Source organism: Sphingorhabdus sp., from assembly GCF_041737645.1.
Classification (GTDB): Bacteria; Pseudomonadota; Alphaproteobacteria; order Sphingomonadales; family Sphingomonadaceae; genus Sphingorhabdus_B.
The window spans coordinates 1-55,455 of sequence record NZ_JBGSRI010000070.1 but is presented as its reverse complement, the minus strand read 5'-3'; the positions used below and the strand labels follow the sequence as shown (position 1 = coordinate 55,455).

The window sequence follows — 55,455 nt, the reverse complement described above, 5'->3', positions numbered from 1 at the left end:
TTGTTCTTTCGCGTGGTTTAAACAGCAACGCGCCGTTCCGCGCATTTACTGCGTCGTTGGCGCGCGAATTAGGAATTTCAAAATGACCACGCATTACATGGACTTGCTCTTCACGCCCGAGGTGAAGCGACAACAGGAGGTGGCGGGCAGTCGTGACAGCTATGCACGGATGGCCAGCGGGCATGGGACCACGCCAGACATTCTCGGACCAAAGGAAGCAATGTTCCTTGCGACACGCGACAGCTTCTATGTCGCCAGTACCAGCGCTAGCGGATGGCCTTATGTTCAGCATCGCGGCGGGCCGCCAGGCTTTGTCAGAATTCTTGGCGAGACGCGCATCGGCTTTGCCGATTACCGTGGCAATCGACAATATGTCAGCCTCGGCAACGTCGTGACCGACGATCGGGTGGCACTGTTTTTCATGGACTATGTTCGCCGTGCTCGGCTCAAGCTGCTCGGGCGGATGCGCGCCGTATCGCTTGACCACGAACCCGAGCTGGCCGCTGCATTGGTAGACGAGGCTTATGGCGCGACAGTCGAACGTGGCTTCGTTATCGACATCGAGGCTTACGACTGGAACTGCCCTCAGCACATTACGCCGCGCTACATCCAGAGCGACATCGCCGAAATCGTCGCCCCGTTACATCGACGCATTGCAGAACTCGAAGCGATGCTGAACGCCGAAGAGACGCCGCAATGAGCCGTCCACCGCTCCCGCCATTTTGCAAAACTTCAGCGATTCAAAAGGTCCGCGCTGCCGAAGATTCGTGGAACGATCGTGACCCACAGAAAGTCGCGCTTGCTTACACCGTTGATAGCGTCTGGCGAAACCGCTCCGAGTTTTTATCGGGCCGAACTGAAATTGCAGCGTTCTTGGCGCGCAAATGGGCCCGCGAACTCGACTATCGATTGATCAAGGAGCTTTGGACATTTGGCGGCAACCGCATCGCCGTGCGCTTCGCTTATGAATATCACGACGACAGTGGAACGTGGTTTCGTGCTTATGGCAACGAGAATTGGGAATTTGCCGATGACGGCCTAATGGCGCGCCGGATCGCCAGCATCAACGAACATCCTATAGCGCAAAACGATCGTCGCTTTCTATGGCCACTCGGGCGACGGCCGGACAATTACCCGACGCTCAGCGACTTGGGATGCTAAGCTGACAGGTTTCAGAACCGCCAACTAGCGTCCGCAACGTCCGCAATATTGTCGTGTCCGGAAAGCCGGCATTTGTTGCATATTGCTGGAAAGCTCCCCTAAGTTAATGCACTAACCATCGCGCGCATGGGGACAAAAGTGGGGGCCAACTCAGAGTTGCAGAATATATTTGTAGTATTACAGATATTTAGGTGAAGAATTGGTGGACAGGGCTGGACTACCCGTCACGGCTCTTATCAAACTGATATAATTCGTTATTTTCTGCACTTGTGATTGGCGTGTACTACCCGCGTGTATCATTATTAGCAAGTATTGTGTGATTGGTTCTAATCCGACTGCGTGAACCGAACTTAGGTTCGATTATTAGAAATCGTCTGGAATATGCCCTAAAAATCGGCCTGACTGCCAAAGCAGTACACCTTTATGACAGCGCACTCTCCCTTTACATACAGACGGGAGACAATAGTGGCATAGCAGCCCTAGAGACGATGATTGTGGCCGATGCTATGGCTTTGGCTATCCAGACTGGGGAAAGTTCTGCCGATGCCCTAGCGGGGCTTACAATAGACGATGCACTAGGTACTGCTTTCGATGAAATGCAGGAACGGACTACGGCCCCCGAAATGATGGCAGAGCCTGCCCCGGCCCCGGTTGTTAGCCAGTCATTTGCATTTGCATTACCCGGCCAAGCGCCTCGGCCTGCCCCTGTCCCAGCCGCACAACGTCAAATCGTGCAAGCCCCGCCTACATTATCCAACGGCACCGCTGTACGTGCGCCATTGTCAGAACGTGCGGCCCGAAGCTGGGCAGGCGTCCCCATAGGAGCAAGCCCCGCCGTCCGAACGGCAGAGGGTGGCTACAGATCACCGAAAACTGGCGAGGCCCTTGCCCGTGCTATCGGCGTCCCTCTCGGGTCCGTGGCTGGGCAGGCAGCGGCAGCGGTAGAAGCTGCAAACGTATAATCCTGCCCGAGGCACCTAGGATAACCGAACAGGCCCATTGATAATGGCTGGCACTCACACTGCTATCTTACCCTATCGGCGCTGTGCGGCTATCCTGAGGCGTCCTATGGCCTTGCCAGTGACAGGCAGGGATATTGAACCTTGCTAATCGCCTCGAATAATCTCCGGGGGCTGTCCCCTGCACCGTATCCAGCGCCTACAGCGTCAACGGCAGTGCGGCCCCCGAGATATTGCCCGATTGGCGTTTGATGCAATTCAGCTTCCCTGAGTGCATCCTCAAAGTTGTGCCGCAGAGCGTGAAGGCTCTGGCCCTTTAGCCCGATGCCCCGGCTTTTCCGATGTACGCTAAACCAGTCCCCGAACTTGTCTCCCCAAATGCCGCGCTTGTCTGGCAATTCGCCATCAAACAATAGGCCATGCTTGGCGCGCTGGTTTGCTAAATCGAATAAACCCAGTTCAATTAGCAGGGGATGTAAGGCCAGCCGCCGATGGGCGTTATCTGTTTTCAAGTCCCCGGATACATCAAACATTATTACACCCCGGTCTTCTCGGAATAGATCAGCCCTTAGCTGGGCAATCTCGCCACGGCGTAAGCCATGATAAAGGGCAAGCAACGGCCCCCAATATCGGATTGGTTTACCCTTGGGGGCGGTATCGGCTGGGGACCACGGCGCACCGCCAAATAGCTTTTCAAGTTCATGCTCAGGGAACGGCTGCCGTTTCTCAGTGTCGCGCCCGTCAACTTCAACAGCAAGGCCATCAAATACACTGCGATCAATCCAGCCTTCTTGCACCGCATACTTAAAGAAGGCGCGCCAGTATGCCAGATAGCTATCGCTGATAGTGTTGCTGGCGAGTAGCGGCAGATTGTCTTTAGCTGCCAAACTGGCCCGGCGAGATGGGGGCAAGCCCCTGCCTATCCATTGGTCACTGGGCTGGGCATGCAGCATGGCTAATGCTTTCCGAGCATCCTCTCGGGTAACATCCGGCAGCCGCTTGCCCTTCCCCAGCACCGCAATCAGGAAAGCAAAGGATGTACCATTAGCCCGTATTGTTGACCCCGTGCGCTTCGCGACACGGTGAGCCGTATATGTCGCAATGCCATCGGCAAGCGTGTGGCCACCGCGCAAAACGGTTTCAGCCCTCACCGCTGCCGTTGCCGCTTTGATAGTTTCGACCGGGGTTTCCCGTTCCTCCCGGATAATATCAAGCATGGCGGAAGTCTCGGGAGGCAGCGCAGCGGTACTCACGTGCATGGCTTCACGTAAAACTACCCTGAGAGCCGACCGGGCCTCTCGACGGCCTGCGCTGGCTTTAGCTGCCGCCGCAGCCGCAAGGCGTTGTTCTGTTATCCGAGCGGCCTCAGCCTCATTATCCTCCCCGGCAAGCAGTCGGCTGGCTTCATAAATAAGCCTATCATGCTCCGATGCCAGCGCGTCACGCATTTGACGCGCTTCATAGGGGTCGCGGGTGCCTAATGATAAAATCCATTCGGAGACCGGGAAAGCAATTTCCCCGACCGTCTGCCCTTTAAGGTTATCTGGTACACGGCGGCGGTATTTATAAATGCCCGTAGGCTGACGTTTTAGATATAGTGGGAGCGTTCCCATTTCATCCTCCGTAAATGATACACGTGTATCACTCACGCAGAAAATACCCCTTATAATCAGCAAGTTGTAAGCCTATCAATGGCTTACAGTGTATTGGTGGACAGGGCTGGATTCGAACCAGCGTACGGAAAACCGGGCAGATTTACAGTCTGCTGCCTTTAACCACTCGGCCACCTGTCCACGTCTTTAGCGGGTCTTACTGCATAAACATAAGGGCCGGTCCCGCTAAGGAAGCAGCCCAATGGCGAAACGGCACTTGCCTGTCAATGCCTCAAGTGGGAAAGGGGCGTTACTTAACGCTTTTTAATTGGATCGAACCCAAGCCATGTCTTCCCATAAAAGCCACCGTCGTCGTGGCGCAGCCTCTGTTAGTGGCAATCCCAAATTTTACGGCCGTCACGCCGTCTATGCCGCGCTCGACAACCCCGAACGGCGCCTCATAAAGTTATGGGGCACGCGCGAAGAGATCGACAAAATCGTCATTCCCGATGGTTTGTCTGTCCAATTTGCAGAGGTCGCGGACCTCGCCCGTTTTGTGCCAAAGGACGCCCCGCATCAGGGATTGGTGCTTGAAGTAGCGCCGCTAGAAGATGTCTGGCTGACCGACGCTTTGGCGGTGGACGAAAACGATATGCGGCCATTGCTTATTTTGGATCAGGTGACCGATCCGCATAATGTCGGCGCGATTTTTCGTACCGCTGCGGCGTTCAACGCGGTGGCTGTCATAACCCAAGACCGGCATGCACCGCCCGAATCCGGCGCATTGGCAAAAGCGGCATCGGGCGGGATTGAAATTACGCCGTGGGTGCGGGTGGTTAATCTGGCCCGTGCGCTGGAAGAAATCGCTGAAGCGGGCTATTGGCGGATCGGGCTTTCCGGCCATGCAACCGCAACGCTGGATCAGGCGCTCACCCCCGGGCGCAATGCGCTGGTGCTCGGCGCGGAAGGCGACGGTTTGCGGCATAATATCGAGGAGCATTGCGACCAATTGGCAAAACTGCCAATCAGTGAGCAGATGGAATCGCTCAACGTATCCAATGCCGCCGCCATTGCGCTCTATGCGGCAACGGTACGCAGAGGCTGAACGCGAAGGGGAATCGCCATGCAAAAGAGTCTGGTCACGACATGGGCAAAAGCGGCGGTTGCCACGATCGCCTGTTTTTCACTCGGCGGGTGCCTGATCCTGCCCGGGGAATTTGTGTCGGCAATGACCGTACGCAAGAACGGCGATTTCAATTTTACCTATAAGGGGCAGATCCAACTGGTTGGCCTTGCCAATTTGCTGGACAACGACTTTTTGGGCAACAAGACTTCGGCCGAGTTCAAGGCGGTGTGCTGGAACGATACGATCGAGCCGACGACCGAAAACAGCGAAACGATGGAGATCGACCTGAAACGCGATGATGTCGCCGCGGTCGGTGGTCCGGTGTTAGGCCTTGTTCCGGGGTCGAACTGGCGGTCAAATGTACTGGCATTTCAGGACGAGCAGAAAACGCAGGAAGAAGAGGCGAATATCGCGGCCGAAGCCGCCGCAGCGGATGCCGCTGGTGCGGCTGCAGATGCCGCCGCCGCCGCCGCAAAGGCCGCAGTCAATTCGTGGAACAGCAATGAACGCGAGTGCACCGCTGCGGAAATCAAGGAACAAAAGGTCAATTGGGACATCGAACAGGCCGAAAAGAAAAAGCGCGATGAACAAGGTCGCAAGATGGCCGAAATGATGCTGGGCGGAATTGATCCGAAAAATCCCGAAACCATCAAGCGCTTCACGCGAGAGGTCGAGCGTCTCGCCGCGTGGAACAAGGTCGAGCATCTGGGCAATGGCGTTTTTATGATCGATTACAGCACCAGCGGCAAACTGGCGGACGACTTTGCCTTTCCCGTAATTCCACGATACGCGCTGGGCGAACCGATGATCCATATCACGCGCTGGGACAATGGCCGTCTGCGTGTCGAGGCACCTGCTTTTCGCACCGATCCCGAAATGTCGCTCAGCACGCTGATCGGCATGGGCAGCATGGCAGCAGGTTTCATGGGCAAAGGCGGCACCGACAAGATGCCTGCCGAGCCCATTGCGATAAAGGGCACCTTCACCCTCACCACCGATGCGCGCATTTTGGCCAATAACAGTGAAGACGGGCCGGAGGACGCCAATGGCATGCAAACGCTGCGCTGGGATGTCGGCCCTGCCCTTTACGGCGCGCCGATGGCGTTGCTGAAGCTAGTCGGCTGATGGGTATTTCGGCGCAAGGACTAAAGGACGCGCTTGATTCGCTGGCGCAGATCGAGCCTGGCTTTGCCCAAGCCATCGCTGCAACCGGCTATCCCGAAGCGCGCATTCGCGAGCCCGGCTATTCCACATTGTTACGAACCATCGTCGGCCAGCAGGTCAGCGTGGCCTCTGCGGCCTCGGTTTGGAACAAGCTGGAGGCATTGCTCGGCGACGGTTGTGCGGCGCACAAGCTGATTGAGCAGGATTTCGATGCCTTGCGCGCCTGTGGCCTCAGCCGTCAGAAACAGGGCTATGCCCGTTCGCTGGCCGAGCTGGTCGTCACCGGCGAACTCCCCCTCGACACCCTGCCCACCGATGACGAGGAAGCCATTGCGTATCTCACCAAAGTCAAAGGCATCGGTCGCTGGTCGGCGGAGATATATCTTTTGTTCGCCGAAGGCAGGACCGATATCTGGCCCGCGGGCGATCTTGCGGTGCAGGAAGGCGTCGGACGTCTGTTAAAGTTGGACGCACGTCCATCGGAAAAGGAAATCCGGGTGCTGGCCGAAAAATGGCGGCCGCACCGGGGTGCTGCGGCGATTTTCACCTGGCATATTTACGCCAAGGGTTTTCAGGCTATCTAAAGTTTCAAACCGGGATTGAGCTTCATCATTTCCAAGACGAAGCTTTTCGGCTTTTTGAAAAATTTGCTCTTCCGGTTGACGGTCAATCCCAGCAGCGCCGCAGCCTCCATCGCGAAATGGACGCAATTGCGGCTGTTCAAGCTATAGCTTTTACCCGGCATATTCCGCCATTTGTCGACCAGCGCGATCAACTTTGCATATTCCAGATCCGATAGACGCAGCGAAAAATGCGGGTTACTGCTAGCAATATATTTGTCGCCCTTGGTTTCGATCATACCCTTTACCGACCCCATCAGAATGGCGGGCGAAACGCTGACGGCGGTAAAGCCATAATTGGTGTCGACCTGTTCGCCGGTCGAATCGACTTTGCCCTTCAGCTTCACAAAAGCGTGCGGAAAATGGTCGCCGAAATCATGGCTGTAAAACGTCGCGATAACCTCCGCTTTAGCCGCAACTGGGTTCAGGCTGGCGAAAAGAAGGAAAAGCAGGGGGAAAATGCGAAACATATCTACTCCTTGGGAACGCCGGATTTATCCAGCCTTTATGGCGACGGCAAGAAACAGTTGACGCGAACGTCAAATTGATGTCGCTGACATTTGTGTAAACGGGAGAGTCGCCAAGATGGCTGAAAAACAAAAGAGCATGTTTGTAACCGGAGCCGCGTCCGGTCTGGGCCGTGAAGTGGCCCGTTATTTTGCCAATGTCGGCTGGTTTATCGGCCTTGCCGACGTCGATACGGCTGGCCTTGCGGAAACGGCAAAGCTGCTGCCCCCCGGAATGAGTTCAACGCATAAGCTGGATGTGACCGACCGGGCGCAGTGGAAAAAAGCGGTCGCCGAATTCGCCGGACATACCGGCGGGCAAATGACGGTGTTGTTCAACAATGCCGGAATCGGAACTGGTGGCCCCATTCAGGACATGACAGACGATGAAATTGACATGATGATCGCTGTCAACCTGACAGGCGTCATCAGCGGCACGCGCGCCTGTTTCGATCTGTTGAAAAACACGCCGGAAGCCTGCGTCCTCTACACCAGTTCAGCGGCGGGCATTTACGGGTCAGCGGGCCTCAGCGTTTACAGCGCAACCAAATTTGCCGTGCGCGGCCTTGCCGAAGCACATGACATCGAATGGCGGCGACTGGGTATCAAATCACGAAGCCTGATGCCCGGATTTATCGACACGAACATAATTGGCGCGGTTGACGTGGGCAGTAACATGTCCGGTAAAGAAAAGCTGCAGTCCGTGGGTATCGAAGTCAGCCCTGTTTCCATCATCGGCCCGGCGGCCTGGAACGCAATTCATGGCGACCAGGTGCATACGACCGTCAACAAAATGGCCAAGCAACTGGCTTTTTCCGCGAGATGGTTCCCGAACCGGCTCAGAAAATCTCTCGGGCTGTTGGAGGGTCTCGGGGACGTTGTCCAACCTAAGACGTAATCTGGTCAATCAGAGCGGCCATTGAAATATCTCGTTGGGATAGCCCACCGGCGTCGTGGGTTGTCAGATGAATTTCAACACGGTTATAGACATTGAACCACTCAGGATGATGGTCCGCTTTTTCGGCCAATATTGCGACGCGCGCCATGAAACCGAACGCTTCGGCAAAATCTGAAAATATCAATTCTCTGCGGATTCCCTTGGAAGCTGCATCATAAGTCCACTTGGGCAAGTGGCTAAGCGCCGTGGCCCTTTCATTATCATCCAGACTTCGCAGTGCCATTATATCATCCCGGTTTTGCAATTCGTATAATTCATGCCTATGTCGGCGCATGACAGCCCGTCAAGCCCATCGATCATCACTCCATCTCAAAAATGTTGCGATATTTCGCGGCAACCGGTTTGTGCTGAATGCCATAAATCTAGCCGCAACGCAGGGCGATACCGTCTGGATCAGAGGCGCTAACGGCAGTGGCAAATCTACATTATTGCGGGCTATCGCAGGCCTTTTGGATATCCATTCAGGAACGGTCGATATTATCGGGACAGTGGCTTTATCAGACGAGAATCTGGCCCTTGAATCCAATCTACCGCTTTCCAAAGCATTGCAATTTTGGGCGTTCCTTGATAATGCAACGCCGCAAGACAGTGTTGTATCGATGACGGCGATGGACATAATGTCCTTATCAGAAGTCCCGGTCCGTTATTTATCAACCGGCCAGCGAAAGCGCGCCGGGCTGGCGCGGATACTGGCATCGAAAGCATCGATTTGGTTGCTGGACGAACCTTATAACGGATTGGACAGCGCAAGTACCGCACATTTGGACGCCGCCATTGTCGCGCATTCGAACGCAGGCGGCATAACTTTACTCGCCGCGCATCAGTCACCCTCCATCAATGTATCGCAAAGTGTCGTGCTTGACCGTTTGGAGCACGCGGCATGAAAAAATTCATCCAATTGGTTGTTCGTGAAATTCGGCTTGCTTGGATTGGTGGCGGCATCTGGTTGCCCGTTATCTTTTATCTCGCGGTTGCAACGCTTTTCCCTTTTGTCACCGGACCTGACAAAGCCTTGCTCGCACGCACCGGTGGCGGCATATTATGGATCGCCGCTTTGCTTTCAACGCTTTTGCCCGTTGAACGGCTCATTTTGCCTGATCGTCAAAGCGGAGTTTTAGACCAATTGAACATTCGTGGATGGTCAGATGAGCTGATTGCTGTCGTTAAGATAGTTGGCCAATTATTCGCTTTCGCGATCCCCCTGTTATTGGCCACGATCATAGCATCAGCTCTAATCGGCCTACCAGAATCAAAGCTGCAGACATTGCTCATTGGACTTGCTTTTGCATTGCCAGCGCTATCAGGACTTGCCGTCACTATTTCAGCACTCACCGCAGGATTAAACGGGGCGAGTGCATTAGGCGGATTATTACTTATTCCACTGGCAATACCGATACTCATTTTTGGAGCGGGTACATTGTCGGATGACCCGGGCAATGCCATGCAACTCCTAGCGGCGACCGCTGTTGCTATAGCCGCACTTTCACCATTCGCAGCCGGAGCAGCCCTACGAGCCGGACGCAATTGAACGTCCGTCAAATCGATTCTAAGGCTGTGCCGCCAGCTTTTGGGCGTAGCCATTAGCGACCATAGCCTCAACCATGTCAAAAAGCTTCTCCGGATCTTGGGCACGCAGCACCGGGATGCTGGCTTCCATTCCTTCAGCAATCACGATTTCCCGCTTTCCATCTGCCACTGCATTCCAGATCGTGCTGGCGACCACAGCAGGGTCAATGCCATTTTCGATTGCAGCATCGCTGCTTCCACGCGCTGAGCCGTCGGCGTTCAACGCATTACGCGATACATTGGTTCGAACCGAACCCGGTGCAACCACGAGCACACCAATCCCCTGCCCCGCGATTTCACTTCTCAACGCATCACTATATCCTATTAGGCCGTGCTTTGCGGCACAATATGCGGTTCGCAACGGGACCCCGGCTTTGCCCGCGACGCTGGATATCATCACGAGCTGACCAGACCCGCGTTCAATTAAATGAGGCAACAGCTTTTGCGTAAGCGCGATTGGCGCAAGCAAGTCGACAGAAATAATCTGATCATAAACAGAAAAATCGGTATCAATTGCCAAAGAACGTTGGGAAATTCCCGCATTGTTTATTAATATATCCACCGCACCACGAAACGCCACCGCCGTTGCCACCATCTGTTCGAGAACGTCAAAATCCTGGGTGTCGAATGGCAGAATATGGCAGCGTTCGGGCGCGCCAGTCTCTCGCATGACGCGTTCTAATTCCGGCACTTTCCGACCGGATAATATGGCCGAGCCACCGTCGGCGACAAAAGCTTTTGCCAAAGCTTCACCAATGCCGGATGAAGCGCCCGTTACCCAAACCGTTTTTCCGCTTTGATCGACCATGTCTGTGCTCCGAAATCTTTAGGGTCAGGACCCTAGATCGGGATGACAGTTGCTTGCTGCCTGTCAAGGAAAACTCGCTTGCACTTTCGCGCACCTCGCACCACATATGCATCATGCTGATAGAAACCGAACTCACCCCGAACCCCGCGACCATCAAATTTCTTCCCGGCCAAATCGTGATGGAAACCGGCACCCGCGATTTTGCTGATCCTGAAGAGGCGGCCGCATCGCCTTTGGCCGAGGCGCTTTTTAGCCTTGGCGATGTGACAGGTGTTTTCTTTGGGCGCGAATTTATTTCTGTGACCGCTGCACCGGGCGTAGACTGGGCCGGGCTAAAACCCGACGTTCTGGGGATATTGCTCGATCATTTCAGCGCCAATATGCCCCTGTTTCATGCTCCTTCAGCAGGATTTTCGGTACCCTCCGGGAACTCGGACTTTCCTCTCGACGACCCAGCCGATGAAGATATCGTTGTACAGATCAAAGAACTGATAGAGACTCGCGTCCGGCCGGCCGTGGCCAATGATGGTGGCGACATTGTGTATCGCGGTTTTCAAAAGGGCGTCGTATTTTTGCAAATGCAGGGCGCCTGTTCGGGATGCCCCTCTTCGTCCGCAACCTTGAAAAATGGCATCGAACAGCTTTTGAAGCATTATGTTCCAGAAGTAACTGAAGTCCGCGCCGCCTGATTTTGCAAAATATTGAAAGATACCCTATTGATGAATATGCCATTGCAAGATGCCGCCTTAGACCAGTTGTTCCGAACAGCACGCACGTACAACGGATATCTCGATACAGCAGTCAGCGAGGCACAGCTTGAAGCGATTTGGGAACTTTTGAAATTTGGACCAACATCGGCCAATTGCTTGCCCGCACGCATTGTTTGGTGCGTGAGCACAGATGCGAAAGCAAAGCTGGCAGCGCTCGCTGCGCCCGCCAATGGCGACAAGATTTTGAAAGCGCCGGTTACTGCTATTATCGGAATGGATATGGAGTTTTACGAACAGCTTCCCGATCTGTTCCCTCATACCGATGCCCGTAGCTGGTTTGTCGGTAATGACGAATTGATTGAAAAAACCGCATTTCGAAATTCAAGCTTGCAAGGTGCCTACTTCATTATGGCCGCTCGCGCACTTGGACTTGATACAGGTGCCATGTCTGGTTTCAGCAACGATGCTGTCGATGCGGCTTTCTTTGCCGGTACCAAGGTCAAATCAAACTTCATTTCGACGCTAGGATATGGTGACCCTGCCAGCATTTTCGAACGCAGCCCACGTCCGAATTTCGATCGCTTCAATACAATAGCCTGAATCGTTAGCCTGATTGCATGCGTAGTTTGGTCATCGATACCGCGACAAAAGCCTGCTCCGTCGCGCTTTACCGTGACGACAAGATTATTGCCGCAAGTTTTGAAGTGATTGGCCGCGGGCATGCCGAACGTCTTTTGCCTTTGATAGCGGCATTACCGGAGCGCGGACGCGCCGACCAGATTTTGGTCGATATAGGCCCTGGCAGCTTTACCGGAATACGGATTGGTGTTGCGGCAGCAAAAGCTTTAGGCTTTGCATGGAATATCCCGGTGCATGGCTATTCTTGTTTATCATTGGTCGCCGCCATGACTTTTGAAAAATGCCCGGTTGTGAATGCAATTGATATCGTAATGACGGGTGGTCACGGAGAATATTTTTCCGGAAGTTTTGACACCGCCTGCAACGCTATTTCACCCACAGTTTCCATCAAGCCTGAAACCATCGCTGCTTTTTGCCACGCCAAATATATTGGTGGCGATTTTGATCCCGGAATCGATGACAAAATCTGGATCGACGTGTTACCCGACGCCCAAAAATGGCACTTGATAAGGGAGTTGCCAAATCTTGCCCCCTCCCCGTTATATGGCCGCGCTCCTGATGCCAAGCCGGCTATGGTTATGTCATGATAGAAATTGTTGAAGGCGATGCAACCGACATCGCAACTATCATGCCGATAATGAGCGATGCCTTCGATCCTGCATTTGGCGAAGCATGGACAGCGGCGCAGTGCCTTTCCGCTTTGGCCATGCCCGATTGCCGGTTGTTGATCGCAAAAGCCGATGACGCCGTTTTGGGGTTTTCAATCAGTCGCTGGGTATTGGACACAGAAGAATTGCTTATGATCGGGGTCGTCAAAGATCGGCAAAGACAAAAAATCGGAAGTTTATTGTTAATCGAGACGATAAAAAACGCGACTATTGGAAATAGAAGTCAATTATTTCTTGAATGCCGAGACGGAAATAATGCAATGGATTTTTATAGCAACATTGGTTTTGAACCGATTGGTCGACGAAAAAATTATTATAACAGCGATGACGGCCTACGACCCGACGCGATCACAATGTCTTACATTCTATAGTTTCATTGACTTGATTTGGCATCATCTATAATTCCATATTCGCTAGTAAAACAAAAAAATGGGGTCATGGAGAATTTAGATGTCACAAGAAAGTATCGATGCAGCAGAATTGCTGATCACTTTAACTGCCGATATTGTTGCTGCACATGTAAGTAATAACAGCGTTGCCGTTTCGGACGTTCCGACACTGATCGGAAATGTTCACGCCGCACTTGCAGGTTTATCGACAGAAGTTGTTGTAGTCGAAGCACCATTAGAGCCCGCTGTCCCTATTCGCACGTCAATCAAGAAAGATTATATCGTTTGTCTAGAAGACGGCAAGAAACTGAAAATGCTGAAACGTCATCTTATGACGCACTACGGCATGACTCCTGACGATTATCGGGCGAAATGGGGCCTTGCCGCCGATTACCCGATGGTCGCTCCTGCTTATGCCGAGCAACGCCGCGTGTTAGCCAAGGCTATTGGCCTCGGGCGGGCCCCAGGGTCAGGTCGGAAAAAGAAAGTTAAATAAGCGACTTTCCAACAACGGCAATACCATAACTGGAAGCGAGAGACTGAAGGCCGGGTGTATGCCCGGCCTTTTTCTTTGACGAATCGCAGGGCCTCACTAAACATCGCACACGATGGACACGAAAATCGATATTGAGGCATTATGCCAAGAACGCGGTCTCCGCATCACGGATCAACGCCGCGTCATTGCGCGCGTCATCTCGGACGCGGCGGACCACCCCGATGTCGAAGAGCTTTATCGGCGGTCTTCCGCAATTGACCCGAAAATATCGATTGCGACAGTTTATAGAACTGTCCGCCTGTTTGAAGAGGCAGGCATATTGGACCGCCATGACTTCGGCGACGGACGCGCCCGATACGAAGCATCACCCGAGGCGCATCACGACCATTTGATCGATGTTGAAACCGGTAAAGTTGTCGAATTTGTTGATCCTGAACTTGAGGCGCTTCAAAAAGTAATCGCTGAACGGCTTGGCTATCGCCTGGTCGACCACCGGATGGAGTTATATGGCGTCGCCATCGACCGTAAAGATTGAGCGACGCACCCCTGTCGCATTTTTAGCAGGCCAGTTGATGTTCCTTTTCCGGTTGCTGTTGATGACAAGCAGCCTGATTTTCGCACTGATATTGCATAATATATGGCGCGTGTTTGGCCAAAGCTCACCTTGGCCGCGGTTGTTTTTACTGTCGATCAGTTGGACCAGCGGCATTGCGACCGCAACCACCGGCACGCGCATCCGCCGAAATGTCTTTTACGCCGCCAATCACCATAGCTGGATCGATATACCGGTCATGTCAGGCGTTACCGGCTGCACTTTTGTTGCGAATGACAGTATCGAAGGCTGGCCGCTCATCGGATGGCTTTGCAAGATCAATAATACGATATTTGTCAGCCGCGAAAACAGGCTAAACATCGGCAATCAGGTCGATGATTTGCGTGAAGCCATGACCAGTGACCAGCCGGTGACGATTTTCCCGGAAGGCACCACGCACGATGGAACAGGACTGTTGCCGTTCAAACCCTCGTTATTCGCGGCATTGGTGCCGCCGCCGCCCGGCATGCTGGTACAACCCGTCTATATAAATTATGGACATCACACCCCCAGGATCGCGTGGGTTGGCGATGAAAAAGTGACAGATAATTTCTGGCGTCTTTTGTCCTATCTAAAGCCGATAACTGCAACCTTGCATTTTCTCGAACCATTTGATCCAGCGCATTATCCTGACCGAAAGGCCATATCGGCTGAGGTACGAAGTCGCATCGGTTCGGCGATGGAGGCTGGCGGCACTCCGCCGCGCTATGTATAGGCGCTCGGCATGAGCATGGATTCACCTAAAACCTACACGATCAAAAACTACGGCTGCCAAATGAACGTTTACGATGGCGAACGAATGGCGGAGCTTTTTGATGCCCAAGGCATGACCCCCGCGGATGATAAGAATGACGCTGACATTGTTGTCTTAAATACCTGCCATATAAGGGAAAAAGCCGCAGAAAAGGTATATTCGGAAATCGGGAGGCTAGGCAAAACCAGTCGCAGTCCTGGCGGCCCGATGATCGCCGTTGCAGGATGCGTCGCGCAGGCAGAAGGAAGCGAAATTAGTCGGCGTGCGCCAACCGTCGACATTGTGGTAGGTCCGCAAGCCTATCACAATTTACCACAGATGATTGCCGATGTTACCTCTGGCAAACGCGCCGTAGATCTTGATTTACCGGGCCTTGATAAATTTTCGCAGCTTCCGCAAAAGCGCAAAACCGGAGCCTCCGCATTTTTAACAGTTCAAGAAGGCTGCGACAAATTCTGTACATATTGTGTTGTACCTTACACGCGTGGCGCAGAGGTTTCCCGCAGCTGGAGCGCCCTTATCGATGAGGCGAAGGCACTGATCGAAGGCGGCGCAAAGGAAATCACGCTGCTCGGGCAAAATGTAAATGCATGGACGGGCGAAGATGATACCGGCACGATGCAGGGACTTGATGGCCTTATCCGGGCCCTGGACCGCCTCGATGGCCTTAAACGCATTCGTTACATGACCAGTCACCCCAATGACATGACCGAGGGATTAATTGCCGCGCATGGCGACGTTGAAAAGCTGATGCCTTTTCTACACCTTCCGGTTCAATCTGGCTCGGACCGTATTTTGAAAGCGATGAACAGAAGCCACAGCCGCGACAGCTATCTGAAAATCCTTGACCGTGCGCGCTCGGTTCGCCCCGACATTGCCCTTTCCGGTGACTTTATCGTTGGATTTCCAGGCGAAAGCGATGCGGATTTCGCTGACACCCTGAGCCTTGTACGTGCGGTTGGGTACGCGCAGGCGTTTTCGTTCAAATATAGCCCGCGGCCCGGTACTCCTGCTGCTGATATGGACACCCAAATTTCAACAGACATAATGGATGACAGGCTGCAGCAACTTCAATCGCAGCTTGTTGCTGACCAGTCGGCATTTAATAGCAAAATGCTCGGAAAAACGTGCGAAGTGTTGCTCGAAAGACCCGGAAAGCTAGGGAACCAATTAATAGGTAAATCACCTTGGATGCAATCGGTGCATGTGCTTGCGCCCGACCTGACAATCGGTGATATTGTTCATGTAGAGATTACCGATTCTGGACCATTGAGTTTGAAAGGTGAACCGACAATGAGAGCAGCGGCCTGAATGGCAAAAAGGGCACAAGCGCAAGCTGGTGATATGTCGCGGCTCGAAATGAGCTTTGACAAACCACATCTTATCAACTCTGTTTTCGGCGAATTTGACCGGAATTTGGTAACAATCGAAAACCGGCTCGGGGTATATATCTCCGCACGCGGCAATCGCGTCCAGATCGAAGGCGAAGCAGGTGCGACCGCACGGGCCCGGGATATCCTCAATGATATCTATTCAAGGGTACTTCGCGGCGAAAATATTGATGCCGAGGCCGTGCAATCAATCATCGCAATGACAGCCGAACCCACATTGGAAGGCATTGTCCGCAAAGAAGTCTCGGACGCGCCCGGTATCATGATCCGCACCCGCAAGAAAACGTTGGTTCCGCGCTCCGCCAACCAAGTGCCCTATATGGAGGCCCTTGCCCGTGACGAGATAATCTTTGCATTGGGGCCGGCAGGCACCGGAAAAACCTATCTTGCAGTGGCGCAGGCTGTTGCGATGCTCATAACCGGCGCTGTCCAGCGCCTTGTACTTTCCCGCCCCGCGGTCGAAGCGGGCGAACGGCTGGGTTTTCTGCCGGGCGATATGAAAGAAAAGGTAGATCCCTATCTCCGCCCGATTTACGATGCACTGTATGATTGCCTTCCGGCAGAGCAAGTGGAACGGCGCATGGCATCCGGTGAAATCGAAATCGCGCCTATTGCTTTCATGCGCGGCAGAACATTGGCGGATGCTTTTATCATATTGGACGAAGCGCAGAATACCACCGCCGCGCAAATGAAAATGTTCTTGACCCGTTTTGGCATGAACAGCCGCATGGTAATATGCGGCGATCCCCATCAAGTTGACATCCCCGGGGGCGAACGCATGTCCGGCCTGAATGATGCCGTGCAACGGCTGGAGGGTGTAGATGGCATTCAAACTATCCGCTTCAACAGCAGCGACGTTGTCCGCCATCCGTTGGTAGGACGCATCGTCGATGCTTATGAGGGGCCGGAATGATTGATGTCGAATTGGACATCGGGCTGGATTGGCGCAACAGCGGGTTCGGGCAAGTTGAAGTTGAAAAGGCGGTAGATGCAGCGGTGAAGTTTGCCGGGTTGCCGGGGCTTTCGGATTATCCTTCGCCAATCGAGGTGAGCATCAAGCTGTCGGACAATGACGAGGTCCACGCCCTTAATCGCGAATGGCGCGATAAGAATAAGCCGACCAATGTCCTGAGCTTTCCGACGTTGGATGACGATGATTTGAATTCTTTCCGTCACCCTGAACTCGTTTCAGGGTCCATCGCTACTCAAAGACCGGAGGGTGAGGCGGCAAAATGGACCCTGAAACAAGTTCTGGGTGACGAGCCGGAGATGGAGTTGCTATTGGGCGACATCATCTTGGCTTATGGCGTTTGCGAGGCCGAAGCCGCCGAAAAGAACATCCCAATTGCCGTCCATGCCGCACATTTGGTCATACATGGTATGCTACATTTGCTCGGCCACGACCACATCGACGATGACGATGCAGAGGCGATGGAAGCTTTGGAGGTAAAAGCGCTTGCATCCATAGGCCTCGACAATCCATATAGTGAATAATCTACGGCAATAAGAGGTACCGATTTTCCCCAATGTCAGAGGGTGACAGTTTTAGCGGTATAAAGACCGCAACCGACGATGATAGCGACGGACGAATATGGCAGCGGCTGAAGACGATGTTCTTTGGTCGCAATCACGAACCGACCTTACGCGAGCAGCTTGAAGAAGCGATCGCCGAACATGAAGAAGATGACGAGGAAAGCCGCCAGTCCGATCAGGACGGCGACCTGACCGCAGTAGAGCGCACGATGCTGCGCAACCTGCTCCATTTCAGCGAGCATCGCGTCGACGACGTCATGGTCCCTCGGAGCGACATTGTCGCCATCGATGAAAGCGCGAGCTTTGCTCATTGCGTCGCCTCGTTCGCCGAACACGGCCACAGCCGCCTGCCCGTCTACCGCGACACGCTCGACGCAATCACCGGCATGATCCACATCAAGGATATTTTCGCAGTGCTGGCCGAGGGTCAGGAAACTCCTGACAGCCTTGAAGCCTTCATTCGCCAGCCACGCTTCGTGCCGCAAAATATGAGCGTTCTGGCATTGCTTGATGAAATGCGCCGGACACGAACCCACCTTGCAATTGTACTGGACGAATATTCAGGCACCGAAGGCCTTGTCACCATCGAGGATCTGGTCGAGGAAATCGTCGGCGAGATCGAGGACGAACATGACGAAGAACCCGAGGCTCTGTTCGCGCAAATAAGCCCCGAAATGTGGGAAGCCGACGCGCGCGCCGAACTCGATGACTTGGCGGAAGCCATCGACCCTAAACTGGCGCTGATTGACGAAGATGTCGATACTTTAGGCGGGCTGGCGTTCGTGATTGCCGGGCAAGTGCCGAATGTCGGCCAGATGCTGCTCCACGAAACCAGCGGGTGGCGGTTGGAGATACTCGAAGCGGACGAGAAGCGGGTGACGAAGATCAGGCTGTTCGCGCCGGTGCCGGATCCTGAGGAAGTGGGGGAATAAGCGTTCGGAGTTGAGTGGCTGCTTACGACAACGTTGCGGACATTTACCCTGCGAACTCTGATCGATAGCTTGGGGGCCGATTGCCGACTGGCTACTTTTGGCCGAAGCGACACCTAAAGCCGACATTCGAAAAGTGACCCAACAGCTAGCGTTTGCGAGCCGGCCTACACCTGCATCGTCATAAAAATCGAAGATTCAAGCCATGCGGCGCGGGCGACAGACTGATCTGCGTCAAGCCGGCATAAACCCGGCTGCTGTCAGGCGTTCGACGATGATCGGCATCAGCTTTGCCGGAATGTCGGGCATTGGCGGGTGACTGGAGAACTCCCGGGAATCGCTCAGTATCGTTTCGCCCGCGCGGATGGTAAAGCCTTCATAACCCTTGGCTGCGACCTGATTGCAGATGTCGGTATAGGTGTTGAGCCCACCGGCATAGGGCATAAACATCCGAGGCTTGCCTGGGACGTTCGCACCCATGTACCAGCTGTTGGCGGTGGGCAGCAGCGTCGGGGTGACGGCTTCTGCGACATGGCGGCACCACGCCGCTTCCGCCTCGGGGGTTGCCTCGATGCTGGCCATCTGGCGGTCAGCCAGCCACGACAGGCAGTCGGCGATCCATTCGACGTGCTGTTCGATAGAATTGATCATGTTAGTCAGCACCGAAGGGCTGCCCGGCCCGGTGATGGTGAACATGTTCGGGAAGCCCGCGACCGTCAGCCCGAGATAGGTCCGCGGCCCCTCGGCCCAATGGTCTTGGATTCGGCGGCCGCCGACGCCACGGATGTCGATACGGTCGATGGCACCGGTCATCGCATCGAAACCCGTGGCAAGCACCATGGCATCGAAATCATGCTGGCGGGCGGTGGTGGCAATGCCGCCCGTGTTGAAAGTAACAATCGGTGCAGCGTGCAGATCGACCAGTTCGACATTGTCGCGGTTGAAGGTGGCAAAGTAGCCGGTATCGACACAGGGGCGCTTGGTCCCGAAATAATGCTGTTTCGGCGTTAACAGATCGGCGACTTTGGGATCGGCAACTTGTTCGCGGATCTTTTCGGCGATGAAATCTTGGATGATGCGGTTAGCGGCCGGGTCGATCGCCGTGTCGCCAAAGGCGCCAAGCAGGCGGAAGCCTCCCCAGGCCCAGCGACGATCAAGTTCCGCCCTTATGTCTTCGGGGCTCGATTCGGTCGCCAGCACGTCCGTGCGGGCCTCGTTCTGGAAACCACCGACGGTGTCGCGCGACGCGGCGCGGTAGCCGCGGGGATCCCGCTCCCATGCCTCCAAGTCGGCAGGCGGAATCGGGCCATTGTGCGCCGGCACCGAATAATTGGGCGTTCGCTGAAATACCGTCAGCTGCGCAGCCTGCGCGGCAATAACCGGGATTGACTGGATGGCCGACGACCCGGTGCCGATGATCCCGACACGCTGGCCGGTGAAATCAGTGCCTTCGTGCGGCCAGCGCGACGTGCGGTAGATCGAACCCTTGAAATCCTCGATGCCCGGAAAACTGACTTCGGTCGGGATCGACAGGCAGCCAGTGGCAAGGATGAAGTATCGGCAGTCATAGCCATCGCCGGTGTCGGTCGCGATGCGCCAGCGCTGCGCCGCCTCATCCCAGGTCGCTGCCGCAATCCGCGTGTCGAGGCGAATGTCGCGCCGCAGGTCAAAATGATCGGCGATATGGTCGGCATAGGCCAAAAGTTCGGGTTGCGGCGCATAACGTTCCGACCAGCGCCATTCCCGTTGCAGCCCCTCGTCGAAACCGAAACTATATTCCAGACTTTGAATATCGACTCGCGCGCCCGGATAACGGTTCCAGAACCAGGTCCCGCCAACGCCACTGCCCGCCTCGACGACCTGCCCCGAAATCCCCGCCTGACGCAGCTTGTGGAGCATGTACATGCCGGCAAAGCCTGCGCCGACGATCAGCACATCGGTGGTGGTGGCGGCGCTGGCCATGACGATGATCCCCTTGCGATTTTCGGAAGACTAACACGTTTACCGGCACGGCGCACCCATTGAGAATCGCAAGGCCACCAAAGCATCGCACCGTGACCTCAACGCCGAACATCCTAAGTCCCGCGTCGAGCAGACCATTGAGCAAGCGCGGATGCGAACGTCTGATTCCCAACCAATACTTGCCATTCGCAATTCCGAGGACACACTACTATTTACCCACCAGCTTCGCCGCCCTGCTACGCCAGCTTTCGGCGAGCGTTTCAAGTTCCGCCAGCGCCGTTAACTCCGCGTTTGCACCCTCCCCCCGATGGCCGCCGCCGATCAGCAGTTTGAACACCCGTGCTATCGTCCAATCATGGCCAGCCTGTTTGACCTGCTCGATCCGGTCCCCCGGCGCCACCTCGCCGTCCTCAATCACGCGGAAGTAACCGCCACAGCGGCCGGTTTTGATAACCGCGCCCGTCAAGCCATGCACGCCAAAATGATGGTCGATTTTCCAGCAAGGCTGCCGTCCTTGCGAGACCTCGACCAGTGCCTCGCCGATACGGAAACGGTCGCCGATGCGCAATTTATCCTCGGTCAGGCCCGATGCGCTGATATTCTCACCAAAGGCTCCGGCGGCATCAAGCAGCGGATGCGATATGTCTTCTCCTGCAAAATGCGCTATCCATTTTGGATAATGTTCCGCTGGATAGAAATGCACCGCTTTGTCAACGCCCCCATGCACCGTTGGATCTCCAACCTCATCCCCATCAAAACCTAATCGATAAAGCTTAACGGGGCGATCAACGGGAGCCCGGGCCATAGCGCTTTTGACACCATCATGACGGAACGGTTTCGGTCCACCAATCAACAATGTATCAATTCGAGTAAGGATCATGGTCGGTGAATAGCTAATCCTGCACCGCTTCAGCAAGTTCAATATATTGGCATTCTGCCGCACCCTGTCTAAAAGCGTGCCGATGCAAACCAGCGATCTTCGCATTGCCCTGTTCAGCGGCAATTATAATTATGTGCGGGACGGCGCAAATCAGGCGTTAAACCGGCTTGTCGGATATTTATTACGACAGGGCGCATCTGTTCGCGTCTATTCCCCGACCATCGACAAACCGGCATTTCCGCCCACCGGCGAATTGGTCAGCGTGCCTTCTATGGCGATTCCCAACCGCCCAGAATACCGCATTCCGTTATCGTTATCGCGCAAAGTAAAACAAGATCTTGAATCTTTCAGCCCGAATGTGATCCATATTTCGAGCCCGGACCGCGTCGCAAGGCAAGCAGCACATTGGGCCAGAAAGAGAAACCTGCCGGTTCTTTGTTCGGTCCATACGCGGTTTGAAACCTATTTCCGATACTATAATTTATCGTTCGTCGAGCCATTGGTCGAAGCATGGCTCCGGCGTCTTTATCGCAAATGTGACGCATTGGTCGCACCTTCCGAGAGTTTCGCCCAAGTCTTGCGCGAACAGCGTATGAACTATGACATCGACATCTGGTCGCGCGGGGTGGATCGCGAAATTTTCAACCCGCAACGCCGGGATATGGATTGGCGCCGGTTGCAAGGGTTGGCGGATGAAATTCCCGTCATCGGATTTCTTGGTCGGCTCGTCATGGAAAAGGGACTTGATGTCTTCTCCGATGCAATTGACCAGCTACGCCGACGTGAAGTTTCGCATCAGGTGATGGTTATCGGTGAAGGCCCTGCCCGCAGCTGGTTCGAAAGTCGGTTGCCACATGCACGCTTTGTTGGTTTCCAAGGCGGGAATGATCTTGGCCGGGCGGTAGCCAGTATGGATTTGCTCTTCAACCCCAGCATTACCGAAACATTTGGCAATGTCACGTTGGAGGCAATGGCGTGCGGCTTACCCGTCGTCGCAGCCAAAGCTACAGGCAGCCAGAGCCTGGTTGAAGACAAGGTTTCAGGACGATTGATAACGCCCGGCGCGATCAACCAGTTCGCCGACGTGCTGCAAAATTATTGCACCCAGTCAGACTTGCGTCATCAACATGGCCATGCAGGGGAAATGCGCTCGCTTAATTATAGCTGGGATGCGATCAATCAGACGGTTGCCGATACCTATATCCGCCTGATCCGTCAGCGTGCTGCCCGAACGATGGCCACCTGATGTCGGATTTGTTCGGCGTACCTGAATTGTCAAAAACAGGGCCTAGTTATGGCCCACTTGCTGACCGGCTGCGGCCTGCAAAACTTTCGGAAATTATCGGCCAGGAACATTTGACGGGTCCGGAAGGTGCAATCGGGCGAATGGTGGCGGCGGGCAAGTTATCGTCGATGATCCTTTGGGGGCCACCGGGGACTGGAAAAACAAGTATAGCCCGGTTGCTCGCCGATGCCGTCGATATGCACTATAAAGCGATTTCGGCCGTGTTTTCCGGTGTCGCTGATCTTAAAAAGGCTTTCGCAGAAGCTGAAACTATCGCGCGAACAGGTAAGAAGACGTTGCTGTTTGTGGACGAGATACATCGTTTTAACCGCGCCCAGCAGGATGGCTTTCTTCCTTTTGTCGAAAGTGGCGTGGTCACGCTGGTCGGCGCAACCACCGAAAACCCGTCTTTTGAATTAAACGCTGCTTTGCTGTCGCGTTCTCAGGTGATGATATTGCACCGCCTTGATGAAACTGCGCTCGACACGTTGCTAACACGCGCGGAAGAACTTGAGCAGCGCGTACTTCCGGTAACGCAAGACGCGCGGACCGCCTTAGTAACTAGTGCAGACGGCGACGGGAGGTTTTTGCTTAATCAAGCCGAAACATTGTTTTCCATCGCCATAGAAACGCCGCTTGACCCGTCCGCAATGGCCGCATTGCTGCAACGGCGGATGCCTGTTTATGATAAAGACCGCGAAGGGCATTATAACCTCATTTCTGCGCTGCATAAAAGCTTGCGCGGATCGGATCCGCAGGCTGCTCTATACTGGATGGCGCGAATGCTGGTTGCGGGTGAAGAACCGCTCTATGTACTGCGCCGACTTGTCCGTTTCGCCAGCGAAGACATTGGTCTTGCCGACCCACAAGCCTTGGTTCAGTGCCTGGCGGCCAAAACTGCCTATGAGTTTCTCGGCAGTCCGGAAGGCGAGCTCGCGATTGTCCAAGCCTGCTTGTATTTAGCCACGGCGCCTAAATCCAACGCAGCCTATAAAGCCCAGAAATCAGCATGGAAATTGGCGCGGGAAAGTGGCTCGCTTATGCCTCCGGCACATATTCTAAATGCACCGACAAAATTGATGAAGGATATCGGTTATGGCAAAGGATATGCTTATGACCATGATGCCGATGATGGATTTTCAGGTGCGAATTACTGGCCCGATGAATTGGCACCTGCCAGGCTATATCAACCCGTTGATCGCGGGTTTGAACATAAGATCGCAGAGCGCCTGCTCCATTGGGACAAGCTGCGGAACAATCGTGGATAAATGACCGTGCCGCAATTTCGTCACGCAATTAAATCCGACCGAAATCGCACCGCATTGTGAATCGAAAATTCTCCTGTTTTGCCTGCGTGGATTGGTCAGGCGCAAAAGGCAATCGTCATAAGGGAATAGCACTTGCCGTATGCGAAAAGGGGAATTCAGCACCAGAATTGATCGTGCCGAATGAAGGCATATGGTCACGGCAAGGGGTAGCCGACTGGTTGTTGGCGCAGCAAGATGATCTGCTAATTGGTTTCGATTTCAGCTTTGCGCCGCCATTCATCGAACGTGGCAGTTACCTGCCCGGCGACGATGTGCCTGACACAGCGCGTGCGTTTTGGGCCTATGTCGATGCCCATTGCGAGGATGAAGATCTGGGTGCAGCATCCCTGTTGGAACATCGCCACCGCCGTCATTTTTATTTCGGTGCTGCGGACGGACGGAAAGCGGATTTCATGCATTCGCGCCGATGTGAAGCGCACTATAACGCCCAAGGCGGAGGCAAGCCTTCAACAATTTATGATGCAATCGGTGCCGCGCAGGTGGCTAAAGCCAGCTTTGCCGGAATGCGTTTGCTGCACCACGTCGGAAAAAAATTACCGGTCTGGCCCTTTGATCAACTTGCCAGGTCCGGCCCCCAGATTGTTGAGATTTACACACAAATTGCTGCCCGGGCGTCAGGAATTCGAAAAGGCAGAAGCAAAATCCGCGATGGTTTTGCACTCGATGCCGCGCTCTCCAGTATGGGCTCATTGCCTCACAACCCGCTGGACCAATATACCGACCATGCAACCGACGCTATTTTAACCGCCGCTTGGCTCCGAAATATCGCAGAAAATCCAACATTCTGGACGCCGCCAGAATTAAATTTGGAAATTGCCCCAACAGAGGGCTGGACCTTTGGCGTAATTTAGCGCTATGGGCGCGAATAACGTGCCGGCTTAGCTCAGTTGGTAGAGCACCTGATTTGTAATCAGGGGGTCACGAGTTCGAACCTTGTAGCCGGCACCATTTCATGTCCTATCTACTTCTTCTGCATCGGTCAGAACAATAGAGGACATTATCCCAATCTTTCGCCCATTTTTTTCGCCAAGCAAACGGCTTTTCGCAAGCCATGCAAATTTTGGACGGAAGATCCGACTTTTTAACCATTTTCGGCATAATATACATCCGTTCACAAATTGCGGATCAGGGGCACCGTAACATTTTTATCGCACATTTTAGTATATTTACGCTTTGCAAACTATCCAATTGCTGCGCCGCATTTGTGGCGTTATTGAATCTGCAAAGGTTCTTGGGGGGTCAATGGCCGGCCGGGAAGCGATAAAATAATTATTTCCCCATGAAAAGCCGGAATACCGGCACAGAAGATACAACAGGAGAGAGTTTATGAAATTGGCAAATCGGTTGATGAAAGCATCCATGCTATCGACTATTAGCATCGCCTCACTTGGCATGGGATCCATCGCATACGCACAAGACGCGACACCGCAATCAGAAGAAGCGGCTGTAGACGAAAACGTCATCATCGTTACCGCGACGAAGCGCGAACAAACGTTGCAGGAAATTCCGATTTCGGTTTCGGTTACTTCAGGGGCGACCCTTGAACAGGCTCAAATCCGTGACATTCTTGATCTGAAAACGGTGGTGCCTTCATTGCGCGTCAGCCAATTGCAGAACTCATCATCGTCAACATTCATTATCCGTGGCTTCGGCAACGGCGACAACAACTTCGGGATCGAACCTTCGGTTGGCGTTTTTATTGATGGAGTTTTCCGTTCGCGCTCTGCTTCGTCTTTGAACGATCTTGCGAATGTGCAGCGTATTGAAGTCCTGAACGGACCGCAATCAACCCTTTTCGGCAAGAACGCTTCTGCTGGCGTGATTTCGGTCATTACCCGTGCGCCACAATATGATTTTGGCGGCAGCGTCGAAGCAACCTACGGCAACTTCAATGCCCTCACCGTAAAAGGTGATGTAACCGGCCCAATCAGTGAAAATATCGCATTTTCAGTTGATGCCAGCTACAACCGCCGTGATGGTTACGGAACCATCGTTAACTTGAACGAAGAGATTTCGGATCGTAACCGCTGGACTGCACGCGGCCAATTGCTGATTGAGCCAACCGAAAGCCTCAAGATCCGCGCCATAGTGGATTATTCGCAGATTGATGAAATCTGCTGCGTAGTCAGCACCTTGGTAGCTGGACCAACCGCACCGGCTGTGTTTGGAGTGGGCGGCGCATTGAGCACCGATTTCTTCAGCTACGACACTTTCCTTAACCGCGCACCCGTCAACGAGGTAGACAATTACGGCGGCTCGGTTCAGGTCGATTGGGAATCCGGTCCGATTTCGGTCACTTCGATCAGCTCCTATCGCGAACTGAAAAACTTCGTCAATCAGGATGTCGACTTCACCAGTGCCGATATCGTTAGCGAAATTCGCGACCAGCAGGTCGAAACCCTTACCCAAGAGTTCCGGATTGCGTCAGATTTCGACGGCCCGATCAACTTCTTGCTTGGCGCTTTCTATTTTGACGAATCCGTTACACAAGATAGCTCGCTTACTGTTGGAGCGGGTGCACGTCCTTTCTTCTCATTGCTGGCCGGCAATCCTGCCGTATTCAATGGTGTCGAAGCGGCGCTTGGCCTTGCACAAAATTCGATTTTCTCACCCGGTTTGCTAACGACGGAAGCCTACACATTGGATAACACCTCGTGGTCGGTTTTCGGGACGGTTGATTTTGAACCGCTCGATGGCCTTGTCTTCACCGGTGGCTTCAACTTCACCAAAGACAAAAAAGATTTCGCTCTCAGCCAAACGTCATTCGATGAGTTGGGCCAGATCAATCTCGTTGATGCCTTTATCGGACTTGCAACAGCCGGTACCGTCACGACGCGTGCCCAGTTTTTGGCGCTCCCCGCCCCAAACCAGGCTGCATTGGCTGCTCTAGCTACATCAGCCGCCAACCCCTTCCTCGGCTTGGCCGCATTTCAGTTCCAGCCACCGTTCCTCAACATTCCAAATGCTGTTGAAGATGGCCGGACCCGCGACGATGATTTGAGCTACACCCTCCGTGTGGCTTATGATGTGTCGGACAATATCAATGCATATTTCAGCTACGCCACTGGCTTCAAAGCCAGCTCGGTAAACCTGTCGCGTGATAGCCGCCCGTCATCAACCGACTTCATTCGCGGCACCCGCGGATCGAACTTCCTTGCACCATCATCGGCAATTCTTGACGCCGGTTTAGCTGTACCAAATCTGACCACTGGCTCGCGCTTCGCTGGACCAGAGGACGCCGAAGTTTTCGAAATCGGTTTGAAGGCACAGTTCCCAGGTGTGAGTGTCAACCTCGCTTTGTTCGACCAGTCGCTGAAGGGCTTCCAAAGCTTTTTGTTCACCGGCACCGGTTTCGGCCTGAGCAATGCGGAAGAGCAGTCGGTCCGTGGTTTCGAATTGGATGCGAAGATCAATCCAGCTCAAGGTCTCGCATTTACGTTCGCGATGACGTATCTTGATCCCTTGTTCGACAGCTTTACCTCTGGACCAACTGGCGATTTGAGTGGCGAACGGCCTGCTGGTATTCCTGAATTCAGCATCGCGACCTCGGCAACTTACACCCATGAATTCGGTGGAAGCGGCAACCGCCTCATTACCCGCGTTGATTTCAACCATGAAAGCAATACGCCGATCAACAACGGCTTGCCCACATTTGGCGCGAACAACTTCCAACGTGAAGTTAATCTTGTGAATGCTTCGTCCACCTTTGCGCTGAGCAATGGACTGGAATTGGGTCTGTGGGCACGTAACTTGCTCGATGATAAATACATCCTGACCGTATTTGATGGCGTTGCACAAAGTGGAACGGTATCGGGATATCCAAGCCCGCCACGTACTTATGGTGCGGTGGCCCGCTTCAAATTCTAAACAACCCAAAGGGTTTGAGAACGAGCCGGGGCAGCATCGCTGCTCCGGCTTTTTCTTTGAGAATAAGTGGGGCAGTCTTCTCCCCATATTTGAGAGAGAAGATAGAGGAGGTTGAGCCGCCAATTCTCGCGCCCTCCGCTTGTGCAGGAGATGGGATCTGTTCGTAATGAGCGTAAGGAGAGAAAATGGTGCCCGAGGGCGGATTTGAACCACCGACACGCGGATTTTCAATCCGCTGCTCTACCCCTGAGCTACTCGGGCTACACGGCAAAAACCGTGTGGGAGCGCAGCCTATAGAGAGGCGATATACCCCTTGGCAAGCGCAAAATCAGTCTTGGTCATACCCTTCTATGCTATCTGCATAATCGGCAGGTGGGCCAGCCACGCGATATCCTTCATCGAGCCATTTCAGCAAATCGCGATCCTTGCAGCCTTGGCTGCAAAATGGCCTGAAATCGGCGCTTTGCGGCATCTGGCATAGAGGGCATTTATTAGCTTTGCGCGACATGCACATGTCCATAGCCGTTAATATTTTCATCGGCAACGACAGTCATCGCAGCCCCGATCAGCCTCTCGCACTGCACTTGCAACGCATTCCATCTGGACGATTGCATAAGATTTGCGACATCTCTGTTTGTTGTCACGATGCGTGGTCCAAACCCGGTTGATGCCACGACGTTGCGATACAGCCAGAGCGCTTTGGTTTCATCCGATAGAGCCGCGATACGTGTGCCGAACAGCGTATCGAGCACAGATGGTCTGGGCCGACTGCGGACCACCTGCATCATTCCGAACCCGTTGACAGCACTTCGTTCAAAGGCCCGTCCGTCCGCTTGTGACGCGGAATCGAATATTTCGGCAATTTCCTGCCTTTTCGATTTGGAATCGACCGCAACGAAATCAATTATGGCCATCCCGCCGATCTGAAATAGCCTAAGCAATCGCGCTATTTCGGTTGCTGCAACAATGTTGATGGCAAATGCGTCGCCGATCCCGTCGACATCAAATACGACACCGGCTTTTGTACGCTGAAAATGGATAGTGACATCCCCGACTTGGGATGATCCCGCAACCGCGCAATCAAACGCGTCGGAAAAAGATTTTGCAGCCGGCGCCATGTCGATCAATCGATGCAGCCTCTGATTCCACAGATATTCCCTGTCGACAGGATCAACCGACAATTCGATCAGGCTGGCTTCGGCGGGCTTAACCCGACCCGGCTCTGAAATGCTTTCCCGTGTGATCATATATCCGATTTCGGCGCCGTCGGGTTTGTCTATCTTGCCACGGATCAGCAGCTCAGTGCCATCTTCTGCGATAATATAAGATCCAGCAGGCGATTTGCGATCGATCCTGCCGGTTCCGGTCTGTCCCAGAACGGTGTGCAAGTCACGCTGGATATGGATTTCTACTATTTCGCCATCCACGACCAAAGCAGCACGGCGTTCCCCCGGCGCATTGTCGATCCAAAGCTCAGTCAACCGGATATCCCGCCGAGCGTAGCAACGCCCGCGTTTCGTATAATGGCAAACCGACTACGCCCGAATGGCTTCCTGCCATCCAGTCGATCAAGGCCTCCGCCCTGCCCTGAATTGCATAGCCGCCCGCTTTACCAAGGCCTTCGCCGCAACTGATATAGCTCTCTATTTCATCGTCACCAAGACGCTTGAAACGCACGATACTGTCGCAAATACGGCTACGCATCCGGCCTTGGGCATCGATGACGGCCACGGCGCTCAACACATGATGCCGCCTGCCACTTAACAGTTCCAAAAAGCCGCGTTGCATTTCCGGATTTTTGGCCTGCTGCAAAATACGTCGTCCGACCGCGACCGTCGTATCACCCGCGATGACAATTTCACCACTCCCCCGCGCAACGGCGACCGCCTTTTCTTCCGCCATCCGTAGCGCATAAACGCGCGGAGGCTCGGCCTTGCGGGGACGCTCGTCAATATCGGGCGAAGCAATACGGTCGGGTACAACGCCAAGACGTGCCAACAAGTCCCGCCGACGAGGGCTGGAGGAAGCCAAAACAAGTTTAGGGTCCAGACCCAAGGTCTGCGCCGCCTTACTTAAAGCGGTAAGTGATCCGGCCTTTGGTCAGATCATAAGGGGTCAGTTCGCACAAAACCTCATCACCCACCAGAACGCGGATGCGGTTTTTACGCATTTTGCCTGCGGTATGGCCCAAAACTTCATGGCCATTTTCCAGCTCGACACGAAACATGGCGTTGGGAAGCAATTCGCGCACCGTCCCGCGCATTTCGAGTAATTCTTCTTTTGCCATTCGGCCCCTTAAAATGCTTGTAAATCCAATGTTGTTGCGCCCTTAGCCGGTATAAGCGTAAAAGGAAAGAGCCACCGCGCAAAAGCTGTATTGCGACAAAATGTGACAAAGTTCATCTGTCGCGCACTCGGCAATTCGATAAATATAGTTTTCATATACCTAAAAAAACAGAGTTTCTCCCCACTATGATTATCTCCCGGTTCACTGCTTTTCTGCTTGTTTCTTCGGCATTTCCAGCTTGGGCGAATACGGAAATGCCGCAAATTGGTTCAGATCCGAACCAATTGATCGAAGAAGTTGATTCGGAATCAAGCGGGGAAATAGTTGTAACTGCTGAACGTATCAGGGGAGCGGTCGATACCGATGTCCCGCCTGTCGAGGAATTGAACGAAGCGGATATTGCGGCGGTCGGTGCATCATCTTTGACCGATCTGGTCGCGGCAGTGGCACCGCAAGTCAATTCGGGGCGCGGGCGCGGCGGAGGGCAACCCATCATATTGCTGAACGGCCAGCGCATTTCAGGCTTTCGCGAGCTGCGTGACTTGCCGCCTGAAGCGGTCAAACAGGTGCAGATATTCCCCGAAGAAGTCGCTCTAAAATACGGCTTTCGTCCAGACCAACGCGTCCTTAACTTCATCTTGAAAGATAATTTTTCATCTTTTGCCACCGAATTTGAACATGCCCAGCCCCAGGATGGCGGCTTTGGCACCAATGAATTCGAAACAACATTGACCCGTATAGGCCAGAAAACCCGTTTCAATCTGGATCTTGAAATTGAACGCGCAACGCCGCTGAGCGAGAGCGAACGCGACCTTATATTCGCAGATAGTTCACTGTTGGCACTTGATGGAAATATCAGCGGATTGACAAGCGGCGGCGAAATCTCGCCTTCCCTTTCCGCTTTGTCCGGAACAATTGTTACCCAAGCTGCGGTTCCTGTCGGCATCAGCAACCCCTCATTAGCTCAATTTGCAACCACGGCAGGCACACTGAATAGTGGTGATATCGGCCGGTTCCGATCATTATTGCCACGAAGTGAAAGATTGGAAATCAATGGTACGTGGAGCTATCTGTTAGGGCCGCAGTCCATAATTTCACTCAATGCAAATTACGCCCTTAATGGCAGTACTTCATTATTGGGCTTGCCGGGCGAAAGCTTCCTATTGCCGGGCAGCAGCCCTTTCTCTCCGTTCGGTAATGATGTCATCATCAACCGGTTTTTCGACACGCCACGTCCGTTGGAACGCAAGATTGAGGCGCATAGTTTTCAAACCGGCGGGACATTCAACCATCTTGTAAGTGGCTGGCGATGGACAGTTACAGGCAATTTTTCACGTACCGATAATGAAACGACCACAACGCGTAATCTCGACTTCGCATCATTACGCTCGGATGTTTTAGCTGGAACCGCAAACCCGTTTCTGGAAAATTTCGGTTCCGATCTCGTCTTTCTCGCTCCGGACTTGGCCAATACACTCATCCAGAATATCGATACACGCAGTACCATCGCTGGCGCGCCTTTTGCGTTACCCGCAGGTGAAGTGCAGATGACATTTGCGACAGGATTTACCCGGCAAATGCTAGACAGCACGACGGTCCGGCTAGGAACGGAAACCAACATAGCACTCCGTCGCAATATATTGAACCATTCGGTCAATGCCGAGTTTCCGCTGACGGCCAATGATTTCGGAATTGGCAAGACGATCGGTGAATGGGCGATCAACGGAAATATCGGATTTAGCGAGCTTTCCGATTTTGGCCGGTTGACCGAATATGGCGCTGGTTTGCGTTGGTCACCTGTAAAAAGTCTTACGTTTCAGGCCTCCATCACAGGAGATGAAAATGCACCGGGAATTGGCCAATTGGGCAATCCGGTGCTTGTGTCGCCCAACGTCGCGACATTTGATTTTGCGACGGGTCAAAGTCTGTTCGTTTCAATAATCAACGGTGGCAATCCGTTGTTGATTGGCGAAAAGCGTCGTGACCTAATTCTGAATGCAAGCTGGAACCCCGACTTTGTCAAAGATCTTGGTATTCAGCTCAGTTATTTCAAAAACAAAAGCCGGAACACAACCGCCAACTTCCCACTTTTGACGTCAGAAATCGAAGCGGCATTTCCTGATCGGGTAACGCGAAACAGCGCCGGACAATTGGTAAGCATCGACCAACGTCCGGTGAATTTCGACCGGGAAATGTCGCAACGTATTCGCTCGGGCTTCAACATATCCGGCTCGATCGGCCAACAACCGCAAGGCCGGGGCCCGATGGGCGGCCCTCCTGGTGCAGGGGGTGCCTCTGGCGGTGCCCCAACGCCGGGTGCAGGCGCGCCAAGAGGCGGTGGTCGCGGCGGTGGCTTTGGTCCGGGCGGCGGTATGCCGAGCAGGTGGAACATCGCGCTTTACCATACGTACCGGATACAAGAAGAAATTCTAATCCGGCCCGGCGTGCCCATGTTGGATCTATTAAACGGTTCGGCATTGAACGCCAATGGCGGGGCGTCACGGCACGAGGTAGAGTTGTCCGGCGGAGTATTCCACAAAGGCTTTGGTTTCAGGCTTCAAGGTACATATAAAAGCGGTACCACCGCAGATGGTACCGGCCTTCCGGGCAGCAACGATTTGCGATTCAGCGATCTTGCTACGATCAATACGTTTTTCTTCCTCAACTTTGATCAACAAGCGCGGGTAATCAAGAACGCATCTTTCCTGAAAGGAAGCCGCATCGCGTTTCGTATCCAAAATATCTTGAACGATATCATCGACGTTCGCGACCAGAATGGACAAGTGCCATTGGGTTACCAACCGGCCTATCTTGATCCGCGAGGCAGAGTGTTTGAATTGAGTTTTCGTAAAAGATTTTAGCGAATATCAGGAACGCATTTTCCTTATAATGCGCCAAACTATAGCCTTGCCGTTATTGGCTGCTGGGAAACGACCAGGTGCTGTGGGTTTCACGCCCAACTTACGTAATAGGCCGTTGAATGCCCGCGCATCAGCCTCCGCAAAACTCCAGTCGCTACGCCATGTGATGGACAAGGATATCGAAACGGCAGGCCCGTTTCTCACATGATGTGGTGCCATCACCGGAACAAACAGCCCCTGCCCAGCACTCAACGGCCACTCTGTACCACCGCACGCCAATTCATCTTGCCAGACCAGATTACGATGGCCTCCTATATGGTAACCTTCATGTATCTCATCGGGGGCATAAAGAGGGTCACCGGCGGGGAATTGGGTCATTACTTTTGACCCTGTCAATTGCAGCAAGATGTTATGCTCGGGGTCAAAATGATAAGGCGTGACCGCGTTTGGACTGGAAACAAAAATAAAGCCCTGCGGCATTAACATTTTACCCGTCTTAACTTCGATACAAGGTTTTAGTTCGCCCAGCAAATCCAGTAACAAGATTCTATATTCGGGAACTTGCTCGATATTCTTTAGAACGGCCCAACTGCTGCTGGTTTGTGCATTCCTGATCGTATCACCGATAGTTAGTCCATTTGCGGGCACGCTGTCGGGGTCGATGCCAACGGGCAGATTACCTTTGTTATACTCGACCGACTTTGCAGGCAACGCCTCCCCCAACGCGGCGAGGGAGGTTATCGTTAAAAGCGGATGGTCGTGCAGATTATGGGAAACAATATGTGGTGTTTCAGGATAGGCTTCGGCAAATTTCAAACGTGCCGCAGTATCGAAAACTGGCATCATGCCTCTTCTCCTGCGATAAATTCCTGATCGTCGGTCACAGTGCGCGAGGCATAGCGCGCAAGTTCTGCCTTAAGGAATGCGCCGAAAACCGACCTTCGGCCAAGTCCACCAATCGCGATCGAATAACGGCCAATGGACCGGCGACCAGTCCAAATGCTGTCGATCATAGGATGACCCTGTGCGGCGCAGCTATCACACCACAGAATATCGGGAGTATCAAGCAACGCCAGATTTTCGATTTGCAACAAAACACCCGGAGAAAAACGGGCGTAATTTTCATCAAAAGCGGTTTTGAATGAAAAGCAGCCTGGCGCCGAAATAAAATTGACCAACATCGCCATCGGCTTGCCATCCAAACGCAAATCGAGCCGTTCGAGCTTACCCAAGGTCGCTGCGCCGATCACCACTTCGGTAAACAGCGCGCGGGTCGATTCGAAGCTTGCCAAGGCCGAACCGTTCCGGCCCTTCCACCCGCGGTTTTCAAGATTTAGAAACTCTCCAATCCACTCCATCAAACCCGCTTCACTGGCATCGCGTGCAAAAGTCAGCACCCCTTCTTCGGCCAGACGGTTTTTTTGGCGGCGCAGCTCTTTGCGTTTTTTAGGACGAACCGCCTCTTCGTAATAAACTTGGGGCGTCACACCATTTTCCAGAAGAGCTCTTTCTGCTTGGTGTACCATCCCGTAGTTTCGGCGTTGTTTAGCGCATTGATTCTCCAAAGCATTGGCGATTTCACCGCCTGTCGTAACGCCGTTCATATGCAAAAAAAGTGATTGCCCGGGGTTGTTATCCAGAGCCGCGAACAATTCGCGCCAAAAGTCATCGGCATATCCCGTGCGGATAAGCGGCGTTCCTAGAAAAGCATTGTGGTGAAGCCAATTTTGCACATGCGGAAGCGGCCAACGGCCATATCGCTGATGCGTTGACAGAGGCATCAATCCGCATAATTGTTCGCCATCCCACAGTGTAAAGAGTTTTACCTGTCCGGATATATCAAATTGTTCCAAAGCCGGACGCAGGAACCAGCTTTCGCCGAATATATTCGGTTCCGAAACATGGCCGGCGAGGTCACTCCAAGCCGCAACAAAGCCACGGTCAATCGTGTCCAGCCAACCCGAAAGCCGCCGACTGATTACCCCTGCCCTGTTGGCGGCATCCTGTGCCCGTGTCGCCATTTTGCCCCTTGCCCCGAACGTCGAAGTTCGCAGTAACAGCAAGCGGCAAACAATTTGCTAATAAGGAAAACAAAAACCCCGCCGAAATCGCTTTCGGCGGGGTATGATTTTTGTAATCGCTTAATTGTTACATTCCGCCGTGCGCCAATGCAGCAAGAAGAAGGAGCGCTACGATGTTGGTGATCTTGATCATGGGATTGACCGCAGGACCCGCAGTATCCTTATAGGGATCGCCAACCGTATCGCCGGTAACCGCAGCTTTATGGGCTTCGGAGCCCTTGCCGCCATGGTTGCCGTCTTCGATATATTTCTTGGCATTATCCCAAGCGCCGCCACCCGAAGTCATCGAGATCGCAACGAACAGACCACCAACAATTACCCCGAGCAGAAGTGCGCCGAGCGCTGCAAAGCCCTCTGCTTGTCCTGCAACCGCCGTGATGATGAAATATACCGCAATGGGTGTCAGCACTGGTAACAGCGACGGAATGATCATTTCCTTGATCGCTGCCTTGGTTACAAGATCAACCGTACGGGCATAATCTGGCTTGGATGCATAAGTCATGATGCCAGGATCATTCGCAAACTGGTCACGAACATCTTTCACCACTTCACCAGCCGCACGACCCACAGCGGTCATGCCCATTGCCCCAAAAAGATAAGGCAACAGTGCACCGAGCAGAAGCCCGACGATGACATATGGATTTTCTAGACTGAAGTTGACCGTGAGTTCTGGAAAATATTCGCGAAGGTCAGCCGTATAGCAAGCGAACAATACCAATGCCGCCAGACCAGCCGAACCAATGGCATAACCCTTGGTCACAGCCTTTGTCGTGTTGCCAACGGCGTCGAGTGCATCTGTTTTTTCACGAACAGATTCATCAAGACCCGCCATTTCGGCAATGCCGCCGGCGTTGTCTGTGACCGGGCCATAAGCGTCCAAAGCGACAACCATGCCAGCCAAGGCAAGCATTGCAGTTGCTGCAAAGGCAATACCAATGACGCCGGCAAGCTGGAACGCGATGATGATACCGGCGCAGATGACGATTGTTGGCATCGCAGTTGATTCAAGGCTGATCGCCAGACCCTGGATAACATTGGTACCGTGACCGGTTTCCGAAGCCTTGGCAATCGAACGCACGGGACGATAATTGGTGCCAGTATAATATTCTGTTATCCAGATGATCAGACCTGTAACAACCAGACCGAGCAGCGAGCAATAGAACAGGGTGCGACCGGTAAATCCGCCCACACTCGTTTCCATGCCACCCAAAGCATAGCTGATTGCCCACCAGATGGCAGGCACCGAAAGGACAGCAGTTACAAGGAAACCCTTGTACATCGCGCCCATGATGTTCTTTCCGCCGCCGAGACGGACGAAATAGGTGCCGATGATGGAGGTGATAACACAAACGCCACCGATCAGAAGCGGCAGGGTCATAAGGTTCAGGAACAATGCGCTGTCAGTTACGCCTTTAACAAGGAGCGCGATCAGCACCATCGTCGCACCAACGGTAACAACATATGTTTCGAAAAGATCAGCAGCCATACCAGCGCAGTCGCCGACATTGTCACCGACGTTATCGGCAATAACCGCTGGGTTGCGAGGATCGTCTTCCGGAATTCCGGCTTCTACCTTACCAACCAGATCGGCACCGACGTCCGCTGCTTTGGTAAAGATACCGCCGCCAAGACGCGCAAAGATCGAAATCAGCGATGCACCGAAAGCAAGCGCAACAAGGGCATCGATCACTTCACGGCTGTTCGGTGCCAGCTTCGAGACATCGGTCAGATACCAGAAGAACACTGCAATCGCGAGAAGCGCGAGGCCTGCAACCAGCATCCCTGTGATCGCACCTGCACGGAATGCCATCGTGAGACCAGCCTGAAGCCCGGTCTGCGCCGCAGCGGCAGTGCGGACGTTGGCTCGAACCGAAATGTTCATGCCGACATAGCCTGCAACGCCCGAGAGCACAGCGCCGATTACGAAACCGATTGTTGGAACGACGCCAAGAAACAGCGCGACCAATATGGCAACAGCAACGCCTACGATGGCAATGGTGCGATATTGACGACCAAGATAAGCTTGCGCGCCTTCCTGAATGGCCGCAGCGATTTCCTGCATTTTTTCATTGCCAGCCGATGCGCTGAGCACCTGGCGGCTGGTTACAAAGCCGTAAACAACGGCAAGTAACCCGCATAATATTGCGATTATTGTCAGAGACATGAAATGTCCTCTCCCCTGTAGTTTTGCTGAAACAGCATAAAATGACACCCTCCTCCCGAGAGATGCAAGTTCGCCGCTATAGGGCGGCTTCAATCGTCAACGCAACCCTTTAAAGCGTCCTTTTCCAGCCGATTAGGTCACTAATGCTGATATCCAAGTGTCGGCGGAAGGGGCAATTGTTGATCGCCATCAAACAAAAACAGTCCGGCACCTTGGACGACACGGCCGATCAGAGTTGCCGTCACAGGCACATCGACCTCAGGCTGGATCGCAAACAATAGCTGGTAGTCATCGCCCCAACTTGCAGCCTGCATCCGACTTTCCAGAGCATCGCCACGATAGCTGACATAGGCGTCGGATAGAGGTATTTGTGCAAGATTTATGGCGATACCGACCTTGCTCGCGCTCGCCAATCTTTCGGCATCAAGCAACAAACCGTCCGAAACATCCATCATGGCATGTACAAATGGCGCCAGTAACTGGCCTTCATGAAGTCTTGGTTCGGGGCGATTATAGGCATCCGCCAAAATCCCCATCTCATCAAAACCAGCCTCGATCAACTCAAAGCCAGCTAGCGCATCGCCCAAGGTTCCCGTTACATATACCAGATCACCGATTTGCGCGCCCGTGCGCGCAGGAACCGGCACAAATGTTGCCAAGCCAATCGCCGTTAACCCCAAGGCGCGCTTATCCCCCCGGTTAGCCACGGTGTCACCACCCAGCAAGGGTACGTCGAAACGAACCAGAACTTCTTTCAACCCATCGGCAAATTGCCGGTCCCAAGGATCTTCGCCGAGCATGAACCCCAGCAATACGCCTAATGGTCGCGCGCCTTTTGCGGCGAGATCCGACAAATTGGATGCAACCAGTTTCCATGCAACATCCGCAGGATCCGCGTTGGACAGCCAATGCACGCCTTCGGCCATCATATCATGGGTCAGGATCAGATGTTCACTGCCAATAGACAGGACCGCGCAATCGTCCAATAACCCACGAGAAGCAGGATCGAATGCTATAGCGCGCATTAAGCCAATGAAGGCAGACTCTGTCGTCATGGCCGCTCACGCCCCAAAAGATTTACGCGCGCATGTCTTTAGCAACCGCGTCCAGCAAACCGTTTACGAACTTCGCGTCTTTCTTGTCAAAAAAGGCGTGGGCGACATCCATATATTCGTCAATGACCGCACCTGTTGGAACATCCGCCCGCGCGATCAATTCATATGTGCCGCAACGCAAGATCTGGAGCATGGTTTTATCAAGCCGCGACATTTTCCACATCTCGCCCAGCTTACCTTCGATCAGCACGTCTATCTCGGCGCGGCGCGCGTTCACGCCCGCAACGACATCGTCGAAAAAATCGACTTCGGCATCGGCATATTGCGCGTCTTCAATTTCCGCACCAAGGCGATGGGAATGAAATTCGTCGAGCAAGCGGGCCAGCCCGACCTTTTCCATATCCATCTGGTACAATGCCTGCACAGCCGCAAGACGGGCGGCCGAGCGGGCTTTTGAGCTCCGGGATTTCATAATCTTTTCCTGACACTTGCCGCATGTGCGGGCAAACCCTCCGCATCGGCCAATATTGCCGCCGCCGGGCCGACGGCTTTGATAGAATGCTTGTCGAGCGCAATGAAACTGGTGCGCTTCATAAAATCCAGCACCGACAACCCCGATGAAAAGCGTGCTCGGCGTCCGGTGGGAAGGACATGGTTGGGTCCAGCCACATAATCGCCAATCGCCTCGGGTGTCATGCGTCCCAAAAACACCGACCCGGCATGGCGTACCATGTTAAACAAGGATTCGGCGCGAACGTCATCCACGGCCAGCTCCAGATGTTCCGCCGCCAGTCGGTTCACAAGCGGCATCGAGTCTTCAAGGCTTTTGACGACCACGATCGCACCATTGTCTGTCCAGCTTTGTCCGGCAACCGCTCCGGTTGCCAATCCGGCAATCTGCGCCTCAACGGCCAACGCAACTTTGTCGGCAAAGGCGGCATTGTCGGTAAACAGGATAGACTGGCTGGTCGGATCATGTTCGGCTTGGCTCAGCAAATCGGCTGCGATCCAATCGGGTTTGTTCTGTGCATCTGCAACCACCACTATTTCAGACGGACCGGCAACCATATCGATACCAACCACACCATATAGCTGACGCTTTGCTTCGGCCACCCACGCGTTGCCCGGACCGGTAATTACGTCGACGGGTCTTATCCGGTCTGTGCCGTAAGCCAACGCCGCGATGGCTTGCGCCCCGCCAACCCGCCAGATTTCGTCCACGCCAGCCAAATGCGCTGCGGCCATGACCGTCTGATTTATTTCACCGCCTGGCGTTGGCGTTACCATGACCAGCCGCCCTACTCCGGCAACCTTTGCCGGAATAGCATTCATGAGCACGGACGACGGATATGCCGCTCTGCCACCGGGAACATAGACCCCTGCCGCATCAACAGCAGTCCAGCGCGCACCCAGACGGACGCCGGACTTATCGGTATAATCCCGGTTCTTTGGAAGTTGTGCCTTGTGATAAGTATGAATGCGCTTTGCAGCGAGTTTGAGCGCGTCACGCAAATCGGGCTTGAGTCCATCAAAGGCGGCTTTGCATTCGGCCGCTTCGACTTGCCAGCCTTCTTTGTTCAGGTCGAAACCATCAAATCTTTGGGTCAATTCGACCAAAGTAACATCGCCGCGCGCGCGGACATTGCGGATTGTCTGCTCGACAATGCTCGACACATCGGCATCTGCCTCGCGCCGGTCACTTACCAGCGCGTCGAAGGCCTCGTCAAAGCCCTTTGCCGAGGAATCAAGCCGCCGCACGTTCGCCTGACAACAATCGAAAGCGCTCGACCAACGCGGGCAAAGTACCGTTCATCATTTTATATGCAGCGCGATTGACAATCAGACGCGCTGACACCTGGGAAATCACTTCGGTTTCGACAAGGCCATTTTCAGCCAGGGTTTTACCCGACGATACCAAATCAACAATCCGACCCGATAGGCCCAGCATCGGCGCAAGTTCCATTGCACCGTTCAATTTCACGCACTCGGCCTGAATACCTTTGGCCTGATAATAACGACTTGTTGTCGCAGGATATTTGGTAGCCACGCGGATATGCCCGCCCATCGCAATATCATCAGCACCCGAAGGCATAGCCACAGAAATACGGCATCGTCCGATACCCAAATCAACAGGTGCATAGAGTTCGGAATAGTCAAATTCGTCGATAACATCTGACCCGACAATGCCAATATGCGCCGCACCATGCGCGACGAACGTTGCCACATCAAAGGCGCGCACCCGAATGATATTCATAGCAGGATTGTTTGTGGCGAATAACAGAGCGCGACTGCTGTCGTCAAAAAAAGACGATTCAGGTTCGATACCGGCGCTTTTCATAAGCGGCAGCGCTTCGTCTAAAATCCGTCCCTTGGGGATTGCAAAGATGATTTGTTCGGTCACAATGCCCGCGCTTTAGGGGCCACGCGCAGAAAGGGCAATATGTCTGACACATTCGGTATTGGCGTAATGGACGACCAAAGGGTGGCGGTAGGCATCAAAGTGCAAGCGGAACACTGCCGACGCAACGGGGCACCGGTTACGGCGCGCATTGTCGAGGCGCAACTTGCACTTATGCAGGGTGACACTCAATGCGGCCAGCGCATCGTCCACTGGCCGGGCCTGCCGTTAGAAGATGCCATGCCGCTGCGTCTTGCCGGTGGATTTCATCATCTCGTACTGACAGGCGCGGATTCCCGTCTTTTGCCGGTTTATCGCGGTGACATTGAAACGCAGGCCGAGGTCGACATTATTGTCGAGGCGGTAACCGCCGAACATGATGCGCGCCTGCTGCCCTGGCTGGACGGGCCGCCCCAAACGAACGAAGCGGGCCGCTCAGCCAGTTTTATGGCCGGGCTGCTGTGGTTGTCCGGCCGCATCGGACCGCGCTTCGAACTTAACGAAATAGGGGCAAGTGCGGGCATCAATACGATGATGGAGCGATATTGGTATAACCTTGGCGGTATCAAAGTCGGGCCGGAGGGATCGCCGATGCGAATCACGCCGGAATGGCGCGGGCCTCCACCTCCCGAAGCAAAAGTGGAAATTGTCGGCATATCGGGATGCGATCAATCCCCGGTCGATCTGGCCGATCGCGACGCCGCACTGCGCGTTAAAAGCTATGTCTGGCCTGAAAATGCGGGACGCTTGGAACGCATGGACGCCGCGATCGCGCTGGCGGCGCAAAAGCGTCCGGATGTGGTAAAGGCCGACGCGCTTGATTGGGTTCTGCAACGGTTGGCAGCGCACCAGGATAAGGCTGTCGTGCGGGTCTTTAACCACAGCATCGTTTGGCAATATATTCCGGCCGATAGGCGTGACGCCATTACGGACGCCATTGAAGCGCAGGGCAGAAAGGCGACAGCCGAGCGTCCTCTTGCCTGGATGATGCTCGAAACCAACCGCGAAACCTTTAAGCATGAATTGCAAATCCGCTATTGGCCCGGACCCGATCAGTGGCACCTGCTTGCCGAAGCCCAAGCGCATGGCGCTTGGGTGGAATGGCACGCAAGCCGGTCTTAGGCCAAAAAACGTTCTATCGCCGCATTCACCGCTTCGGGTTTTTCCCAGATGACAAAATGCCCGCAGTCGTAAACCGGTTCCACCACAACAGAAGGAACAAGCGTTTCGATACCATCGATATTGCTTGGGGGCAGAGCAAGGTCATCCATTGCCCAGACGACCAGCGTGGGGATCATTAATTTTGGAAATTCGCCAGCCGCAAAGGCGGGGATTTCGACGTCTTCATCCATTGCCGGGACATAAAGCGCGGATGCGCGATACCAATTGAGCATGCCGAAGCAGGCATCCCGATCTTCCCAATCGGTAAGCAAAGCAGCTCGCTCTTCTGGCTCCATTGCGCTCGGCTTGTCCCATTTTATGGTTTCGAGCAACAATCCGGTAAGTCCTTTTTCCCGAACCAACGTATCATTGGCATGGTCACGAAAGGCGCGGATATACTGGCTTGATGCGCGCTGGTTCATATCCTTTATCAATAAGCGCTGAAACAGAAAAGGATGCGGCGCATTTGCGATAATTGCGCGCGACACACGTCCTGCCCATGCCGGATTGAATGCGCCCGGCTGTCCGTTCAGCGCCACACTCCACGCTATCGCACCGCCCCAATCATGACCGGCGATAATAAAATTCTGTACACCCAAGGCGTCGGCAAGTGCAAAAATATCGGCGGTCAGCTTGTCTGCTGTGTAAGATTCAACGTCTTGCGGTTTTGAAGTCCCGCGATAGCCACGCTGATCCGGTGCGATACAATAAAAACGGTCTGCAAATGCTGCGATCTGGTGCCGCCAGGTACGATGTGATTCAGGAAAGCCGTGCAAGAATATAATGGCCGGATTATCCGGGTTGCCGGCAACATAAGCATCCATGTCAATTCCTGTCGAAAGCGACACGCGGCGAAGGGAGAGTTCGGTCATTCGGGTTCTAGCCTTTTGAAAGCGATGAGAAATCGGCACCGCAATTTCTTCTGAAACAGAAATTGGTCCATAATGATTGTAAAAAATCGGCAATCACGAACTTCGGGTGAGTGGAACTTCCGGTATGGGGATCGATTCCTTATCGTCTCCTGGAACGAGCGGGAAAGTTCCTGCTTTCCAGTCCGCTTTGGCTTGATTGATCCGGTCACGCGAAGAAGACACAAAATTCCACCAGACATGGCGCGGAGTCACGAAGGCCTCTCCGCCCAAAAGCATGACACGGCAATCGCTGTCCGCCCGCAGAGTCATCGCTTGTCCCGGCTTCAGCACATAAAGGCTATGCGGCTCCAGCGTTTCCCCGTCCAGACTTGCTGATCCAAGAGCGACCAGAATAGCTCGCTCATCCGCCTCTGCATCAATGGGAATGGTCGCTCCGGCGTTCATCAATATATCTGCATAAATGGTTTCGGCGTGTTGGGTCGTGGGTGCTGACACACCCCAAAGCGACCCCATAATAACCCGCGCAGAAACATTCCCGGTTTCGATAAGCGGCAAATTTTCTTGCGCCACATGTTCGAATGCCGGATCGATTTCCTCTTTTCCATCTGGCAAGGCGAGCCATGTTTGCATCCCCGATATGGGGGAGCCTAAGGCCCGCTCTGCCAATGGCGTCCGTTCGCTGTGCACAATGCCCTTGCCTGCGGTCATCAAATTGAGAGCGCCCGGCCGGATCGTCGCAAAAGTCCCCAAACTATCGCGATGGTCTATCGCACCTTCAAACAGATACGTCACTGTCGCAAGATTGATATGTGGGTGCGGACGAACATCCATTCCACTTCCTATATCAAAATGGGCAGGACCAAATTGATCGACGAAAATGAAGGGGCCGACCATTGTCCGCGCTTTGCTGGGCAAAGTGCGGCGCACTTCAAAAGCGCCTAAATCATGAGTGGTAGGGGTGATGAGCAACATGGTCGAACGATGCTGCCGCCTTCTATAAATTGTCAAGTCGGTAACGACGTCAATCTTCGTAGCGACTTTCCTCACGCAGTTTCAAACCTGCCGTTTGTAACGGTGTGACAGATTCGGCAAAAACTTTGGGCGTCATGCCGGTGTAGCGGCGGAACTCCCTGTTCATATGGGACTGGTCATAATAGCGAAGCGCGCCAAGCTCCAACTCGGTCGGACTGCTAAATCCACGCAAGGCGGCGGCAGAATCCAGAAACCGGCTCCGGCGCAAAATGGCCTTTGGAGTCAGGCCAAATGCGGTAAGACAGCGTCGTTCCAATTGCCGGGCCGACAGCCCGACCTGAGATGCAGCCTCCTCTATCCGAATCGTACTGTCAGTGCGGGCGATTATTTCAAACTGCGCCATTTGCTTGTCCGCATCACACGGTTGGAACGCAGCAAGCCGTTCACGGATAGCACTTTCCATCGCTTGCAACTGCCCCGCATCATCTTTCGCTTTTGCCACATTTTCGAACATCTTATCGGCCAATTCGCCCCAAAGCTTTTGCAATGGCAACATCTTGTCAGCGACGTCTTGATGCGTTTCGGAAAAAAGCGCGTGCCACCCACTGGGACGGATCGCAAAGCCCGTTACCGCAAACCCGCCCTTAACGCGCACCTTGAACGGTTTGCTATTCGCGCCGAAAAATACGGTATTGCCCGCTGTACCCCATTCGCCCGGCCCGGTTTCCGCGGCCCAGTCACCGCGTAACAAACAACGGACGAAAGCGGTTTCGGCCAGCAACGAATCTTCAACAACCACATTATCGGGCAAAGGCGCTTCGAGTACATAAAAACGACGGATATAGGGTGCCAGATCAGCCGATGGCCGATAGGTGCGCGACAGCATCACTTCCCCCATTTCCCCGGATGCGACCCAAACAGGCTATGCCCGCTCTTCCGGTAGGACACGACTAGTGCATGAAAGCCTTGTTAGGCAAGGTTTTTCCTGAGTCCGTTCATTGGACCTGCAGCCCGACCTTAACCCCGACAATTTATTCGACAGGCGCGGTTACCTTAATCGCCAACGCATGGACGCGGTTACCGGGAATATCCCCGAGCGCATTGTTCACCATCCGTTGACGCATCACACGGCTCACGCCGGCAAAGGCGATACTTTCAATTTCAATGGTAAAGTGCGATTCTCCCGACCCGTCATCGCCACTATGGCCATGATGTTTTGCGCTGTCGTTGATTACAGCAAGACGAGATGGCTCAAACGCCGCCGTAAGAAGAACTTCCATTTCAAGTTGGGCTGGACCTTTTTTCATTTCAGACCCTTCCCATATGTCTTGTTTTTCGCCAAGGAAAATCATGGCATCCGACCGACCTAATGACAGATTCCATGGCCGTGTGCGCGGGTCACGGCGGGCCTGCGCTTATCCGGGATGCAGGGAAACAGGGGAATTTCGGGCCCCCGATCCGCTTGGACAGGCCGCATCGCCCAATGGCCCTGGCGACTATCAATTTCTATGCCTCGACCATGTCCGTGAATTCAATGCCGGATATAACTGGTTCGACGGAATGACGATGGAAGAAATCATGGCGGCGCAAAGTCCGCTAAACGTCTGGCCATCCGAAACACGCGCGTTTGGCGCCAATGGCGGCGTCGATTCGCCGCCCAAATGGGCGGACTTCAAAGACCCGCTCGACGCGATATCCGCACGGTTTAGGGATCGGATGCCCAAGGAACGTGCCGATGGCAAAATACTGTCGCCGCAAGACCGCTCTGCGCTAAAGACGCTAGGGCTTGCGGTGGATGCTGACCGCCGCGCATTACGCACTGCCTATTCCGCAAAGGTGCGGGCTTACCACCCTGACAAAAATGGTGGTAACCGGTCTTATGAAAAGTCTTTGCAAGACGTAATTGCGGCCTATACGCACCTTAAATCATCTCCTGCATTTATCTGAAGAGACTTGGCATGACAGACATTCCCAATATCCAACCCGACAGCCGCGACGCGACCATTCTTGCCGCACCCGACAAGACCGTAAGCGTCCGTGAGTTGTTCGGGATAGACGTGGATATGGAATGCCCTGCCTTTTCAATCGCAGATGAACGGGTGCCTGACACCGACGACAGTTATGTCTTCGATCCGGACACTACTTTGGCGATATTGGCCGGTTTCGCGCACAATCGCCGTGTGATGGTACAAGGGTATCATGGAACAGGGAAATCCACCCATATCGAACAAGTGGCCGCCCGCCTGAAATGGCCGTGTATTCGTATCAACCTTGACGCACATATAAGCCGGATTGACCTGATTGGGCGCGACGCCATCGTGCTGCGTGACGGACAACAAGTGACTGAATTTCGTGAAGGCCTGCTACCATGGGCATTACAAACGCCTACAGCGCTTGTTTTTGACGAATATGACGCAGGCCGCCCCGACGTTATGTTTGTGATCCAGCGCGTTTTGGAAACCGAAGGCAAGTTGACGCTGCTGGACCAAAATCGCGTGATTAGGCCTAACCCGTTTTTCCGATTGTTTGCCACTGCCAACACCGTTGGTCTTGGTGATACCAGCGGTCTGTATCACGGAACGCAGGCGATCAACCAGGGTCAGATGGACCGTTGGAACATCGTTGTCGGCCTCAACTATTTGCCTGCTGAAGTTGAAAGCGAAATCGTTTTGGCCAAGGCATCGGGCACTGACGCAACGAGCGTTGCCAATATGGTCAAGGTTGCCGATCTTACGCGTCAGGGCTTTATTAACGGCGACATTTCAACAGTAATGAGCCCGCGTACCGTTATCACCTGGGCACAAAATACCGCTATTTTCAAAGATGTCGGCTTTGCATTCCGCCTGTCTTTCCTGAATAAATGCGATGAAGCGGAACGTGCACTTGTAGCAGAATATTACCAGCGCGTTTTTGGCAAGGATTTGCCCGAAAGCGTTGTCGGAAAATCGAATTAACCCAACGGGCACCCCTGCCCAAGCGCCGCCAAGGAGCAACATATGAAACGTCTCTCGCTGATTGTTGCAGTGTGTCTCGCAAGTGCTCCTGCATCCGCCGCACTCAAACCCGGAGTGCGCGCAACAGATTTTACAACGCAAGCAGTGCTCGCGGGGGAACCTTATACCTACAATCTCAACAAGGCGCTGAAGCGCGGGCCCGTTGTGCTGTACTTCTACCCCAAGGCTTTCACCTCCGGCTGCACCGTCGAAGCACATGAGTTTTCAGAAGCTGCAGATGAATTTGCTTCTTACGGTGCGTCGATCATTGGCATGTCAGCAGACAAGGTAGAGACTTTGAAACGCTTCTCGGTTGAGGCCTGTCGCAATAAATTCACGGTCGGCGTGGCCTCCAAGCCGGTGATCAAGGCTTATGATGTCAGCCTGCCCGTGATGGGGGGCTCGAACCGAACCACCTATGTTATCGCGCCCGACGGCAAGGTGTTGTTCGCTTACTCGGAACTTGGCGTCAAAGGCCATGTTTCGGGTGCCCTGAAAGCCGTCAAAAACTGGCGCGCCGCAAATCCCAAGTCAAAATGATGCGGAAACTGTCGGGTATAATTCTGGCAATAATGATGCTATCCGGTTGCAGTGTCGCGGTTGAATATGGTGATGTCCCGCATAACCTGCTCACCGAAAACCCACGATGTAACCCGGCACAGACGGATGCTCCCGCCATCGTAGGCAAGGACTATTTCGCGGTCACCAGCCGACTGCCAGACTGCCTTGGCGAGAATGTGCGGCTTACAAACCATCGCACCGATCGGGTCCGTTACGCCCGCTTTGCGCCACCGCTGACCGCCAAACCTGCCAAGGGCGATAAGCAGATCATTGTGCCCCTCGCCTTCCAGCCAGAAGCGGACTGGTGGGATGGGCTACGCGACGCCGCCAATCTGCGCAAAGGCCGCGTACTCCTCTATGTTCACGGCTATCGCGAAACGTTTCCGTCAACGGCGAAAGACACTGTGCAGATCGCGAATTTGACACAATTTGACGGGCCGATCATCCAGTATAGCTGGCCATCACAGGGCAATTTGCTGAGTTATGCGGTCGATGAAACCAATATGTATTGGGATGAACGCAATTTCCGCAATTTCCTGACCAAATTGGCCAAAGCCGAATGGGTCAAGGAAATCGTAATCGTTTCGCACTCATTAGGCGCCCGATTAGTCATTCCAGCTGTGGAATATGTTGACCGCAGTTCAACCAATGCTGATTCCAGTAATATCTCCAATATCATATTAGCATCGCCTGATGTGGACCGTGAAGATTTCGAACGCGACATCGCCGAAGAGGTTCTGGCCGCACGGCGTGTGAATAACGACCGGCGCATTACGGTTTATGCGTCACGCAGCGACAAGGCGTTGGCGGTGTCGCGCGCTTTGCATGGCTATCCCCGTCTCGGCTCGCCTTATTGCTTCAACCCATTTGAAGCCAAGGAACTGATCGCCAAGGGCTTGCCGGCGCGGTGTTTTGCCACAAAAACCAAATATGAAACGCAGCCAAGCAAAACCGGCTTCACCATAATCGACACAACGGACGTGACAAGCGGAGGCAGCGGTCATAGCGATTATTTGCGCAGCATAGCCGTCTGCCGTGACTTTGCCGCTACCGTAAATGGTTCGCGTGAAAATGCCGACCGCATTTCAACGCAAAGCGCGCATGTCTTCAGACTGCAAACCAGCGGAAAGTTCACCAAGGAACAGGTAGCAGCTGCATGCAAATGGGCGGATGAATAATGGCGAACGAATCCCCGCTGGAACAATTCAAGCAGGTTCTTACCGGTACGGCCCGCGCCATCGCGCATGAGCCGGAGGTGGAGCTGGCCTTCACCGCCGACGCGCCCACCCAAGCGGGCAAGAATTTCAAAGTTCCAATGCCCGGCCGGTTACTTCCGCCCGACCAAGTGGCGGAGGCGCGAGGCTTTGCCGATAGTTTTGCGCTAAAGCTGAAACATCACAATCCGGCTCGCCACGCAGCTTTGCGTCCTTCCGAAGCAATAGCCGGGGCAGCATTTGATGCCGTGGAAAATGCCCGTGTCGAGGCACTGGGATCGCGCAATATGGCGGGTGTGGCGGCCAATCTGGGGCGGGCACTTGATCTCAAGCTACGCACCGACCCGATCAGCCGCGCGCAAGCGGCGGACGAAGTACCTATTTCGACGGCCCTTTCGCTGATCGTCCGTGAACGGCTTACTGGCGCGGTGGTGCCTGAAAGCGCAGCGGCGGGTGTCGATATGCTGCGCGGCTGGATCGAGGAAAAGGCGGGTAGCGATCTCGACGCGCTTGGCCTCGCGCTCGATGACCAGACCGCCTTTGCCGCGCTGACGCAGAGCATGCTGGAGCATCTCAATCTCACCGAAGGCGATATCGATCCTTCCGACGCCGACGATGGCGGGGACGATGCCGAAGACAACCAAGAACAGGACGGCGAGAGCGAAGATGATGGCGAAGGCGAAGCCGGCGAATCCGAAGCCCGCGCCCAGCCCCAAGACGGCGAAGGCGAAGAGACTGAAGCCGACTATGACGGCGAAGACATGGACGACCAGGACAGCGCCGACGGCGAAATGGGCGACGACGGGATGCAGCCTGTCACCCCGCAACGGCGCAACTGGGACCATTTACCGCAGAGCGATTATAAAATCTGGTCGACCAAATATGACGAGACGATCACAGCGACCGAACTAGCCGACGAAGAAGAACTGAATCGCCTGCGCGCCTATCTCGACCAGCAATTGGCCAATTTGCAATCGGTAGTTACCAAGCTTGCCAACCGCCTGCAACGCCGCCTTATGGCGCAGCAAAACCGAAGTTGGGATTTCGATCAGGAAGAAGGCATGCTGGATGCTGCGCGTCTCGCTCGCGTCGTTGTGTCGCCGGGCAGTTCGCTATCCTACAAAGTGGAACATGAAACCGATTTCCGCGACACGGTTGTGACCCTTTTGCTCGACAATAGCGGATCGATGCGCGGCCGTCCGATCAGCATCGCCGCGATCAGCGCCGACATATTGGCCCGCACTCTCGAACGGTGCGGCGTGAAGACCGAGATTTTGGGCTTTACGACCCGCGCCTGGAAAGGCGGACAGGCACGCGAAGACTGGCTGGCTTCGGGCCGTTCGCCCATGCCGGGCCGCCTTAATGACCTGCGCCATATCATATACAAAAAGGCCGACGAGCCTTGGCGCCACGCGAAGCGCAATCTCGGCCTGATGATGCGAGAGGGGTTGCTCAAGGAAAACATCGATGGCGAGGCCCTGCTCTGGGCGCACAACCGCCTGATCGCGCGTGCCGAAGATCGGCGCATATTGATGGTGATATCCGACGGCGCGCCGGTCGACGATTCGACGCTGTCGGTCAATCATGGCGGCTATCTGGAGCAGCATCTTCGCAAAGTGATCGAAATGATCGAGACGCGCTCCCCCGTTCAACTGGTCGCCATAGGCATCGGCCACGACGTAACGCGCTATTACAAGCGGGCCGTCACCATCATGGACGCCGAACAATTGGGCGGGACGATGATCGAGCAATTGGCAGGATTGTTTGACGAGGAGTAAAAGGGATGGGAGCACACCAAAAGCTACGTTGGCTTTATTTGCTAATGACAATGCTGATTTCGGCGAGCGTGCTACTTGGCTTTTCTACGACCTATCTCACCAAGGAACAATTGATCGATGATCCGCAATCACTTCCATTGGCGGTTCATGTTCACGGCTTAGCATTTCTCACATGGTATGTGTTACTCGTCATTCAAGCGATTTTGGTTATGCGGCGCGAGATGCAGATGCATCGATTGCTCGGAACCACCAGTTTGTTGCTAGCATTTGTAATGATCACCAGCGGACTGCTCGTAATTGCGGTTCAAATAAAAAACGGGCTTGAAGGCGATGAGTTCTGGGCTGCCTCCTCACTTGCGATTTTTGCCAACTTGATCACATTTTGCCTATTCTTCGGTGCCGCGTTGTTGAACCGTGGTTCGCCCGAAGTGCATAGGCGCTGCATGATAATTGCAGCCGCAACGGGCAGTGGAGCCGCGCAGTTCCGCAATTTCCTGGCAGTTTCGGATGCCTATGTTTACGCCGTTCCTACCGGTATATTGGCAACAAATCTTTTCTTAGTGCTTGCCATGGTCGGCGAATGGGCAATCCATCGGCGCATTTCCAGATTATATGCGATCGCGCTACCTATCATTGTTGGCTTCGAATGCGCGATGCTTTGGCTTGCATTTACCGATGCAGGAGTCGCGATGCAGTCAGGATTTGTCGATGTAATGAAGCCATTTTTACGCTTTTATTGAATTGCCAAGGAATAGACTTGCCTTTCGAATCTTGCGTGGCATGAGTTAATCAACCGATTAAATTTTGCCGGAGCATTGCCATGAACGTAACCGAAGCCGTCGCCAGTCGCCGATCCATCCGGCAGTTCCTGCCTACAGCCGTGCCACAAGGTGCCCTCCAACGCGTGCTTCAAAAGGCGCAGCGGTCGCCGTCCGGCGGCAATACGCAGCCGTGGAACGCCGTTATCCTGACCGGGCAGCCGCTGGCCGACCTGACCGCCAAGATCAAGGCGAAGGCGGCGACCGCTCCGCTAGGTGAAGGGCATGAATATGACATCTACCCCAAGGGTCTGGAAGGCCGTTACGAGGACCAGCGCCGCGGTGTCGGAAAGGCCATGTTCGACGCCCTAGGCCTTGCGCGCGAAGATGGCGCAGGCCGTGTCGCACAGATGATGAAAAACTGGGATAGCTTCGACGCACCCGTGCAGTTGTTCACATACACCCGCAAATATATGGGTCCGCCGCAATGGTCGGACATGGGCATGTGGTTGCAAACCGTCATGCTGCTGCTGCGTGAGGAAGGCCTCGACAGTTGCGCGCAGGAAATCTGGGCGATGTACGGCACTTACATGCGCGAATTGCTGAACATTGATGATGACCATATCTTCTTCTGTGGCATGGCCATTGGTTATCGTGATCCGGACGCGGCCGTGAATAATTTCGCGGTGCCGCGAGTGGAGATTGACCAAGCGATCCGGTGGGACGGGTTTTAGGCAACCGCAATCCTGCGCAGATATCTGTCACCCTGAACTTGTTTGAGGGTGACGATGGGAGGTGGAAGGCAGGAGGTGGCTTGACCTAATCGTGCATTTCCAGCATTCTCGACACCAATGTCAGTAGTTAAATCTTTCTTCTTTTTCGGGCCGTTTTTATTTGGCATCGCCTTCCTTGCGCCCTTGGTTGCGCAAGTAATGCTGAGGCTGGATTTGAATGCACCCTTTTCGTTGTCACCGCTACAATTTGGCCTGATTATCGGAACGGTTCTGGGCTTGATCGCGACTTACCGGGGCAAATGGATATGACCAGTCAAAGCCTACGCGCTCGGGAAAAGGCAATTGCAGACCAATTTACGGGCGGCATCCCATGGCTCATGGTATTTTGGGGCATAACGAACACGGCCATTTGGTTCGCATTATGGCCGCTGGTCTTTACCGGCATCATGCCGTTGTGGCTTGGTTTCATCATCGCGACGATCAATATCACAGCGAGCTATCTGCCGTCGCATGATGCACAACATTATATTATCGCGCCAAAGGGATCAAAACTGGAGTGGTTTAACGAGCTTGTCGGACACTGGTCGCTTATCCCGCTGACACTGCCGCTGCGCACGGCGCGGATCACGCATATGGAGCATCACAAGCACGCCAATGATCCGCTCTTGGACCCCGACTATTCAACCCACGCAACGGGCCCGTTGCACGCAATATGGAAAACCATCGCCAACCGCCAACCTCGGGCTGAAGGCGGGTTCAACCGCTACGGCCAGCTTTTGCAGCAATGGGACAGCCCGGCCGCCAAGTCAGCTTTGAATGACGCGATTGTCAGCAAAACGCTGTTCTTCGGCATTCTCGCCGCCTTGGCACTTAGCGGTTATGCAATAGAGGCGGCATTGCTGTGGTGGCTGCCACGTCATTTGGCACTTACCTATATTTCCTTCTACCTTAGCTGGGCTCCACATCATCCGGGCGTCGAAAAAGGACGGTATAAAGATACCAGAGCATTCAAAAGCAGGATGGGCAATATCTGGTCATCCGGCATGCAATATCACATCATCCATCATCTTTATCCCACGATCCCGCTGAACAAGACACCTGCTGCATACCGTGCTCTTCGCCCGATATTATTGGAACGCGGGTGTAATCTCGACAATATGTAGGCCAATAGGGATTTACGGCGCAGCCTTGTACGAAGCATCGCTCTGACCTTGTTCACCCCGCGGTGGCTTGACCTCCGCACCCATTTCCAGCATCGCCCTTCAAATGTCCGAACTTAAACTCTTCAACAGCCTGACCCGGCAACTTGAACCCTTTGTTCCCGTCCATTCCGGCGAGGCGCGCGTCTATACCTGCGGCCCCACCGTCTATAACTATCCCCATATCGGCAATATGCGCGCCTATGTGTTCGCCGATACGCTGGGGCGCGTGCTGAGCTACAAGGGATACAAGCTCACCCATGTCATCAACATCACCGATGTCGGCCACCTGACCGATGATGCCGATGCGGGTGAAGACAAGATGGAGAAAATGGCGGCGGAGAAAGCCCAATCGATTTGGGATATCGCAAAACATTATACTGAAGCCTATTGGGCCGACATCAAAGCGCTCAATATCCGGCAGCCGGCGCACTGGTCGATTGCCACTAAGTATGTGCCAGCCATGATCGATTTTGCCAAAAGCATCGCAGACGCGCATTGCTACGAACTGGAAAGCGGCCTCTATTTCGATACCTCGACGGTCGCCAATTATGGCGCTTTGGCCCGGGCCAAAACCGAAGATGGCGCCAATGCTCAGGGGGGCCGCATCGAAGAAGTCGAAGGCAAACGCCACGCCGCCGATTTTGCCATCTGGCGCAAGACGCCCGCCGGGGAAAAGCGGCAGATGGAATGGGACAGCCCATGGGGCAAAGGCGCGCCGGGCTGGCACCTGGAATGCTCGGTCATGTCCGAAGCGTTGCTGGGCCTGCCCTTTGACATTCACACCGGCGGCATCGACCACCGCGAAATCCACCACCCCAACGAAATCGCCCAGAACCAGGCGCGGTGCGGCGGCGACCACAGCGGCGCTAACATCTGGATGCACAACAACTTCCTGATCGAACGTAGCGGCAAAATGAGCAAATCATCGGGCGAGTTCCTGCGCGTGCAATTGCTCTTCGACAACGGCTTCCACCCCCTCGCCTATCGCCTGATGTGCTTGCAGGCACATTATCGCAGCGAATTGGAATTTAGCTGGGAAGGGTTGCAGGCGGCGTTCGTGCGGTTGAAGCGGATGGTGATGGCGGTTGAGAAGCTTCCGGAACGAAATAGTAATGAAGTCCCCGAAGAAGTATTGATGTGGATTGACCAAGCAATTTTGCAGGACTTGAATACGCCTCCTCTACTGGCCTCGTTCGAGCTTGCCATACAAACTAAACATGCGCCATCAGAGGAAAAGTGGGCGGTTCTGGATCGAGTTGACCCAATACTGGGCCTTAATCTCCTACGCTTAACCCGCACCGACCTCCGCATCCGCCCCAAAGCCGCCATCATCACCGAAGCGGAAATCGAAACCGCCCTCGCCGCCCGCAAGGAAGCCCGAGCCGCCAAGGACTTCGCCAAATCCGACACGATCCGCGACGACCTGATCGCAAAGGGCGTAGAAGTCATGGATGGCGATCCATTGGGTTGGGATTGGAGACTAGATATATGACCATTGCAGTAATGTCGGGCCTTATTCGTCCGTTGCTCGAACCAATGCTTCCCGCCGATCTCGACGTGCGCTGGTTCATGTCGACCGAGCAGGCACTGGAATTGGCACCGCTGGCCGACATTGGCTGGTTTGACCTCAATGACAAGGCGGAGATGTTCAAGATCATTTCCGCAGCGACCAACCTCAAATGGCTTAACTCCATCTATGCCGGTGTCGACGGAATGCCCTTGGCCCAGCTGAAAAGGCAAGGCTGCAAGGTAACCAACGGCGCCGGCATCAATGCCATTACCATTGCGGAATATGTTGTGATGGGCATGCTAACCGTCGCAAAGGGTTACCGCGAGGTTGTGCGAGCGCAAGAAAAACACGATTGGCTGCTGGATTCACCGGGCAAAGTGGAATTATTTGGCTCGAAAGCCTTGCTGCTTGGCTATGGCGCCATTGGCAAACTGATTGAGGAGCGACTGAAGCCCTTTGGCGTGGACGTCACAATAGTGCGCCGTACGCCGGGGCCAACGAGCCTTGCCCCCGACGCATGGCGTGAGCGTTTGGGCGAATTTGACTGGGTCATTCTCGCAGTTCCGGCAACTCCGGAAACCGACGATATGATCGGTGCCGTCGAGCTGGCATCAATGAAGCAGAGCGCCGTCCTCATCAATATTGCCCGTGGTTCTGTCGTTGAACAGGATGCGCTGGTAAAGGCGTTGCAGGATAAACAAATCGCCGCCGCTTTCCTTGACGTCACGATGCCGGAACCCCTGCCCGCCGATCATCTCTTATGGACGCTCGACAATGCCCATGTCACAATGCATCTTTCCGGACGGGCGCAGGACAAGATGTTTATACGTTCAGCCACACGCTTTTTCGAGAATCTGGAACGCTACCGAAAGGGCGAGAAGCTGGAACCCCTCGTAAATCTGGATCTGGGATATTGAATATGGCACATAATCCGGCTGAAATCTGGCATAAGGTGGCCCTGTCGCGCGATG

General features: G+C 54.1%; 60 protein-coding genes and 3 tRNA genes (1 of these 63 only partly in view). 39 read left to right on the top strand and 24 right to left on the bottom strand.

Going from position 1 to position 55,455, the window contains the following annotated elements; genetic code table 11:
- The 4 genes from ACEW72_RS13595 to ACEW72_RS13580 all read left to right on the top strand — a co-directional run.
- Positions 1–86, top strand: partial view of a TetR/AcrR family transcriptional regulator gene (locus ACEW72_RS13595; RefSeq protein ID WP_373476928.1) — the final stretch only. The gene continues 484 nt to the left of window position 1, outside the view; 86 of the gene's 570 nt are visible here — the last part of the coding sequence; its start codon lies beyond the left edge, outside the window; it ends in the stop codon at positions 84–86.
- Positions 83–700 carry a pyridoxamine 5'-phosphate oxidase family protein gene (locus tag ACEW72_RS13590; RefSeq protein ID WP_373476927.1) on the top strand — a complete coding sequence of 206 codons (618 nt, stop codon included), beginning with the start codon at positions 83–85 and terminating at the stop codon, positions 698–700. Before ACEW72_RS13595 ends, ACEW72_RS13590 begins: the two co-directional genes overlap by 4 nt.
- The gene (locus ACEW72_RS13585) at positions 697–1,161 is read left to right on the top strand and encodes a DUF1348 family protein (RefSeq protein WP_373476926.1); all 465 of its coding nucleotides are present in this window, start codon (positions 697–699) and stop codon (positions 1,159–1,161) included. The genes ACEW72_RS13590 and ACEW72_RS13585 overlap by 4 nt, the downstream gene beginning before the upstream one ends.
- Positions 1,162–1,649: 488 nt before the next feature.
- A complete protein-coding gene (locus tag ACEW72_RS13580; RefSeq protein ID WP_373476925.1) occupies positions 1,650–2,123 on the top strand; it encodes a hypothetical protein in 474 nt (157 codons plus the stop codon).
- 104 nt (positions 2,124–2,227) lie between these two features.
- On the opposite strand, the gene ACEW72_RS13575 is transcribed toward ACEW72_RS13580, so the two are convergent.
- Both ACEW72_RS13575 and ACEW72_RS13570 read right to left on the bottom strand, forming a co-directional pair.
- Positions 2,228–3,733 carry a DUF6538 domain-containing protein gene (locus ACEW72_RS13575; protein WP_373476924.1) on the bottom strand — a complete coding sequence of 502 codons (1,506 nt, stop codon included), beginning with the start codon at positions 3,731–3,733 and terminating at the stop codon, positions 2,228–2,230.
- Between the two features lie 94 nt (positions 3,734–3,827).
- Positions 3,828–3,913: transfer RNA gene (locus ACEW72_RS13570), tRNA-Tyr, on the bottom strand.
- A gap of 145 nt (positions 3,914–4,058) precedes the next feature.
- On the opposite strand from ACEW72_RS13570, the gene rlmB reads away from it, so the two are divergent.
- From rlmB to ACEW72_RS13555, 3 genes are read left to right on the top strand one after another with little or no spacing between them, the layout of a single operon-like run.
- On the top strand, positions 4,059–4,817 hold the full coding sequence (gene rlmB / locus ACEW72_RS13565; RefSeq protein ID WP_373476923.1) for a 23S rRNA (guanosine(2251)-2'-O)-methyltransferase RlmB: 759 nt from the start codon (positions 4,059–4,061) through the stop codon (positions 4,815–4,817).
- Positions 4,818–4,835: 18 nt separating this feature from the next.
- Positions 4,836–5,963 carry a hypothetical protein gene (locus ACEW72_RS13560; protein ID WP_373476922.1) on the top strand — a complete coding sequence of 376 codons (1,128 nt, stop codon included), beginning with the start codon at positions 4,836–4,838 and terminating at the stop codon, positions 5,961–5,963.
- On the top strand, positions 5,963–6,586 hold the full coding sequence (locus ACEW72_RS13555) for a DNA-3-methyladenine glycosylase (protein WP_373476921.1): 624 nt from the start codon (positions 5,963–5,965) through the stop codon (positions 6,584–6,586). Before ACEW72_RS13560 ends, ACEW72_RS13555 begins: the two co-directional genes overlap by 1 nt.
- Here ACEW72_RS13555 and ACEW72_RS13550 read toward each other — a convergent pair.
- On the bottom strand, positions 6,583–7,092 hold the full coding sequence (locus ACEW72_RS13550; protein WP_373476920.1) for a hypothetical protein: 510 nt from the start codon (positions 7,090–7,092) through the stop codon (positions 6,583–6,585). The genes ACEW72_RS13555 and ACEW72_RS13550 overlap by 4 nt on opposite strands.
- Before the next feature lie 115 nt (positions 7,093–7,207).
- Here ACEW72_RS13550 and ACEW72_RS13545 point away from each other — a divergent pair, with 115 nt between their 5' ends.
- Complete coding sequence (locus tag ACEW72_RS13545) at positions 7,208–8,026, top strand: SDR family oxidoreductase (RefSeq protein ID WP_373476919.1); 819 nt, start codon at positions 7,208–7,210, stop codon at positions 8,024–8,026.
- On the opposite strand, the gene ACEW72_RS13540 is transcribed toward ACEW72_RS13545, so the two are convergent.
- On the bottom strand, positions 8,016–8,309 hold the full coding sequence (locus ACEW72_RS13540; protein WP_373476918.1) for a 4a-hydroxytetrahydrobiopterin dehydratase: 294 nt from the start codon (positions 8,307–8,309) through the stop codon (positions 8,016–8,018). The two genes, ACEW72_RS13545 and ACEW72_RS13540, sit on opposite strands and share 11 nt — an antisense overlap.
- Before the next feature lie 49 nt (positions 8,310–8,358).
- On the opposite strand from ACEW72_RS13540, the gene ccmA reads away from it, so the two are divergent.
- Complete coding sequence (ccmA, locus tag ACEW72_RS13535; protein WP_373476917.1) at positions 8,359–8,970, top strand: heme ABC exporter ATP-binding protein CcmA; 612 nt, start codon at positions 8,359–8,361, stop codon at positions 8,968–8,970.
- A complete protein-coding gene (locus ACEW72_RS13530; RefSeq protein ID WP_373476916.1) occupies positions 8,967–9,614 on the top strand; it encodes a heme exporter protein CcmB in 648 nt (215 codons plus the stop codon). Before ccmA ends, ACEW72_RS13530 begins: the two co-directional genes overlap by 4 nt.
- Before the next feature lie 18 nt (positions 9,615–9,632).
- Here ACEW72_RS13530 and ACEW72_RS13525 read toward each other — a convergent pair whose 3' ends face one another.
- Positions 9,633–10,460: an SDR family NAD(P)-dependent oxidoreductase gene (locus ACEW72_RS13525; RefSeq protein WP_373476915.1), complete on the bottom strand. Its 828-nt coding sequence runs from the start codon at positions 10,458–10,460 to the stop codon at positions 9,633–9,635.
- 113 nt (positions 10,461–10,573) lie between these two features.
- Here ACEW72_RS13525 and ACEW72_RS13520 point away from each other — a divergent pair, with 113 nt between their 5' ends.
- The 11 genes from ACEW72_RS13520 (at position 10,574) to ACEW72_RS13470 (ending at position 18,564) form a co-directional block, all read left to right on the top strand.
- Positions 10,574–11,149: a NifU family protein gene (locus ACEW72_RS13520; RefSeq protein WP_373476914.1), complete on the top strand. Its 576-nt coding sequence runs from the start codon at positions 10,574–10,576 to the stop codon at positions 11,147–11,149.
- A gap of 30 nt (positions 11,150–11,179) precedes the next feature.
- A complete protein-coding gene (locus tag ACEW72_RS13515) occupies positions 11,180–11,770 on the top strand; it encodes a malonic semialdehyde reductase (protein WP_373476913.1) in 591 nt (196 codons plus the stop codon).
- A gap of 17 nt (positions 11,771–11,787) precedes the next feature.
- Positions 11,788–12,396 carry a tRNA (adenosine(37)-N6)-threonylcarbamoyltransferase complex dimerization subunit type 1 TsaB gene (gene tsaB / locus ACEW72_RS13510; RefSeq protein WP_373476912.1) on the top strand — a complete coding sequence of 203 codons (609 nt, stop codon included), beginning with the start codon at positions 11,788–11,790 and terminating at the stop codon, positions 12,394–12,396.
- Entirely contained in the window at positions 12,393–12,848 is a 456-nt protein-coding gene (locus tag ACEW72_RS13505) for a GNAT family N-acetyltransferase (RefSeq protein WP_373476911.1), read from the top strand. The genes tsaB and ACEW72_RS13505 overlap by 4 nt, the downstream gene beginning before the upstream one ends.
- A gap of 79 nt (positions 12,849–12,927) precedes the next feature.
- Positions 12,928–13,362: a MucR family transcriptional regulator gene (locus ACEW72_RS13500; protein ID WP_373476910.1), complete on the top strand. Its 435-nt coding sequence runs from the start codon at positions 12,928–12,930 to the stop codon at positions 13,360–13,362.
- Between the two features lie 112 nt (positions 13,363–13,474).
- Positions 13,475–13,897 (top strand): Fur family transcriptional regulator, encoded by a 423-nt coding sequence (locus ACEW72_RS13495; RefSeq protein ID WP_373476909.1) that lies wholly within the window; start codon positions 13,475–13,477, stop codon positions 13,895–13,897.
- The gene (locus tag ACEW72_RS13490) at positions 13,869–14,669 is read left to right on the top strand and encodes a lysophospholipid acyltransferase family protein (protein WP_373476908.1); all 801 of its coding nucleotides are present in this window, start codon (positions 13,869–13,871) and stop codon (positions 14,667–14,669) included. The genes ACEW72_RS13495 and ACEW72_RS13490 overlap by 29 nt, the downstream gene beginning before the upstream one ends.
- A gap of 9 nt (positions 14,670–14,678) precedes the next feature.
- Complete coding sequence (gene miaB, locus ACEW72_RS13485) at positions 14,679–16,019, top strand: tRNA (N6-isopentenyl adenosine(37)-C2)-methylthiotransferase MiaB (RefSeq protein ID WP_373476907.1); 1,341 nt, start codon at positions 14,679–14,681, stop codon at positions 16,017–16,019.
- The gene (locus ACEW72_RS13480; protein WP_373476906.1) at positions 16,020–17,012 is read left to right on the top strand and encodes a PhoH family protein; all 993 of its coding nucleotides are present in this window, start codon (positions 16,020–16,022) and stop codon (positions 17,010–17,012) included.
- On the top strand, positions 17,009–17,593 hold the full coding sequence (gene ybeY / locus ACEW72_RS13475; protein ID WP_373476905.1) for an rRNA maturation RNase YbeY: 585 nt from the start codon (positions 17,009–17,011) through the stop codon (positions 17,591–17,593). Before ACEW72_RS13480 ends, ybeY begins: the two co-directional genes overlap by 4 nt.
- A gap of 32 nt (positions 17,594–17,625) precedes the next feature.
- On the top strand, positions 17,626–18,564 hold the full coding sequence (locus ACEW72_RS13470) for a hemolysin family protein (RefSeq protein WP_373476904.1): 939 nt from the start codon (positions 17,626–17,628) through the stop codon (positions 18,562–18,564).
- A 231-nt stretch (positions 18,565–18,795) separates the two neighbouring features.
- Here the strand turns inward: ACEW72_RS13470 and ACEW72_RS13465 are convergent, their stop codons facing one another.
- Positions 18,796–20,523, bottom strand: a complete 1,728-nt coding sequence (locus ACEW72_RS13465; protein ID WP_373476903.1) for a flavin-containing monooxygenase — start codon at positions 20,521–20,523, stop codon at positions 18,796–18,798.
- 208 nt (positions 20,524–20,731) lie between these two features.
- Complete coding sequence (locus ACEW72_RS13460; RefSeq protein ID WP_373476902.1) at positions 20,732–21,403, bottom strand: MOSC domain-containing protein; 672 nt, start codon at positions 21,401–21,403, stop codon at positions 20,732–20,734.
- Positions 21,404–21,485: 82 nt separating this feature from the next.
- Between ACEW72_RS13460 and ACEW72_RS13455 the strand changes: the two genes are divergently transcribed.
- From ACEW72_RS13455 to ACEW72_RS13440, 4 genes are all read left to right on the top strand, one after another.
- Complete coding sequence (locus ACEW72_RS13455; protein WP_373476901.1) at positions 21,486–22,649, top strand: glycosyltransferase family 4 protein; 1,164 nt, start codon at positions 21,486–21,488, stop codon at positions 22,647–22,649.
- Entirely contained in the window at positions 22,649–23,956 is a 1,308-nt protein-coding gene (locus ACEW72_RS13450) for a replication-associated recombination protein A (RefSeq protein ID WP_373476900.1), read from the top strand. Before ACEW72_RS13455 ends, ACEW72_RS13450 begins: the two co-directional genes overlap by 1 nt.
- Before the next feature lie 56 nt (positions 23,957–24,012).
- Positions 24,013–24,867 (top strand): hypothetical protein, encoded by an 855-nt coding sequence (locus ACEW72_RS13445; protein ID WP_373476899.1) that lies wholly within the window; start codon positions 24,013–24,015, stop codon positions 24,865–24,867.
- A 21-nt stretch (positions 24,868–24,888) separates the two neighbouring features.
- Positions 24,889–24,964 (top strand) — tRNA-Thr (locus tag ACEW72_RS13440).
- Positions 24,965–24,973: 9 nt separating this feature from the next.
- Here ACEW72_RS13440 and ACEW72_RS13435 read toward each other — a convergent pair.
- Positions 24,974–25,114, bottom strand: a complete 141-nt coding sequence (locus ACEW72_RS13435; protein WP_373476898.1) for a DUF2256 domain-containing protein — start codon at positions 25,112–25,114, stop codon at positions 24,974–24,976.
- A gap of 228 nt (positions 25,115–25,342) precedes the next feature.
- On the opposite strand from ACEW72_RS13435, the gene ACEW72_RS13430 reads away from it, so the two are divergent.
- Positions 25,343–27,883 carry a TonB-dependent receptor gene (locus ACEW72_RS13430; RefSeq protein ID WP_373476897.1) on the top strand — a complete coding sequence of 847 codons (2,541 nt, stop codon included), beginning with the start codon at positions 25,343–25,345 and terminating at the stop codon, positions 27,881–27,883.
- A 186-nt stretch (positions 27,884–28,069) separates the two neighbouring features.
- Here ACEW72_RS13430 and ACEW72_RS13425 read toward each other — a convergent pair.
- The 5 genes from ACEW72_RS13425 to infA form a co-directional block, all read right to left on the bottom strand.
- Positions 28,070–28,144: transfer RNA gene (locus ACEW72_RS13425), tRNA-Phe, on the bottom strand.
- Between the two features lie 67 nt (positions 28,145–28,211).
- Positions 28,212–28,391, bottom strand: coding sequence for a DNA gyrase inhibitor YacG (locus ACEW72_RS13420; RefSeq protein ID WP_373476896.1), 180 nt, complete (start codon positions 28,389–28,391; stop codon positions 28,212–28,214).
- Positions 28,375–29,364, bottom strand: a complete 990-nt coding sequence (locus tag ACEW72_RS13415) for a ribonuclease E/G (protein WP_373476895.1) — start codon at positions 29,362–29,364, stop codon at positions 28,375–28,377. The genes ACEW72_RS13420 and ACEW72_RS13415 overlap by 17 nt, the downstream gene beginning before the upstream one ends.
- Positions 29,357–29,932: a nucleoside triphosphate pyrophosphatase gene (locus ACEW72_RS13410; protein ID WP_373476954.1), complete on the bottom strand. Its 576-nt coding sequence runs from the start codon at positions 29,930–29,932 to the stop codon at positions 29,357–29,359. The genes ACEW72_RS13415 and ACEW72_RS13410 overlap by 8 nt, the downstream gene beginning before the upstream one ends.
- A 19-nt stretch (positions 29,933–29,951) precedes the next feature.
- On the bottom strand, positions 29,952–30,170 hold the full coding sequence (gene infA / locus ACEW72_RS13405; RefSeq protein ID WP_125230427.1) for a translation initiation factor IF-1: 219 nt from the start codon (positions 30,168–30,170) through the stop codon (positions 29,952–29,954).
- 185 nt (positions 30,171–30,355) lie between these two features.
- Here infA and ACEW72_RS13400 point away from each other — a divergent pair, with 185 nt between their 5' ends.
- Entirely contained in the window at positions 30,356–33,031 is a 2,676-nt protein-coding gene (locus ACEW72_RS13400; protein WP_373476894.1) for a TonB-dependent receptor, read from the top strand.
- Positions 33,032–33,037: 6 nt separating this feature from the next.
- On the opposite strand, the gene ACEW72_RS13395 is transcribed toward ACEW72_RS13400, so the two are convergent.
- From ACEW72_RS13395 to hisG, 7 genes are all read right to left on the bottom strand, one after another.
- Positions 33,038–33,874, bottom strand: a complete 837-nt coding sequence (locus tag ACEW72_RS13395; protein WP_373476953.1) for a transcriptional regulator — start codon at positions 33,872–33,874, stop codon at positions 33,038–33,040.
- On the bottom strand, positions 33,874–35,052 hold the full coding sequence (locus ACEW72_RS13390) for a GNAT family N-acetyltransferase (RefSeq protein WP_373476893.1): 1,179 nt from the start codon (positions 35,050–35,052) through the stop codon (positions 33,874–33,876). The genes ACEW72_RS13395 and ACEW72_RS13390 overlap by 1 nt, the downstream gene beginning before the upstream one ends.
- Before the next feature lie 127 nt (positions 35,053–35,179).
- Positions 35,180–37,276, bottom strand: a complete 2,097-nt coding sequence (locus ACEW72_RS13385; protein WP_373476892.1) for a sodium-translocating pyrophosphatase — start codon at positions 37,274–37,276, stop codon at positions 35,180–35,182.
- Positions 37,277–37,416: 140 nt separating this feature from the next.
- A complete protein-coding gene (thiL, locus tag ACEW72_RS13380) occupies positions 37,417–38,331 on the bottom strand; it encodes a thiamine-phosphate kinase (RefSeq protein WP_373476891.1) in 915 nt (304 codons plus the stop codon).
- A 22-nt stretch (positions 38,332–38,353) separates the two neighbouring features.
- Complete coding sequence (gene nusB / locus ACEW72_RS13375) at positions 38,354–38,803, bottom strand: transcription antitermination factor NusB (protein ID WP_373476890.1); 450 nt, start codon at positions 38,801–38,803, stop codon at positions 38,354–38,356.
- Entirely contained in the window at positions 38,800–40,089 is a 1,290-nt protein-coding gene (gene hisD / locus ACEW72_RS13370; RefSeq protein WP_373476889.1) for a histidinol dehydrogenase, read from the bottom strand. Before hisD ends, nusB begins: the two co-directional genes overlap by 4 nt.
- On the bottom strand, positions 40,076–40,732 hold the full coding sequence (gene hisG, locus ACEW72_RS13365; RefSeq protein WP_373476888.1) for an ATP phosphoribosyltransferase: 657 nt from the start codon (positions 40,730–40,732) through the stop codon (positions 40,076–40,078). The genes hisD and hisG overlap by 14 nt, the downstream gene beginning before the upstream one ends.
- Positions 40,733–40,771: 39 nt before the next feature.
- On the opposite strand from hisG, the gene ACEW72_RS13360 reads away from it, so the two are divergent.
- Positions 40,772–41,851: a DUF2332 domain-containing protein gene (locus tag ACEW72_RS13360; protein WP_373476887.1), complete on the top strand. Its 1,080-nt coding sequence runs from the start codon at positions 40,772–40,774 to the stop codon at positions 41,849–41,851.
- On the opposite strand, the gene ACEW72_RS13355 is transcribed toward ACEW72_RS13360, so the two are convergent.
- The 4 genes from ACEW72_RS13355 to ACEW72_RS13340 form a co-directional block, all read right to left on the bottom strand.
- On the bottom strand, positions 41,848–42,762 hold the full coding sequence (locus ACEW72_RS13355) for an alpha/beta fold hydrolase (RefSeq protein WP_373476886.1): 915 nt from the start codon (positions 42,760–42,762) through the stop codon (positions 41,848–41,850). The genes ACEW72_RS13360 and ACEW72_RS13355 overlap by 4 nt on opposite strands.
- A 93-nt stretch (positions 42,763–42,855) precedes the next feature.
- Positions 42,856–43,734, bottom strand: a complete 879-nt coding sequence (locus ACEW72_RS13350; protein WP_373476885.1) for a pirin family protein — start codon at positions 43,732–43,734, stop codon at positions 42,856–42,858.
- 49 nt (positions 43,735–43,783) lie between these two features.
- Positions 43,784–44,620: a helix-turn-helix domain-containing protein gene (locus ACEW72_RS13345; RefSeq protein ID WP_373476884.1), complete on the bottom strand. Its 837-nt coding sequence runs from the start codon at positions 44,618–44,620 to the stop codon at positions 43,784–43,786.
- A gap of 145 nt (positions 44,621–44,765) precedes the next feature.
- Entirely contained in the window at positions 44,766–45,041 is a 276-nt protein-coding gene (locus ACEW72_RS13340) for a BolA family protein (protein WP_373476883.1), read from the bottom strand.
- A gap of 43 nt (positions 45,042–45,084) precedes the next feature.
- On the opposite strand from ACEW72_RS13340, the gene ACEW72_RS13335 reads away from it, so the two are divergent.
- From ACEW72_RS13335 to ACEW72_RS13285, 11 genes are all read left to right on the top strand, one after another.
- Complete coding sequence (locus ACEW72_RS13335) at positions 45,085–45,681, top strand: J domain-containing protein (RefSeq protein WP_373476882.1); 597 nt, start codon at positions 45,085–45,087, stop codon at positions 45,679–45,681.
- An 11-nt stretch (positions 45,682–45,692) separates the two neighbouring features.
- Positions 45,693–46,688: a cobaltochelatase subunit CobS gene (gene cobS, locus ACEW72_RS13330; protein WP_373476881.1), complete on the top strand. Its 996-nt coding sequence runs from the start codon at positions 45,693–45,695 to the stop codon at positions 46,686–46,688.
- A 42-nt stretch (positions 46,689–46,730) separates the two neighbouring features.
- Positions 46,731–47,267 carry a peroxiredoxin gene (locus tag ACEW72_RS13325; RefSeq protein ID WP_373476880.1) on the top strand — a complete coding sequence of 179 codons (537 nt, stop codon included), beginning with the start codon at positions 46,731–46,733 and terminating at the stop codon, positions 47,265–47,267.
- Positions 47,264–48,466, top strand: a complete 1,203-nt coding sequence (locus ACEW72_RS13320) for an alpha/beta hydrolase (protein ID WP_373476879.1) — start codon at positions 47,264–47,266, stop codon at positions 48,464–48,466. The genes ACEW72_RS13325 and ACEW72_RS13320 overlap by 4 nt, the downstream gene beginning before the upstream one ends.
- A complete protein-coding gene (cobT, locus tag ACEW72_RS13315; RefSeq protein ID WP_373476878.1) occupies positions 48,466–50,280 on the top strand; it encodes a cobaltochelatase subunit CobT in 1,815 nt (604 codons plus the stop codon). The genes ACEW72_RS13320 and cobT overlap by 1 nt, the downstream gene beginning before the upstream one ends.
- Positions 50,281–50,324: 44 nt before the next feature.
- Positions 50,325–51,020, top strand: a complete 696-nt coding sequence (locus tag ACEW72_RS13310; protein ID WP_373476877.1) for a hypothetical protein — start codon at positions 50,325–50,327, stop codon at positions 51,018–51,020.
- Between the two features lie 80 nt (positions 51,021–51,100).
- Complete coding sequence (locus ACEW72_RS13305; RefSeq protein ID WP_373476876.1) at positions 51,101–51,772, top strand: nitroreductase; 672 nt, start codon at positions 51,101–51,103, stop codon at positions 51,770–51,772.
- 117 nt (positions 51,773–51,889) lie between these two features.
- The gene (locus ACEW72_RS13300; protein ID WP_373476875.1) at positions 51,890–52,081 is read left to right on the top strand and encodes a hypothetical protein; all 192 of its coding nucleotides are present in this window, start codon (positions 51,890–51,892) and stop codon (positions 52,079–52,081) included.
- Complete coding sequence (locus ACEW72_RS13295; protein WP_373476874.1) at positions 52,078–52,935, top strand: fatty acid desaturase; 858 nt, start codon at positions 52,078–52,080, stop codon at positions 52,933–52,935. Before ACEW72_RS13300 ends, ACEW72_RS13295 begins: the two co-directional genes overlap by 4 nt.
- A 103-nt stretch (positions 52,936–53,038) precedes the next feature.
- Positions 53,039–54,466, top strand: coding sequence for a cysteine--tRNA ligase (cysS, locus tag ACEW72_RS13290; RefSeq protein WP_373476873.1), 1,428 nt, complete (start codon positions 53,039–53,041; stop codon positions 54,464–54,466).
- Positions 54,463–55,401 (top strand): D-2-hydroxyacid dehydrogenase, encoded by a 939-nt coding sequence (locus ACEW72_RS13285; protein WP_373476872.1) that lies wholly within the window; start codon positions 54,463–54,465, stop codon positions 55,399–55,401. Before cysS ends, ACEW72_RS13285 begins: the two co-directional genes overlap by 4 nt.
- Positions 55,402–55,455 lie beyond the last annotated feature (54 nt).

What these genes read in the sequence shown, in the direction of transcription:
- ACEW72_RS13555 (WP_373476921.1), top strand. Translation starts at nt 5,963, where the DNA reads ATGGGTATTTCGGCGCAAGGACTAAAGGACGCGCTTGATTCGCTGGCG.
- ACEW72_RS13465 (WP_373476903.1), bottom strand. Translation starts at nt 20,523, where the DNA reads ATGGCCAGCGCCGCCACCACCACCGATGTGCTGATCGTCGGCGCAGGC.
- ACEW72_RS13500 (WP_373476910.1), top strand. Translation starts at nt 12,928, where the DNA reads ATGTCACAAGAAAGTATCGATGCAGCAGAATTGCTGATCACTTTAACT.
- ACEW72_RS13525 (WP_373476915.1), bottom strand. Translation starts at nt 10,460, where the DNA reads ATGGTCGATCAAAGCGGAAAAACGGTTTGGGTAACGGGCGCTTCATCC.
- ACEW72_RS13395 (WP_373476953.1), bottom strand. Translation starts at nt 33,874, where the DNA reads ATGCCAGTTTTCGATACTGCGGCACGTTTGAAATTTGCCGAAGCCTAT.
- ACEW72_RS13545 (WP_373476919.1), top strand. Translation starts at nt 7,208, where the DNA reads ATGGCTGAAAAACAAAAGAGCATGTTTGTAACCGGAGCCGCGTCCGGT.
- ACEW72_RS13435 (WP_373476898.1), bottom strand. Translation starts at nt 25,114, where the DNA reads ATGCCGAAAATGGTTAAAAAGTCGGATCTTCCGTCCAAAATTTGCATG.
- ACEW72_RS13560 (WP_373476922.1), top strand. Translation starts at nt 4,836, where the DNA reads ATGCAAAAGAGTCTGGTCACGACATGGGCAAAAGCGGCGGTTGCCACG.
- ACEW72_RS13450 (WP_373476900.1), top strand. Translation starts at nt 22,649, where the DNA reads ATGTCGGATTTGTTCGGCGTACCTGAATTGTCAAAAACAGGGCCTAGT.
- ACEW72_RS13345 (WP_373476884.1), bottom strand. Translation starts at nt 44,620, where the DNA reads ATGCTGTCGCGCACCTATCGGCCATCGGCTGATCTGGCACCCTATATC.
- ACEW72_RS13520 (WP_373476914.1), top strand. Translation starts at nt 10,574, where the DNA reads ATGCTGATAGAAACCGAACTCACCCCGAACCCCGCGACCATCAAATTT.
- ACEW72_RS13590 (WP_373476927.1), top strand. Translation starts at nt 83, where the DNA reads ATGACCACGCATTACATGGACTTGCTCTTCACGCCCGAGGTGAAGCGA.
- ACEW72_RS13585 (WP_373476926.1), top strand. Translation starts at nt 697, where the DNA reads ATGAGCCGTCCACCGCTCCCGCCATTTTGCAAAACTTCAGCGATTCAA.
- ACEW72_RS13515 (WP_373476913.1), top strand. Translation starts at nt 11,180, where the DNA reads ATGAATATGCCATTGCAAGATGCCGCCTTAGACCAGTTGTTCCGAACA.
- tsaB (WP_373476912.1), top strand. Translation starts at nt 11,788, where the DNA reads ATGCGTAGTTTGGTCATCGATACCGCGACAAAAGCCTGCTCCGTCGCG.
- ACEW72_RS13285 (WP_373476872.1), top strand. Translation starts at nt 54,463, where the DNA reads ATGACCATTGCAGTAATGTCGGGCCTTATTCGTCCGTTGCTCGAACCA.
- ACEW72_RS13390 (WP_373476893.1), bottom strand. Translation starts at nt 35,052, where the DNA reads ATGGCGACACGGGCACAGGATGCCGCCAACAGGGCAGGGGTAATCAGT.
- ACEW72_RS13300 (WP_373476875.1), top strand. Translation starts at nt 51,890, where the DNA reads ATGTCAGTAGTTAAATCTTTCTTCTTTTTCGGGCCGTTTTTATTTGGC.
- ACEW72_RS13505 (WP_373476911.1), top strand. Translation starts at nt 12,393, where the DNA reads ATGATAGAAATTGTTGAAGGCGATGCAACCGACATCGCAACTATCATG.
- ACEW72_RS13320 (WP_373476879.1), top strand. Translation starts at nt 47,264, where the DNA reads ATGATGCGGAAACTGTCGGGTATAATTCTGGCAATAATGATGCTATCC.
- ACEW72_RS13305 (WP_373476876.1), top strand. Translation starts at nt 51,101, where the DNA reads ATGAACGTAACCGAAGCCGTCGCCAGTCGCCGATCCATCCGGCAGTTC.
- ACEW72_RS13495 (WP_373476909.1), top strand. Translation starts at nt 13,475, where the DNA reads ATGGACACGAAAATCGATATTGAGGCATTATGCCAAGAACGCGGTCTC.
- ACEW72_RS13360 (WP_373476887.1), top strand. Translation starts at nt 40,772, where the DNA reads ATGTCTGACACATTCGGTATTGGCGTAATGGACGACCAAAGGGTGGCG.
- ACEW72_RS13540 (WP_373476918.1), bottom strand. Translation starts at nt 8,309, where the DNA reads ATGGCACTGCGAAGTCTGGATGATAATGAAAGGGCCACGGCGCTTAGC.
- infA (WP_125230427.1), bottom strand. Translation starts at nt 30,170, where the DNA reads ATGGCAAAAGAAGAATTACTCGAAATGCGCGGGACGGTGCGCGAATTG.
- rlmB (WP_373476923.1), top strand. Translation starts at nt 4,059, where the DNA reads ATGTCTTCCCATAAAAGCCACCGTCGTCGTGGCGCAGCCTCTGTTAGT.
- ybeY (WP_373476905.1), top strand. Translation starts at nt 17,009, where the DNA reads ATGATTGATGTCGAATTGGACATCGGGCTGGATTGGCGCAACAGCGGG.
- ACEW72_RS13455 (WP_373476901.1), top strand. Translation starts at nt 21,486, where the DNA reads ATGCAAACCAGCGATCTTCGCATTGCCCTGTTCAGCGGCAATTATAAT.
- ACEW72_RS13295 (WP_373476874.1), top strand. Translation starts at nt 52,078, where the DNA reads ATGACCAGTCAAAGCCTACGCGCTCGGGAAAAGGCAATTGCAGACCAA.
- ACEW72_RS13420 (WP_373476896.1), bottom strand. Translation starts at nt 28,391, where the DNA reads ATGTCGCGCAAAGCTAATAAATGCCCTCTATGCCAGATGCCGCAAAGC.
- ACEW72_RS13430 (WP_373476897.1), top strand. Translation starts at nt 25,343, where the DNA reads ATGAAATTGGCAAATCGGTTGATGAAAGCATCCATGCTATCGACTATT.
- nusB (WP_373476890.1), bottom strand. Translation starts at nt 38,803, where the DNA reads ATGAAATCCCGGAGCTCAAAAGCCCGCTCGGCCGCCCGTCTTGCGGCT.
- ACEW72_RS13480 (WP_373476906.1), top strand. Translation starts at nt 16,020, where the DNA reads ATGGCAAAAAGGGCACAAGCGCAAGCTGGTGATATGTCGCGGCTCGAA.
- ACEW72_RS13350 (WP_373476885.1), bottom strand. Translation starts at nt 43,734, where the DNA reads ATGTTGCTCATCACCCCTACCACTCATGATTTAGGCGCTTTTGAAGTG.
- cysS (WP_373476873.1), top strand. Translation starts at nt 53,039, where the DNA reads ATGTCCGAACTTAAACTCTTCAACAGCCTGACCCGGCAACTTGAACCC.
- ACEW72_RS13550 (WP_373476920.1), bottom strand. Translation starts at nt 7,092, where the DNA reads ATGTTTCGCATTTTCCCCCTGCTTTTCCTTCTTTTCGCCAGCCTGAAC.
- ACEW72_RS13340 (WP_373476883.1), bottom strand. Translation starts at nt 45,041, where the DNA reads ATGAAAAAAGGTCCAGCCCAACTTGAAATGGAAGTTCTTCTTACGGCG.
- cobT (WP_373476878.1), top strand. Translation starts at nt 48,466, where the DNA reads ATGGCGAACGAATCCCCGCTGGAACAATTCAAGCAGGTTCTTACCGGT.
- ACEW72_RS13325 (WP_373476880.1), top strand. Translation starts at nt 46,731, where the DNA reads ATGAAACGTCTCTCGCTGATTGTTGCAGTGTGTCTCGCAAGTGCTCCT.
- ACEW72_RS13400 (WP_373476894.1), top strand. Translation starts at nt 30,356, where the DNA reads ATGATTATCTCCCGGTTCACTGCTTTTCTGCTTGTTTCTTCGGCATTT.
- ACEW72_RS13490 (WP_373476908.1), top strand. Translation starts at nt 13,869, where the DNA reads ATGGCGTCGCCATCGACCGTAAAGATTGAGCGACGCACCCCTGTCGCA.
- ACEW72_RS13385 (WP_373476892.1), bottom strand. Translation starts at nt 37,276, where the DNA reads ATGTCTCTGACAATAATCGCAATATTATGCGGGTTACTTGCCGTTGTT.
- ACEW72_RS13580 (WP_373476925.1), top strand. Translation starts at nt 1,650, where the DNA reads ATGATTGTGGCCGATGCTATGGCTTTGGCTATCCAGACTGGGGAAAGT.
- ccmA (WP_373476917.1), top strand. Translation starts at nt 8,359, where the DNA reads ATGACAGCCCGTCAAGCCCATCGATCATCACTCCATCTCAAAAATGTT.
- ACEW72_RS13470 (WP_373476904.1), top strand. Translation starts at nt 17,626, where the DNA reads ATGTCAGAGGGTGACAGTTTTAGCGGTATAAAGACCGCAACCGACGAT.
- ACEW72_RS13530 (WP_373476916.1), top strand. Translation starts at nt 8,967, where the DNA reads ATGAAAAAATTCATCCAATTGGTTGTTCGTGAAATTCGGCTTGCTTGG.
- ACEW72_RS13355 (WP_373476886.1), bottom strand. Translation starts at nt 42,762, where the DNA reads ATGACCGAACTCTCCCTTCGCCGCGTGTCGCTTTCGACAGGAATTGAC.
- thiL (WP_373476891.1), bottom strand. Translation starts at nt 38,331, where the DNA reads ATGACGACAGAGTCTGCCTTCATTGGCTTAATGCGCGCTATAGCATTC.
- miaB (WP_373476907.1), top strand. Translation starts at nt 14,679, where the DNA reads ATGAGCATGGATTCACCTAAAACCTACACGATCAAAAACTACGGCTGC.
- ACEW72_RS13575 (WP_373476924.1), bottom strand. Translation starts at nt 3,733, where the DNA reads ATGGGAACGCTCCCACTATATCTAAAACGTCAGCCTACGGGCATTTAT.
- ACEW72_RS13460 (WP_373476902.1), bottom strand. Translation starts at nt 21,403, where the DNA reads ATGATCCTTACTCGAATTGATACATTGTTGATTGGTGGACCGAAACCG.
- ACEW72_RS13335 (WP_373476882.1), top strand. Translation starts at nt 45,085, where the DNA reads ATGGCATCCGACCGACCTAATGACAGATTCCATGGCCGTGTGCGCGGG.
- ACEW72_RS13310 (WP_373476877.1), top strand. Translation starts at nt 50,325, where the DNA reads ATGACAATGCTGATTTCGGCGAGCGTGCTACTTGGCTTTTCTACGACC.
- cobS (WP_373476881.1), top strand. Translation starts at nt 45,693, where the DNA reads ATGACAGACATTCCCAATATCCAACCCGACAGCCGCGACGCGACCATT.